The organism is Sphingomonas hankookensis (assembly GCF_001619955.1).
Taxonomy (GTDB): domain Bacteria; phylum Pseudomonadota; class Alphaproteobacteria; order Sphingomonadales; family Sphingomonadaceae; genus Sphingomonas; species Sphingomonas hankookensis_A.
Window position 1 is genome coordinate 114,181 of sequence record NZ_LQQO01000034.1, and the last position, 57,053, is coordinate 171,233.

Annotated in this window: 50 protein-coding genes, 1 tRNA gene and 1 riboswitch (2 of these 52 only partly in view); of the genes, 21 read left to right on the forward strand and 30 right to left on the reverse strand. The window is 68.3% G+C overall.

Translation table 11 applies throughout. The annotated features are described in order from the left end of the window. Window positions 1-1,833, reverse strand: partial view of a TonB-dependent receptor gene (locus AVT10_RS12510; RefSeq protein ID WP_066691915.1) — the 5' portion only. It extends 900 nt beyond the left edge of the window; 1,833 of the gene's 2,733 nt are visible here — the first part of the coding sequence; the start codon lies at window positions 1,831-1,833; its stop codon lies off the left edge, out of view. 292 nt (window positions 1,834-2,125) lie between these two features. Between AVT10_RS12510 and AVT10_RS12515 the strand changes: the two genes are divergently transcribed. Further along, entirely contained in the window at window positions 2,126-4,621 is a 2,496-nt protein-coding gene (locus AVT10_RS12515) for a TonB-dependent receptor domain-containing protein (protein WP_066691918.1), read from the forward strand. 161 nt (window positions 4,622-4,782) lie between these two features. On the opposite strand, the gene AVT10_RS12520 is transcribed toward AVT10_RS12515, so the two are convergent. After that, entirely contained in the window at window positions 4,783-7,167 is a 2,385-nt protein-coding gene (locus AVT10_RS12520) for a TonB-dependent receptor (RefSeq protein WP_066691921.1), read from the reverse strand. A gap of 123 nt (window positions 7,168-7,290) precedes the next feature. Between AVT10_RS12520 and AVT10_RS12525 the strand changes: the two genes are divergently transcribed. Together AVT10_RS12525 and AVT10_RS12530 are read left to right on the forward strand one after the other, a co-directional pair. Beyond that, window positions 7,291-8,937: an alkaline phosphatase D family protein gene (locus AVT10_RS12525; RefSeq protein ID WP_066691924.1), complete on the forward strand. Its 1,647-nt coding sequence runs from the start codon at window positions 7,291-7,293 to the stop codon at window positions 8,935-8,937. Between the two features lie 149 nt (window positions 8,938-9,086). After that, window positions 9,087-11,495 carry a ligase-associated DNA damage response DEXH box helicase gene (locus tag AVT10_RS12530; protein ID WP_084401678.1) on the forward strand — a complete coding sequence of 803 codons (2,409 nt, stop codon included), beginning with the start codon at window positions 9,087-9,089 and terminating at the stop codon, window positions 11,493-11,495. A gap of 451 nt (window positions 11,496-11,946) precedes the next feature. Here AVT10_RS12530 and gyrB read toward each other — a convergent pair whose 3' ends face one another. Further along, window positions 11,947-14,415 (reverse strand): DNA topoisomerase (ATP-hydrolyzing) subunit B, encoded by a 2,469-nt coding sequence (gene gyrB / locus AVT10_RS12535; protein WP_066691926.1) that lies wholly within the window; start codon window positions 14,413-14,415, stop codon window positions 11,947-11,949. A gap of 325 nt (window positions 14,416-14,740) precedes the next feature. Between gyrB and AVT10_RS12540 the strand changes: the two genes are divergently transcribed. Continuing rightward, window positions 14,741-15,109 (forward strand): glycine zipper 2TM domain-containing protein, encoded by a 369-nt coding sequence (locus AVT10_RS12540; RefSeq protein WP_066691929.1) that lies wholly within the window; start codon window positions 14,741-14,743, stop codon window positions 15,107-15,109. A gap of 170 nt (window positions 15,110-15,279) precedes the next feature. Continuing rightward, window positions 15,280-17,787 (forward strand): TonB-dependent receptor, encoded by a 2,508-nt coding sequence (locus AVT10_RS12545; RefSeq protein WP_232308019.1) that lies wholly within the window; start codon window positions 15,280-15,282, stop codon window positions 17,785-17,787. Between the two features lie 110 nt (window positions 17,788-17,897). Here the strand turns inward: AVT10_RS12545 and era are convergent, their stop codons facing one another. Further along, window positions 17,898-18,800, reverse strand: coding sequence for a GTPase Era (era, locus tag AVT10_RS12550; protein WP_066691943.1), 903 nt, complete (start codon window positions 18,798-18,800; stop codon window positions 17,898-17,900). Between the two features lie 148 nt (window positions 18,801-18,948). Between era and AVT10_RS12555 the strand changes: the two genes are divergently transcribed. From AVT10_RS12555 to hslU, 5 genes are all read left to right on the forward strand, one after another. Further along, window positions 18,949-20,550 (forward strand): alpha-N-arabinofuranosidase, encoded by a 1,602-nt coding sequence (locus AVT10_RS12555; protein ID WP_084401679.1) that lies wholly within the window; start codon window positions 18,949-18,951, stop codon window positions 20,548-20,550. 343 nt (window positions 20,551-20,893) lie between these two features. Next, entirely contained in the window at window positions 20,894-21,445 is a 552-nt protein-coding gene (locus AVT10_RS12560) for a glycoside hydrolase family 108 protein (protein ID WP_066691946.1), read from the forward strand. Window positions 21,446-21,476: 31 nt separating this feature from the next. Then, window positions 21,477-21,884: a holin family protein gene (locus AVT10_RS12565; RefSeq protein WP_066691949.1), complete on the forward strand. Its 408-nt coding sequence runs from the start codon at window positions 21,477-21,479 to the stop codon at window positions 21,882-21,884. Between the two features lie 188 nt (window positions 21,885-22,072). Continuing rightward, window positions 22,073-22,624: an ATP-dependent protease subunit HslV gene (gene hslV / locus AVT10_RS12570; RefSeq protein WP_055757729.1), complete on the forward strand. Its 552-nt coding sequence runs from the start codon at window positions 22,073-22,075 to the stop codon at window positions 22,622-22,624. Between the two features lie 10 nt (window positions 22,625-22,634). Then, the gene (gene hslU, locus AVT10_RS12575; RefSeq protein ID WP_066691952.1) at window positions 22,635-23,930 is read left to right on the forward strand and encodes an ATP-dependent protease ATPase subunit HslU; all 1,296 of its coding nucleotides are present in this window, start codon (window positions 22,635-22,637) and stop codon (window positions 23,928-23,930) included. Between the two features lie 268 nt (window positions 23,931-24,198). On the opposite strand, the gene AVT10_RS12580 is transcribed toward hslU, so the two are convergent. From AVT10_RS12580 to AVT10_RS18595, 7 genes are all read right to left on the reverse strand, one after another. After that, a complete protein-coding gene (locus AVT10_RS12580; protein WP_126014812.1) occupies window positions 24,199-24,594 on the reverse strand; it encodes a hypothetical protein in 396 nt (131 codons plus the stop codon). 19 nt (window positions 24,595-24,613) lie between these two features. Further along, window positions 24,614-25,333, reverse strand: coding sequence for a hydroxyacylglutathione hydrolase (gene gloB / locus AVT10_RS12585; protein WP_157092772.1), 720 nt, complete (start codon window positions 25,331-25,333; stop codon window positions 24,614-24,616). Beyond that, window positions 25,333-25,752 (reverse strand): VOC family protein, encoded by a 420-nt coding sequence (locus tag AVT10_RS12590; protein ID WP_066691957.1) that lies wholly within the window; start codon window positions 25,750-25,752, stop codon window positions 25,333-25,335. Before AVT10_RS12590 ends, gloB begins: the two co-directional genes overlap by 1 nt. Before the next feature lie 62 nt (window positions 25,753-25,814). Continuing rightward, window positions 25,815-26,567: a tetratricopeptide repeat protein gene (locus AVT10_RS12595; protein ID WP_066691960.1), complete on the reverse strand. Its 753-nt coding sequence runs from the start codon at window positions 26,565-26,567 to the stop codon at window positions 25,815-25,817. After that, the gene (locus AVT10_RS12600; protein ID WP_066691961.1) at window positions 26,567-27,277 is read right to left on the reverse strand and encodes an alpha/beta hydrolase; all 711 of its coding nucleotides are present in this window, start codon (window positions 27,275-27,277) and stop codon (window positions 26,567-26,569) included. Before AVT10_RS12600 ends, AVT10_RS12595 begins: the two co-directional genes overlap by 1 nt. A gap of 40 nt (window positions 27,278-27,317) precedes the next feature. Continuing rightward, entirely contained in the window at window positions 27,318-28,289 is a 972-nt protein-coding gene (locus tag AVT10_RS12605) for a glycoside hydrolase family 5 protein (protein ID WP_066691963.1), read from the reverse strand. 71 nt (window positions 28,290-28,360) lie between these two features. Then, window positions 28,361-28,498 (reverse strand): hypothetical protein, encoded by a 138-nt coding sequence (locus AVT10_RS18595; protein WP_198158586.1) that lies wholly within the window; start codon window positions 28,496-28,498, stop codon window positions 28,361-28,363. Window positions 28,499-28,610: 112 nt separating this feature from the next. Between AVT10_RS18595 and AVT10_RS12610 the strand changes: the two genes are divergently transcribed. Further along, window positions 28,611-28,685: transfer RNA gene (locus AVT10_RS12610), tRNA-Thr, on the forward strand. Between the two features lie 70 nt (window positions 28,686-28,755). Here the strand turns inward: AVT10_RS12610 and msrB are convergent. After that, window positions 28,756-29,199, reverse strand: coding sequence for a peptide-methionine (R)-S-oxide reductase MsrB (gene msrB, locus AVT10_RS12615; protein ID WP_066691967.1), 444 nt, complete (start codon window positions 29,197-29,199; stop codon window positions 28,756-28,758). 57 nt (window positions 29,200-29,256) lie between these two features. Then, window positions 29,257-29,967 (reverse strand): dienelactone hydrolase family protein, encoded by a 711-nt coding sequence (locus AVT10_RS12620; protein WP_066691970.1) that lies wholly within the window; start codon window positions 29,965-29,967, stop codon window positions 29,257-29,259. 129 nt (window positions 29,968-30,096) lie between these two features. Between AVT10_RS12620 and AVT10_RS12625 the strand changes: the two genes are divergently transcribed. Beyond that, window positions 30,097-30,948, forward strand: a complete 852-nt coding sequence (locus tag AVT10_RS12625) for a glycoside hydrolase family 16 protein (RefSeq protein WP_084401682.1) — start codon at window positions 30,097-30,099, stop codon at window positions 30,946-30,948. Here the strand turns inward: AVT10_RS12625 and AVT10_RS12630 are convergent. From AVT10_RS12630 to AVT10_RS12680, 11 genes are read right to left on the reverse strand one after another with little or no spacing between them, the layout of a single operon-like run. Next, window positions 30,930-31,475: a histidine phosphatase family protein gene (locus AVT10_RS12630; RefSeq protein ID WP_066691975.1), complete on the reverse strand. Its 546-nt coding sequence runs from the start codon at window positions 31,473-31,475 to the stop codon at window positions 30,930-30,932. The two genes, AVT10_RS12625 and AVT10_RS12630, sit on opposite strands and share 19 nt — an antisense overlap. After that, window positions 31,472-32,278 carry an adenosylcobinamide-GDP ribazoletransferase gene (locus AVT10_RS12635; RefSeq protein WP_066691978.1) on the reverse strand — a complete coding sequence of 269 codons (807 nt, stop codon included), beginning with the start codon at window positions 32,276-32,278 and terminating at the stop codon, window positions 31,472-31,474. Before AVT10_RS12635 ends, AVT10_RS12630 begins: the two co-directional genes overlap by 4 nt. Continuing rightward, window positions 32,235-33,239: a nicotinate-nucleotide--dimethylbenzimidazole phosphoribosyltransferase gene (gene cobT, locus AVT10_RS12640; protein WP_066691981.1), complete on the reverse strand. Its 1,005-nt coding sequence runs from the start codon at window positions 33,237-33,239 to the stop codon at window positions 32,235-32,237. The genes AVT10_RS12635 and cobT overlap by 44 nt, the downstream gene beginning before the upstream one ends. Next, entirely contained in the window at window positions 33,236-34,693 is a 1,458-nt protein-coding gene (locus AVT10_RS12645) for a cobyric acid synthase (protein WP_066691983.1), read from the reverse strand. Before AVT10_RS12645 ends, cobT begins: the two co-directional genes overlap by 4 nt. Next, window positions 34,681-35,550, reverse strand: a complete 870-nt coding sequence (gene cbiB / locus AVT10_RS12650) for an adenosylcobinamide-phosphate synthase CbiB (RefSeq protein WP_066692763.1) — start codon at window positions 35,548-35,550, stop codon at window positions 34,681-34,683. The genes AVT10_RS12645 and cbiB overlap by 13 nt, the downstream gene beginning before the upstream one ends. Next, on the reverse strand, window positions 35,550-36,320 hold the full coding sequence (locus AVT10_RS12655; protein WP_066691986.1) for an ABC transporter ATP-binding protein: 771 nt from the start codon (window positions 36,318-36,320) through the stop codon (window positions 35,550-35,552). Before AVT10_RS12655 ends, cbiB begins: the two co-directional genes overlap by 1 nt. Beyond that, window positions 36,317-37,279, reverse strand: coding sequence for a FecCD family ABC transporter permease (locus AVT10_RS12660; protein ID WP_066691988.1), 963 nt, complete (start codon window positions 37,277-37,279; stop codon window positions 36,317-36,319). Before AVT10_RS12660 ends, AVT10_RS12655 begins: the two co-directional genes overlap by 4 nt. Beyond that, a complete protein-coding gene (locus AVT10_RS12665) occupies window positions 37,276-38,082 on the reverse strand; it encodes an ABC transporter substrate-binding protein (protein ID WP_066691990.1) in 807 nt (268 codons plus the stop codon). Before AVT10_RS12665 ends, AVT10_RS12660 begins: the two co-directional genes overlap by 4 nt. Further along, entirely contained in the window at window positions 38,079-38,690 is a 612-nt protein-coding gene (gene cobO, locus AVT10_RS12670; RefSeq protein WP_066691998.1) for a cob(I)yrinic acid a,c-diamide adenosyltransferase, read from the reverse strand. The genes AVT10_RS12665 and cobO overlap by 4 nt, the downstream gene beginning before the upstream one ends. Continuing rightward, window positions 38,687-39,646: an aminotransferase class I/II-fold pyridoxal phosphate-dependent enzyme gene (locus tag AVT10_RS12675; protein WP_066692001.1), complete on the reverse strand. Its 960-nt coding sequence runs from the start codon at window positions 39,644-39,646 to the stop codon at window positions 38,687-38,689. Before AVT10_RS12675 ends, cobO begins: the two co-directional genes overlap by 4 nt. Further along, window positions 39,646-41,574, reverse strand: coding sequence for a TonB-dependent receptor plug domain-containing protein (locus tag AVT10_RS12680; RefSeq protein ID WP_066692004.1), 1,929 nt, complete (start codon window positions 41,572-41,574; stop codon window positions 39,646-39,648). The genes AVT10_RS12675 and AVT10_RS12680 overlap by 1 nt, the downstream gene beginning before the upstream one ends. Before the next feature lie 137 nt (window positions 41,575-41,711). Continuing rightward, a riboswitch (cobalamin riboswitch) is annotated at window positions 41,712-41,913 on the reverse strand. A 25-nt stretch (window positions 41,914-41,938) separates the two neighbouring features. Between AVT10_RS12680 and cobU the strand changes: the two genes are divergently transcribed. Then, on the forward strand, window positions 41,939-42,457 hold the full coding sequence (gene cobU, locus AVT10_RS12685; RefSeq protein ID WP_066692007.1) for a bifunctional adenosylcobinamide kinase/adenosylcobinamide-phosphate guanylyltransferase: 519 nt from the start codon (window positions 41,939-41,941) through the stop codon (window positions 42,455-42,457). Window positions 42,458-42,538: 81 nt separating this feature from the next. On the opposite strand, the gene AVT10_RS12690 is transcribed toward cobU, so the two are convergent. Further along, entirely contained in the window at window positions 42,539-43,423 is an 885-nt protein-coding gene (locus AVT10_RS12690; RefSeq protein ID WP_066692009.1) for an NmrA family NAD(P)-binding protein, read from the reverse strand. Window positions 43,424-43,505: 82 nt separating this feature from the next. Here AVT10_RS12690 and AVT10_RS12695 point away from each other — a divergent pair, with 82 nt between their 5' ends. Beyond that, complete coding sequence (locus AVT10_RS12695; RefSeq protein ID WP_066692011.1) at window positions 43,506-44,375, forward strand: hypothetical protein; 870 nt, start codon at window positions 43,506-43,508, stop codon at window positions 44,373-44,375. Here AVT10_RS12695 and AVT10_RS12700 read toward each other — a convergent pair. Together AVT10_RS12700 and AVT10_RS12705 are read right to left on the reverse strand one after the other, a co-directional pair. After that, a complete protein-coding gene (locus AVT10_RS12700; protein WP_084401684.1) occupies window positions 44,297-45,517 on the reverse strand; it encodes a glycosyltransferase family 4 protein in 1,221 nt (406 codons plus the stop codon). The two genes, AVT10_RS12695 and AVT10_RS12700, sit on opposite strands and share 79 nt — an antisense overlap. After that, window positions 45,514-46,578 (reverse strand): glycosyltransferase family 4 protein, encoded by a 1,065-nt coding sequence (locus AVT10_RS12705; RefSeq protein ID WP_066692013.1) that lies wholly within the window; start codon window positions 46,576-46,578, stop codon window positions 45,514-45,516. The genes AVT10_RS12700 and AVT10_RS12705 overlap by 4 nt, the downstream gene beginning before the upstream one ends. A gap of 142 nt (window positions 46,579-46,720) precedes the next feature. Here AVT10_RS12705 and AVT10_RS12710 point away from each other — a divergent pair, with 142 nt between their 5' ends. The 3 genes from AVT10_RS12710 to AVT10_RS12720 all read left to right on the forward strand — a co-directional run bounded on the left by AVT10_RS12710 (window position 46,721) and on the right by AVT10_RS12720 (window position 50,333). Next, a complete protein-coding gene (locus AVT10_RS12710; RefSeq protein ID WP_232308020.1) occupies window positions 46,721-48,730 on the forward strand; it encodes an HAD-IIB family hydrolase in 2,010 nt (669 codons plus the stop codon). Further along, on the forward strand, window positions 48,727-49,560 hold the full coding sequence (locus tag AVT10_RS12715; protein WP_198158587.1) for a glycosyltransferase family 2 protein: 834 nt from the start codon (window positions 48,727-48,729) through the stop codon (window positions 49,558-49,560). The genes AVT10_RS12710 and AVT10_RS12715 overlap by 4 nt, the downstream gene beginning before the upstream one ends. Window positions 49,561-49,775: 215 nt before the next feature. After that, window positions 49,776-50,333 carry a hypothetical protein gene (locus AVT10_RS12720; RefSeq protein ID WP_066692018.1) on the forward strand — a complete coding sequence of 186 codons (558 nt, stop codon included), beginning with the start codon at window positions 49,776-49,778 and terminating at the stop codon, window positions 50,331-50,333. On the opposite strand, the gene AVT10_RS12725 is transcribed toward AVT10_RS12720, so the two are convergent. Continuing rightward, window positions 50,294-51,394 carry a glycosyltransferase gene (locus AVT10_RS12725; protein ID WP_066692020.1) on the reverse strand — a complete coding sequence of 367 codons (1,101 nt, stop codon included), beginning with the start codon at window positions 51,392-51,394 and terminating at the stop codon, window positions 50,294-50,296. The genes AVT10_RS12720 and AVT10_RS12725 overlap by 40 nt on opposite strands. A gap of 133 nt (window positions 51,395-51,527) precedes the next feature. On the opposite strand from AVT10_RS12725, the gene AVT10_RS12730 reads away from it, so the two are divergent. Continuing rightward, entirely contained in the window at window positions 51,528-52,295 is a 768-nt protein-coding gene (locus tag AVT10_RS12730) for a hypothetical protein (protein ID WP_157092773.1), read from the forward strand. Between the two features lie 163 nt (window positions 52,296-52,458). Here the strand turns inward: AVT10_RS12730 and AVT10_RS12735 are convergent, their stop codons facing one another. Both AVT10_RS12735 and AVT10_RS12740 read right to left on the reverse strand, forming a co-directional pair. Then, the gene (locus AVT10_RS12735) at window positions 52,459-53,898 is read right to left on the reverse strand and encodes a glycosyltransferase family 39 protein (protein ID WP_066692025.1); all 1,440 of its coding nucleotides are present in this window, start codon (window positions 53,896-53,898) and stop codon (window positions 52,459-52,461) included. Between the two features lie 22 nt (window positions 53,899-53,920). Then, a complete protein-coding gene (locus AVT10_RS12740; protein WP_084401686.1) occupies window positions 53,921-55,528 on the reverse strand; it encodes an inorganic phosphate transporter in 1,608 nt (535 codons plus the stop codon). Between the two features lie 253 nt (window positions 55,529-55,781). Here AVT10_RS12740 and AVT10_RS12745 point away from each other — a divergent pair, with 253 nt between their 5' ends. The 3 genes from AVT10_RS12745 to mprF all read left to right on the forward strand — a co-directional run. Continuing rightward, complete coding sequence (locus AVT10_RS12745; protein WP_066692027.1) at window positions 55,782-56,138, forward strand: hypothetical protein; 357 nt, start codon at window positions 55,782-55,784, stop codon at window positions 56,136-56,138. 187 nt (window positions 56,139-56,325) lie between these two features. Beyond that, a complete protein-coding gene (locus AVT10_RS12750) occupies window positions 56,326-56,760 on the forward strand; it encodes a DUF2147 domain-containing protein (protein WP_232308021.1) in 435 nt (144 codons plus the stop codon). Next, window positions 56,753-57,053: the 5' end (the start) of a bifunctional lysylphosphatidylglycerol flippase/synthetase MprF gene (gene mprF / locus AVT10_RS12755; protein WP_066692029.1), read on the forward strand. Its footprint extends 2,324 nt past the window's final position; the window shows 301 of its 2,625 coding nt (coding positions 1-301); its start codon is at window positions 56,753-56,755; its stop codon lies off the right edge, out of view. Before AVT10_RS12750 ends, mprF begins: the two co-directional genes overlap by 8 nt.

Sequence of the window (57,053 nt, forward strand, 5' to 3'; positions counted from 1 at the left end):
CGAGCGGTTGCGGATATGTTCGACCCGCGCCCCGCCGATGACATTGCCCCAGCCGGTCGTGACCGTCGCCATCGCATAGGCCGAATAGATGCGCTCGTTGACGTCATAGAGGTTGGCGAACTGATCGCGATAGGTTCCGATCGTCTTCGCGCGGTCGACCAGATCGAGGATCTGGCCCTTGCCGAAATATTGGAAGGTATAGCCGAGCGGGATTTCGCCCTGGAACCCGCCGGGGATCGCGATCTGGCCGTAATTGGTCGGGATGCCGGCGGCGGTGAACTGCGCCGCGCTGTTGAGTTCGAGCAGCCGTTCGTCGACCGACTTGGTCCGGTCGTCGAAGCGGACACCGACCGCGAAGGTCGTCCGTTCGCCCAGCAGCCCGTCGACGTCATGGCTGAGGTCGAGCCGCGCGGTATAGGCGTCGGTGGTGTCGGCGGCGATCAGCGAGCGCAGGCGGGCAAGCGAGCGCGGGAAATCCTCGATCGCGGTCACCCGGTCGCCGCGGGCGAAGGTGCCGTTGGCGTTGCGGATCGTGCGATAGAGCTGCACGCGCGCCAGTTGCGGATCGGTCAGGTCATAGGCGACGGTCAGCCGGTTGGCGGCATTGGCGCCGTTGGTGCCGAAGGACGGGCTGTCATAGTTCAGCTGCGCCGGCTGCGTCCGGTCGTCGATCGACCGGGTATAGTTGGCCCGCCACGACACGCGCCACGTGTCGAGATCATGGTCGCCGCCCAGCGTGTTGGTGAACACCGACTGCTTGTAGGCGCGCACGGTGAAGTTGGAATTCAGGTCGATGCCATAGACGGTGCCGCGCAGCGGGGTGTTCCCGGTGCAGATATCGGCATAGCCGGTGGTGCCGGCCGGCGGCGTCGCGTTGACGGTGCACGCGGCGGTGCCGATCGGCACGCGCGACTGCTGATCGTCGAGGTCGAAGATATAGTTGTTGCGCTGTTCGTCGTCCTGGAACGCCGAATAGATCGTCTCGGCATAGATGCGGTGGCCAGGCGCGGGCTTCCAGTCGAGCCGGGTCGACAGCGCATAATTCTTGCGGACGAGGCGGTAGAGCTTGTTCTCGGTCTCGCGGGCCCAGATGCGGTCGGCGGCGCCGGGACGGCGGTCCTGCTCGACCGTTTCCCAATCGGTTTCAAAATTGTCGGTCACCATGCCGCGCCGATACAGGCTGGCCGAGGACGACACGGCGAATTCGCCGATGCCGGTGTCGAACCGGTCGGACACGACCAGCGACCCTTCGAACTCGCGCCGGTCGCCCAGCTCGACCAGACCATAGCCGGCCTTGCCCGCGACATGAAAACCGTCCTGATCGAACCCCGAACGGGTGATAATGTCGATATTGCCCGAAATCGTCTCGCCGACCATGTCCGGGGTCACCGCCTTGCGCACGATGATTTGCTTGGCGATCGCCGAGGGAATCGAATCGAAGCGGGCGGCGCGGCCTTCGGGGCTGACGACGTTGACGCCGTCGAACGACAGCGTGGTCCATTTCTTGGGAGCGCCGCGCAGGTTGACGTAGCGCGCTTGGCCCTGGTCACGCTCGACGGCGACGCCGGGCAGGCGGCTGATCGCCTGGGCGATATTCTGGTCGGGCAGGCGACCGACCGCGTCGGAGGCGATGACCGACACGAGCGCCGGGCTGTTGCGCTGGATTTCCAGCGCGGCGGCTTCGGATTCGGCGATCGGGCGGCTGCCGCGTACGACGATCTCCTGGCCCTCGTCATCGGCGGGGCTCGGATCGACCGCTACCGGCACCTCTTCGGTCGGCCCGGCGAGCGCCGCTGTCGGCAGGAACGCCGCACCGCTCAGCAGTGCACGCATGAAAAGGCCCTGCGAGGACCGCGCAAAATCAGCAACCATGTGTTCTTGTTCCCCTGGAAGCGCCCCAGCTTCCCTCCGGGCCGAGCCCCTGCCGCGCCCGCATGGCAGACCGGTTACGCGGCCATGACCGAACGATGACGCCACCCCTCGCGACCAGCAGTGTGGCTCTGGTGCAACAAGTTATGCAATCCTTTGCAATAGCTATGAACCAGAACGTTGCAATCGTTTGCAATGCCGATTATTTGCGATTCGTGAACCGGTAATCGCCGGACCATTTCCCAAGGAGGGGACCATGAAGGCGTTCCATATTCTGCTCGCGTCGACCGCCCTTGCGCTGCCGCTGCCCGTGCTGGCGCAGACCGCCGATGTGCCCGCGACCGATACCGCCCAGCCCGCCGACGATACCGCCCCCGCCGATGATGCCGACATCATCGTCACTGGCGTCGCGCGCGGCCAGAACCGGCTCGACAGCTCGGTCTCGGTCAGCTCGCTGGGCCAGGAAGCGCTCCAGACAAACGCACCGCGCTCGGTCGCCGAACTGTTCCGCAACATCCCCGGCGTCCGTTCGGAAAGCTCGGGCGGCGAAGGCAATGCCAATATCGCGGTGCGCGGCCTGCCGGTCGCCTCGGGCGGGTCGAAGTTCCTGCAGCTGCAGGAAGACGGCCTCCCCATCCTCGAATATGGCGACATCACCTTCGGCAATGCCGACATCTTCCTGCGCGCCGACCTGAACGTCGCCCGGGTCGAGGCCATTCGCGGCGGCTCCGCCTCGACCTTCGCGTCGAACTCGCCCGGCGGCGTGATCAACATGATCTCCGACACCGGCGAGCGCGAAGGCGGCGTGATCCAGGGGGCGACCGGCATCGACTATCGCGATTTCCGCACCGACTTTTCGTACAGCAAGCACCTGTCCGACACGCTGCGCGTCCATGTCGGCGGCTTCTACCGCTTCGGCGAAGGGCCGCGCGAGGCGGGCTATGACGCCAATCGCGGCGGGCAGATCAAGCTGAACGTCACCAAGGAATTCACCGGCGGCTATGTCCGGCTGTACGGCAAATATCTCGACGACCGCGCCATCGCCTATCTTCCCAACCCGATCCGGGTCAGTGGCACCAATGACGATCCGAAATACAGCGAGATCGCCGGCTTCTCGATCAACCGCGACACGCTGCATTCGCCCAACATCACCCGCAACCTGACGCTGGACGGCAACAACAACCCCGTCGTCAACGACATCCGCGATGGCCAGCATCCGCTGGTCAAGGCGGTCGGCTTCGAAACCCAGTTCCAGCTGGCCGCGGGGTGGAACGTCACCAACCGCTTCCGCTATTCGGACATTTCCGGCCGCTTCATCTCGAACTTCCCGGCGAATGTGGATTCGGCGGCGACCATCGCCACCGCGCTGGCCGGTGCCGGCTCGACGCTCAGCTATGCCACCGGCCCCAATGCCGGCCGCGTGATCGCCAATCCGGCGACGCTCAACGGCAACGGCCTGCTCGCGCAGATCGTGGTGTTCGACACCAAGCTCAACAGCCTCGACAACATCACCAACGATTTCCGCCTGAGCCACGACATTGCGCTGGGTGGCGGGACGCTCGGCCTCACCGCCGGCTTCTACAAGTCGCGCCAGACGATCGACACCGACTGGCTGTGGACGTCGTTGCTGTCCGACGTGGTCGGCGGGGGCAATGCTGCGCTGGTCAACGTCCGCAACGCGGTCGGCACCTCGATCACGCAGAACGGCGTGTTCGGCTATGCCGCCAGCTATTTCGGCGGATGCTGCCGTCGCAGCTACGACCTGAACTACGACACCAACGCCCCCTTCGCCTCGCTCAACTGGTCGGGCGGCGCGCTGACGCTCGACGGGTCGGTCCGCTATGACTTCGGATCGGCCAAGGGCACCGTGGCCGGCGCCGATCTGGGCGGCGGGCGCGTCGGCATCACCACCCGCGACATCAACCGCGACGGCGTGATCGCGGACGCCGAACGCCGCGTCGCGATCATCCCGCTGGGCAGCCCGGCGCCGGTCGATTACGACTTCAACTACTGGTCCTATTCGCTCGGCGCCAACTATCGCCTCAGCCCCGACCTCGCGCTGTTCGGCCGCTACAGCCGTGGCGGGCGCGCCAATGCCGACCGCCTCCTGTTCGGACCCGCCGTCAGCACCACCACCGGCGGCCTGCTCAACGCCGACGCGGCGGTCGATATCGTCCGCCAGGCCGAGGCCGGCATGAAGTACCGCGCGAACGGCATTGCCTTCTACGCCACCGGCTTCTGGGCACGGACCGAGGAGCAGAATTTCGAGGCGACGACCCAGCGCTTCTTCGACCGCAACTACCGTGCCTATGGCATCGAGCTGGAGGGCAGCATCAAGCGCGGTCCGTTCAGCCTGAATGCCGGCGGCACGTGGACCGATGCGAAGATCGTCAGCGACGCGGTCAACCCCGGCACGGTCGGCAACCGCCCGCGCCGCCAGGCGGAGTTCGTCTTCTCGGCCACGCCGCAGATCGACGTCGACCGGTTCACGCTCGGTGCCAACGTCATCGGCACCACGTCGAGCTATGCGCAGGACAGCAACCAGCTGAAGCTGCCGGGCTATACGCAGGTCAACGCCTTCGTGCAGTTCCGCCCGGCGGAGCAGGTCCAGTTCTCGGTCAACGCGAACAACCTGTTCGACACGATCGGCCTGACCGAAGCGGAAGAAGGCGCGATCCCGGCCAACGGCATCGTCCGCGCCCGTTCGATCAACGGCCGCACCATCTCGGCGACCGCGCGCTTCAGCTTCTGACCTCCCTGAAACTGACGCCGGTGCCGAGATCCGTGGCACCGGCGTTTTTTTGTGTTTCAACGCTATCGTCACCCCGGCCTTGAGCCGGGGTCCCGCTTCTTCTTCTAGCGTGGGAAAGAAGCGGAACCCCGGATCAAGTCCGGGGTGACGAGTGGACTGGCTTAAAACCGCGCCCCTAGCTCCACGCCATAGAAACGCGGCTCGCCCCGGATATAGGTCGGCACACCGAAGCCGCCGCCGGTATTGCCCGCGTCGATCAGGTAGCGCTCGTTCGTCAGGTTGCGCGCAAAGCCGCCAATGGTGAACCGCTCGCCCAGCTCCACGCCGGCGCGCAGGTTGAACAGCGTGTAGCCCGGCGTCGAGATGGCCTCGCGGTTCGGCAGTTCGAAGAACACCTTCGACCGGTAGGTCATGTTCGGCACGGCATAGAAGGTCGCCGACCCGATCGGCACCCGCAGGTTCGCCCCGGCCGAAGCGGTCATGTCCGGCTGCAAGCGGAAGCGATTGCCCGCGAACACGCCGTTGGTGGCATCGTCGCCGATCCCGCCATCGAGATAGGCGAAGGTGCCGAACAGCGACAGCATCTGCCCAAGGCGCAGATTGCCCTCCAGCTCGACGCCCAGATTGTCCGCCTTGCCCGCAGAGCGCGTCGTGGTCACGCCGTTCTCGGTCACCGACACCTGGAACCCGTCATAGCGCTGGTAGAACACCGACGCCGCACCGCTGAACGGTCCGACGCGGCCCTTGATGCCGCCTTCGTAGTTCCACACCAGTTCCTCGGGCACGATCTGGAGCGCGGGGATCACGCCCGCCGTCGCGCTGCTGCCGGTGCGCGCCGCGGCCAGCTGTACTACCGGCGAGCGGCGGCCCTTGCTGACGGTGGCGTAGAGGTTGACCGCATCGGACAGGCGGAACAGCGCGTTGAAGCGCGGCAGCACGGCGGCGAAGCTGCGCTCCGCCTCGAACTTCGCGCCGTTCGTATTGGCGGTGCCGAGCAGGCTGGTGAACACCCCGGCGCCTGCCAGCAGCCGCGAGAAGGGTTGGACCGAGCTATAGCCCGACTGCCGATCCTCGATCAGCACCCGCGCGCCGGCGGTCAGTTCGAGCGCAGGGACCGGAATCCAGGTCGCATCGGCGAACATCGAATAGGTGTCGTTATTGCCGAAATTGGTGAACTCCGCCGCATAGGGCAGTTCGGTCAGGCTCCCACGCGACAGCACCGCCGTCGCCCGCGCGCCGGGCACCGTGCCATTGGCCGCGACGCAATTTGGACCGGTCGGGATGCCGGCTTGGTTCAGGATAGCCCGAATCGGCGCATAGCCGGCGGTCACCGAACAGGCGAGATAGGTGCCTTCCTCGGTCGAGAACGGCACGCGCTGATAGCCGTTTTCGAAGAAGGCGTTCCACCCGAACGACGCCCGTGCCTTCTCACCGGTGAAGTTGAAGCGGCCTTCATGGCTCCACTGGTCGCCCTTCGCATCCTCGGCGAATTCCAGATACCAGGCCGGGCCGCCATCGGCGTCGAACGTCTCGAGGCTGTTGAACCGGCGATAGCCGTTGACCGTGGTGAAGGTGACGCCGCGCCCCAGATCGACCGACACGGTCAGGTTGGCGTCATACACGTCGCGGTCGAGGCCGAGCTTGCGCTTGCCTAGTACCTCCAACGAATAGGGCGACCCCGACAGTTCGGCAGTTCCGTAATCGCCGGTCTGCCCGCCGGTGGGCGCGAAGGCGCGGCTCTTGAACGCGGTGCCCGGATTGCGCTGGCCGTCATAGGTCAGCACGAGGTCGGCGGTGACCGCATCGCTCGGCGTCCAGCGCAGCGATCCGCGCACCCCGCGCTGATCCTGCCCGTTCAGGTCGTCCTGATCGACGCGCCCCTGATTCTGGTTGGGCACGTTCGCATCGCCCGCGATGTTGCGGACATAGCCGTCGCGATATTTGTACGCGAAGGCAACGCGCGCGGCGAGCGTGTCATTGCCGGCATTGACCATGCCCGACACCTGCGTCCGGTTGAAATTGCCATAGGAGGCGGCAAGGTCGGCGGCGAAGCCGGACTTGGGTTTCGCCGACAGGATCGACACCGCACCGACCGCGGCCGCCGTGCCGAACAATGTCGCCTGCGGCCCCTTCACCGCCTCGATCCGCTCGAGGTCGAACAGGTCCTGATACGCCCCGCGCGACCGGCTGATGTCGACGCCGTTATAATAGAAGGTGACCCGCGCGCCCTGCTGCGCCGATCCCGAATCCGACGTGATCCCGCGAATGACGAAACCCGGATTGTTCGCGCTCTGCTCCTGCACGACCAGCCCCGGAATATATTGCGCGACATCGGCCAGCGTCGACACGCCGAGGTCCGCCATCTTCTGCCCCGTCACTGCCGTCACGGTCACCGGCACGTCCTCGATCCGCTGCTCGACCTTCTGCGCGGTGACGACGATCTCGTCCGCATCATCCCCCTGCGGCTGGACATTGGCCTGGGCGAAGGCGGTGGTCGAACAACCGATCGCGAGCAGGGCGACGGTCGAACGCAGACACGATTTCATGCAATATCCCCTTATTGACGGCGCGCCTCTAGGGGGGCGGCATGACAGGTCGATGACGTCACGGACCTGTCGCATAGGCTGCATAGGAAGCCGGCCATATCGTTTCGACAAAGGCCCTGCCCCATGACCCTGAACCGCCGCGACGCCCTCCGCCTGATGGGCAGCAGCGCCGCGCTGACCCTGCCGAGCATCGCCCATGCCGCCGCGTCCGCGACGTTCGTGCATGGCGTCGCCAGCGGCGATCCGGCGGCGGACGGTGCGATCCTGTGGACCCGCGCGACGCCGGCGGCGGCGGATAGCGGCGACATCGCACTCGACTGGCATGTCGCCGCGAGCAGCGACGGTCCGGCGCTTACCTCCGGCCGCACGACCGCGCGGGCGGCGCGCGACTTCACTGCCAAGGTGCAGGCGACCGGCCTGAAACCCGGCACCGACTATTGGTACTGGTTCACCGCGCCCGACGGCGCCGCCTCGCCCAAGGGCCGCTTCCGCACCCTGCCGCGCGGCGCCACGCCGCAGATCGCGCTCGCGGTGGTGTCGTGCCAGCTCTATCCCGGCGGATATTGGCACGCCTATACCGCGATCGCCGCCGAACCGCGCGTCGACGCGGTGCTGCATCTGGGCGATTACATCTATGAATATGGCGCGGAGGGCTATGGTGCCGACATCGGCCGCAAGCTCGACCGGCTGCCCGAACCGGCCCATGAGATCGTGACGCTCGCCGACTACCGCACCCGTCACGCGCAGGTGAAGCGCGACCCGGCGATGCAGGCGGCGCACGCCCGCGCCGCCTTCATCTGCGTGTGGGACGATCACGAAAGCGCCAACGACGCCTGGGTCGGCGGCGCGGAGAACCATACCCCCTCTACCGAAGGCGACTGGGCGGCGCGCAAGGCGGCGGCGATGCAGGCCTATTTCGAATGGATGCCGATTCGCGATCCCAAGCCCGGCCAGCCCTGGGCCGCGATCAACCGCAGCTTCGATTTCGGCGACCTGACGACCCTCGTCATGGTCGAAACCCGCCTGCTCGCCCGCTCGGAACAGGCCGCGCCCAAGGGCGCCGGCATCGAACCCGAAGATTATGCCGCGATGATGGCGGTCCGCGCCCGCCCGGATCGCGAACTGCTGGGACGCGGCCAACAGGATTGGGTCGAACGCGAACTGGCCCGCTCGGTGCGGGACAAGCGCCCGTGGCAGCTGCTCGGCAACCAAGTGGTGATGGCCAAGGTGCCCGGTCCCGACCTCATCAAGGAGCTGGGGGCGGAGGGCTATGCCGCGATGCTCAACCGCCTGCCCGCCGCCTATGCCCCGCGCATCGCCGCCGCGCAGCGCAGCTATCGCGCCGGCCTGCCGTTCAATTTCGACAGCTGGGACGGCTATCCCCCGGCCCGCGAACGGCTCTACGCCGCGTTCCGCCGCGCGAAGTCGCGGCCGATCGTCCTGTCGGGCGACAGCCATGCCGGCTGGGCCAACGACCTGCACGACGATAGCGGACGGCTGGTCGCCAACGAATTCGGCGCGACCGCGATTTCCAGCCCGTCCTATGGCTCGCTGCTGCCGGGCCTCGGCAAGGTGATCGAAAAGGGGGCGCCGGAGGTCCGCTACTGCGATCAGGACCGCAAGGGCTATCTGCTGCTCACTCTGACGCCGACCCATGCCGACGCGCAGTTCCGTACCGTGTCGAGCGTCACGACGCCGGAATTCGTGACGGAGACGACGGCAAGGTGGCGGGTGGCAGCGGGGAAGCCCGCGCCGATGGTGGCGGTGTAGCGCCGACCCAGCCAAGCCACCGTACCCCCGCGCAGGCGGGGGTTCAGGGCCACAGACGCAAACGTTCGCGGCTCTGGATCCCCGCCTGCGCGGGGATACGGCAGGTGGCCCGCGTTGCACCCGCCCCGCGCCACCCTACATCAGGCGAAGTGCGCGACCTCCCCGCCCCCCTTGCCGACTGGTTCGCCGCACGCGGCTGGTCCCCGCGCCGCCACCAGCGCGACATGCTCGACGTCGCCCGCGCCGGCCGCCACGCGCTGCTCGTCGCCGCGACCGGTGCCGGCAAGACGCTCGCCGGCTTCTTGCCGACGCTCACCGACCTGATCGAGCGCCCGAGCGAAGGCCTCCACACCCTCTACATCTCGCCGCTGAAGGCGCTGGCGGTCGACGTGCAGCGCAACCTGCTGACCCCGATCGCCGAGATGGACCTCCCCATCCGCGTCGAGACGCGCACCGGCGATACCCCGTCCGACCGCAAGGCGCGCCAGCGCAGCAAACCGCCACATATCCTGCTGACCACGCCCGAATCGCTCAGCCTGTTGCTGTCCTATCCCGATGCCGACCGATTGTTCGCGTCGCTGCGCACGATCGTCATCGACGAAGTGCATGCCTTCGCCACCGACAAGCGCGGCGACCTGCTGGCGCTGTGCCTCACCCGCCTGCAACGCCATGCTCCGACCCTGCGTCGCGTCGCGCTGTCGGCGACGGTCGCTGACCCGGACGGCTATCGCGCATGGCTTGCCCCCCATGGCGATATCGATGCGGTGACGCTGGTGCAGGGGGAGCCGGGCGCCGACCCTGACATTCGCATCCTGTTGCCGCAGGACCGCATCCCCTGGTCGGGCCATTCCGGCCGCTATGCTGCGCAACAGGTGATGCGCGAAATCGAGCGCCACCGTACCACCATCGTCTTCTGCAACACCCGCAGCCTCGCCGAACTGATCTTCCAGGATTTGTGGCTGGCGAACGACGCGCAGCTGCCGATCGGCGTCCATCACGGCAGCCTCGACCGCGAGGCGCGACGCAAGGTCGAGGCGGCGATGGCCGACGGCCGCCTGCGCGCGCTGGTCGCCACCGCCAGCCTCGACCTCGGCGTCGACTGGGGCGATGTCGATTGCGTGATCCAGATGGGCGCGCCCAAGGGGTCGTCGCGCCTGCTCCAGCGCATCGGCCGCGCCAACCACCGGCTCGACGAGGTGTCGAAGGCGCTGCTGGTGCCCGGCAACCGCTTCGAATTTCTGGAGGCGCAGGCGGCACTGGATGCAGTCGAGGCCGGCGAACTTGACCACGAAATCTTCCGCCCCGGCGCGTTGGACGTCCTCGCCCAGCATCTGATGGGCTGCGCCTGCGCCGAACCCTTCGCCGCCGCCGACATGCTGGCGGAGGTGCAGGGCGCGCTCCCCTATTCGGCGCTCGACGCCGACACGTTCGACCGCGTGCTGCACTATATCGCCGAGGGCGGCTATGCGCTCAAAGCCTATGACCGGTTCAAACGGCTGCGGCTGGGCAGCGACGGGCTATGGACCGTCACCAAGCCCGCCTTCATCGCGCAGCATCGCCTCAACGCTGGGATCATCGTCGACGCCCCGACGCTCGACGTGCGGTTCAAGAACGGCCGGCGGCTCGGCACGGTCGAGGAATATTTCGCCTCCACCCTGTCGCCGGGCGACACCTTCTTCTTCGCCGGCATGAGCCTGGAAGTGGAGAAGATCGAGCTGACCGACCTCGTCGTCCGCGCCAGCAGCAAGCCCGCGCGCATCCCCAAATATGGCGGCACGCGCATGGCGCTGTCGACCAACCTCGCCGACCGCGTGCGCGGCTTCCTCGCCGATCCATCGGAATGGTCGCGCTTTCCGGACGATGTGCGCGAATGGCTGGAAATCCAGTCGCGCCGCTCGGTCCTGCCGCGTCCGGGCGAATTGCTGGTCGAAACCTTCCCGCATGACGGGCGGCACTATATGGTCGCCTACAGCTTCGAAGGATGGAATGCGCACCAGTCGCTCGGCATGCTGATCACCCGGCGGATGGAGGCGATGGGGCTGAACCCGATCGGTTTCGTCTCGAACGACTATGCGCTGGCCTGCTATTGCCTCGAACCGATCACCGACCCCGCCGCGCTGTTTTCGCCCGACATTCTCGAACATGAATTCGTCGACTGGGTACAGGGGTCGGCGCTGCTCAAACGCGCGTTCCGCGAGGTCGCGGTGATCGGTGGCCTCGTCGAGCGCCAGCATCCGGGCAAGCGCAAGACCGGCAAGCAGGTCACCTTCTCGACCGACCTGATCTACGACGTGTTGCGCAAATACGAACCCGGCCACCTGCTGCTGCAGGCAGCATGGGAGGACGCCCGCGCACGGATGACCGATGTCGGGCGGCTGGCCAAACTGCTGGAGACGGCACAGGCGCGCATTCGGCATGTGACGCTCGACCGGGTCAGCCCGCTTGCCGTTCCGGTGCTGGTGCTGATCGGGCGCGAGCGCGTGACGCAGGGATCGGCCGACGACGCGCTGCTCGTCGAGGCGGGGGCGCTGGCGGCGGAGGCGATGGCGCTGGATTAGTGGTTCCTGGTTCGCAGTTACCTCTGCCCCAGCGTCCTGTCCGCCCCTGACACTTACCCGCCCGTTTGCTTCGAGCGCAGGTTCGAGCCTGTCGAGAACCGAAGTCGAGAAGGGGTTGCCCCGAACACAGGGTTCTCGACGGACGCTTCTCGACAAGCTCGAAGCTGCTCGAACCGAGCGGATTGGGGGCCAGGATAGCAACCCTCACCCCCGCCGTACGCCGGCGAAGGCCGGGGTCCAGTTGGGATACGTCCGCGACTCCATCGCTACCGCACCGAAGCTGGACCCCGGCCTCCGCCGGGGTACGGCTTCCCTGTGGATAACGCCCGTCCACCAAAAGACCGTATCCCCGCGCAGGCGGGGATCCAGGGTTACGAAGCGCAACGTCCTTGGCTCTGGATCCCCGCCTGCGCGGGGATACGCTCAAGGAGAACGGGCATAACCCCGCCTGTCAAACGTCCAGATTCGCCACGTTCAGCGCATTCTCCTGAATGAAATCCCGCCGCGGCTCGACGACATCGCCCATCAACCGCGTAAAGATCTCGTCCGCCACGTCCGCCTGGTCGATCGCGACGCGCAGCATCGACCGGTTGGCCGGATCGAGCGTGGTTTCCCACAGCTGTTCGGCGTTCATCTCGCCCAGCCCCTTGTAACGCTGGATCGACAGGCCCTTGCGCCCGGCCGCCAGGATCGCGTCGAGCAACTGGCTCGGCCGCGCGACCAGCGTCTCGCCCTTCGCGGCAACGGCAGGCGCCTCTTCCTCACCTTCGGCAGCCGCTTCGCCGGCACTGCGCGCACTGACCAGCTTCGACACGCCGGCATAGCTCGCCGCTTCCTCCGCCGCCAACGCATGGAGCTTGCGCCCCTCGGCCGACAGCAGGAACGCCGGTTCGATATTGTGGGTGTCGGTGACGCCACGCCAGCGGCGCTGGAACTGCAGCCCGCCATCCTCGGTCACCCGCGCGGTCCATTGCGCCTCGCCATCGGTGCGGCCGATGCGCGACACCGCGTCCTGCAACCGCGTATCGCGATCCGCCTGCCCGATCGCCGGATCCAGCACGCCGGCCAGCGCCAGCACCTCGACGATGCCCATGTCGTAGCGGCGCGGGACATAGCGCATCAGCGTCCGCATCCGCCGCGCATGGCCCAGCAGCGCCTTCAGGTCGTCGCCGCTGCGCGCACCGGCCGGGCTTTCCAGCACATGCGCGCTGACCCCGGCCTCGACCAGATATTCGTCGAGCGCGTTGTCGTCCTTGAGGTACACTTCCGACCGGCCCTTCGTCGCCTTATACAGCGGCGGCTGGGCGATATAGAGGTGCCCCGCCTCGATGATCTCGGGCATCTGGCGATAGAAGAAGGTCAGCAGCAGCGTACGGATATGCGCGCCGTCGACGTCGGCGTCGGTCATGATGACGATCTTGTGGTAGCGCAGCTTGGCGATGTTGAAATCGTCGCGGATGCCGGTGCCCAGCGCGGTGATGATCGTCCCGATCTCGCGGCTGGCGAGCATCCGGTCGAACCGCGCACGCTCGACGTTCAGAATTTTTCCGCGCAGCGGCAGGATCGCCTGAAAATGGCGGTCGCGCCCCTGCTTGGCCGAACCACCGGCCGAGTCACCCTCGACGAAGAACAGTTCGGACTTGGCGGGATCGCGTTCCTGGCAATCGGCCAGCTTGCCGGGCAGCGACGCGATGTCCATCGCGCCCTTGCGGCGGGTCAGCTCGCGCGCCTTCTTCGCGGCCTCGCGCGCGGCGGCGGCGTCGATCACCTTCTGGATGATCGCCTTCGCATTGCCCGGATTTTCCTCCAGATAATCTGCCAGCTTGTCGGCCATCAGCGCTTCCAGCGGCTGACGGACCTCCGACGACACCAGCTTGTCCTTGGTCTGCGACGAGAATTTCGGATCGGGCAGCTTGACCGACACGATCGCGGTCAACCCTTCGCGCATGTCGTCGCCGGTGAGGGAGACCTTCTCCTTCTTCAGCATCCCCGACTTGTCGGCGTAATTGTTGAGCGTACGCGTCAGCGCGGCGCGGAACGCCGCCATGTGCGTCCCGCCGTCGCGCTGGGGAATGTTGTTGGTGAAGGCGAGGACGTTCTCGTAATAGCTGTCGTTCCATTCCAGCGCGACGTCGATGCCGACATCGTCGCGGAAGCCGTTGATGGCGATCGGCTCGGGCATCAGCGGGTTCTTGGTCCGGTCGAGATATTTCACGAACGCGGCGATCCCGCCTTCGTAATAGAGCTCGACCTCGCGCGGCTCCTCGTGCCGGGCATCGACCAGCACCAGCCGCACGCCCGAATTGAGGAACGCCAGCTCGCGGAAGCGGTGTTCCAGCTTGTCGAAATCGAACTCGGTGATCTTGAACGTCTCGGCCGAGGGCAGGAACGTCACGCGGGTGCCGCGCTTTTCCGATGGGCCGACGACCTTCAGCGGCGCTTCGGCATCGCCCCGGCGGAAGCGCATATAATGCTCCTGCCCGTCGCGCCAGATCGTCAGGTCGAGAAAGTCGGAAAGGGCATTCACCACCGACACGCCGACGCCGTGCAGGCCGCCCGACACCTTGTACGCATTGTCGTCGTTGGTGTTCTCGAACTTGCCGCCGGCGTGCAGCTGGGTCATGATGACCTCGGCGGCCGACACGCCCTCTTCGCTGTGGATGCCGGTCGGAATCCCGCGGCCATTATCCTCGACCGAGACGGAGCCATCGGCGTTCAGCGTGATGAGGATGCGGTCGCAGTGCCCGGCCAGCGCCTCGTCGATCGCATTGTCGCTGACCTCGAACACCATGTGGTGCAGGCCGGAGCCGTCGTCGGTATCGCCGATATACATGCCGGGGCGCTTGCGGACCGCGTCCAGCCCCTTGAGCACCTTGATCGAATCTGCGCCGTAGTCGTTCTGATTGGGGTTCGTTGCCATAGCGAGTATATAGGGTTTTGCGCGAGGGAACTAAAGCAAAACCCGCATAGGATGCGGGTCGTTTCGGCGCCCCACGTTCGTCATTCCCGCGAAGGCGGGAATCCTTAAACGCCGACGGCGCGGCAGGGTCGCTAACGACAGCGTGTATGGACTCCCGCCTTCGCGGGAGTGACGAAATCTCGCCATCCGTTCCGCCTGAATAATGAACGGCAGCTAACAGGCGCATTCAGTATCGGCTCAAGCGAATCGGCGCATACCCCAAATCACAGACGGACTTCCCGACACGGGATCAACCACCGTCACCGAGTTTTGAGGGAGAAGACCCATGTTCAAGAAGCTGACGCTTGCCGCTGCCGCGCTTGCCACGGTCGCTACCGCCGCCGCTCCGACCGCCGCTTCGGCGCAGAGCTGGCGCGGGGACCGCTACGAGCGGGATTATCGCGACGGTCGCGGCTATCGTGAATATCGCGGCGACCGCGGCTATTATCGCGACCGCCAGTACAACCGTCGCGGCGCGCGCTGCGAGAATGGCGACGGCGGCACGGTGATCGGCGCGATCGCCGGCGGCCTGCTCGGCAACACCGTTGCCGGTCGTGGCAACCGCCTGCTCGGCACCATCCTGGGTGGTGGCGTCGGTGCGGTCGCCGGCCGGGCGATCGATCGGGCCGACCCGCCGCGCTACTGCAACCGCTAACCGGTTTCCGGCACCCCCGGTGGCGTAACGGGGTGTCGGACTCGGGGCCGGTCCTTCCTTCGGGAGGGGCCGGCCCTTTTTGCGCGTCCGCCGCGCCTTGGCCGCTTTTCGCCACGCTTCGGTCCGAAACCGCCCCTAGCCCGGTCGCCGCAACGAACGTGGAGCGGCGGATGAGGATGGCAGTCGGGCGAAGTCTGGCCGGTGCCGCCGTGCTGGCGGTGCCGCTGCCCGCCGCCGCGCAGGAGGAAGACGACTCGCCGCGCGACGAAATCGTCGTCACCGGCAAGCGCCCGCCCGGCTCCGCCATCGGCGACATCGCGCCGGTTGCGGTGCTCGACGCCGCGGCGCTCCGCGCGCTGGGCGCGACCAGCATGGAACAGCTGGCCCAGCTGCTCAAACCGCTGACCAGCTCGGCCAGCGGCGGCGACCCCGTCTTCCTGCTCAACGGCCGCCGCATCTCGGGCTATCGCGAAATCTGGACGCTCCCGCCCGAGGCGCTGGAGCGGACCGAAGTGCTGTCGGAACAGGACGCCGCCCGCTTCGGCTTTGCGCCGACGGTCCGTGTCGTCAATTTCGTGCTGAAACAGAAATTTCGCGCGCTGGTCTTCGATCAGGGGGCGGGGACGACGACCGATGGCGGCGGCGGCACCGAACGGCTGGAACTGGGGTCGACCCGCATCGCCGGCGACCGCCGCACCGTCCTCGCCATCACGTACGACCGGCAAAATCCGCTGCGCGCATCGCAGCGCCCCTATCTGCCCGACAGCGACAGCCCGTTCGACCGCAACGGCAACGTTCGTGCGCCGGACGGCGGCAGCATCGACCCCGCGCTCGATTCGCTCGCCGGACGGCCGATAACCGCCGCCGCAGTACCGTTCGACCCGGTACAGCGCGGCACGCTCGCCGCCTACGCGTCCGGCAGCCGCCGCGCGACCGACCTCGCCCCCTTCCTTTCGCTGCGCAGCCGCGACGCGCTGAAGGTCGACGGCACCCATGTCGTGCCGATCGGCAAGACGATGCTCGCCTCGCTCAACCTGACGATGGAGGCGGATCGCGGCCGCGCGCTGGCCGGGTTGCAGGGAGCGACGCTCGCCCTGCCCGCCGGATCGCCGCTGCCCTTCGACCGCCCGGTGCTGCTCGACCGCTATCTGGACGAAGGGCCGGTGCTGACCCAGCGCAACGACAATCTGACGCTGCATGCCGCCTCGACCGTGCAGGGCGGGGTCGGGCGCTGGCTGTGGACCGTCACCGGCGGATACGACCGGGTCCGCGCCCGTGCCGCCGTCGATCGCGGCATCGCAGCCGATGCGTTGCAGGCGGCGGTCGATGGTGGCGCCGATCCGTTCGACCTCTCCCCCGCCCTCACCGCCCGGCCGATGATCGTCACGCGCAGCCGCACCGTCACCGGCACGCTTATGGCCAAGGCGACCGCCAACGGCCCGGTCCTGCAACTGCCCGCCGGCCCCGCGCAGCTGACGCTCAACGCCGATTACGCCCGCTCGGACAGTAGCGGACGATTGGCCGACGATGCAGGCGCCGCCAGCACCCTGACCCGTACCGTGCAGGGCGGCAGCGCCAGCCTTGACCTGCCGCTCACTTCGACCGATCGCGGCGTGCTGTCGGCGATCGGCTCGCTGTCGGCCAATGTCATGCTCGGCCTGACCGGCGTGTCGGACTATGGCAGCCTCGCCAGCAGCAATTTCGCGCTCAACTGGGCGCCGAAGCGTCCGGTGCAGATCACCGCGTCGATCAACACCGCGCGCACCCCGCCGGCCATCGCGACCCTGACCCAGCCGATCGTCACCGTGCCCAACACGCCGTTCTTCGACTTCGTGACCGGGGCCAGCGCGCCGATCGCGGTGACCGGCGGCGGCAATACCGATTTGCGGCCGGAGGAACGGCAGATCCGCACGTTCGGCATCGGCTGGCGTCCGATCAAGAACAAACAGCTCAACCTCGGCGTCAGCTATGTCGACACGCGCATCACCGATCAGGTCGCCAATCTGGTCAGCGCGACGGCGGCGTTGCAGGCGGCGTTCCCCGACCGCTTCGTCCGCGACGATAGCGGCCGGCTGCTGCGCGCCGACATCCGCCCGGTGAACCTGTTCGGCGAGGTCGAGCGCAAGGTTAAGGCCGAAATCTCGTTCTTCGGCCCCATCGGCCCCACCCCGCCGCCTCCGGCCAAGGACGCGCCGCCGCCGCCCGACCGGCCACAGCTCTGGGCGTTCCTGACGGCGACCGCCCGCCTGTCCGACCGGCTGACGCTCCGACAGGGACAGGGCGAACTCGACCTGCTCGACGGCGAGACGCTGGACGGCAACAGCGGCCGCCCGCGCTATGAGCTGATGGGCAATATCGGCGGATCGGTCGGCGCCTTCCGCATGGGCGTCTATGGCAACCAACGCCCCGCGACCCGCATCCGCAGCACGCTGCCGGCGTCCGACCTGCGCTTTTCGGGGCTGACCTTCCTCGGCCTCTATTCGCAAGTCCAGGCCGACAAGCTCGCCCCCCGCGCGCCATGGGCGAAGCGGATGGTATTGCAGTTCGAGGTGCAGAACCTGCTCAACGACCGCGTCGATGTCCGCGACCGGAACGACGCGGTGCCCTATCGCTTCCAGCCGTCGTTCCTCGACCCTTACGGCCGGATCGTCCGCCTGTCGGTGCGGAAATTGTTCTGAGTGCCAAACCGTACCCCCGCGCAGGCGGGGGTCCAGAGCCAAGGGCGAAACGGCAGCGTTCGCTGCCCTGGACCCCCGCCTGCGCGGGGGTACGCCTGGAGCCTGCGAAACTACTCCACCCAGTCCAGTCCGATATCCCGGTACAGCATCCGGTCCTCTTCCCAGTTCGGCTTGACCTTCACATGCAGGTACAGGTGCACGCGCACCCCCAGCAATTCCTGCAATTCCTTGCGCGCCGTCGCGCCGATTTCCTTGATCCGCTGCCCGCCCTTGCCCAGCACGATCGCGCGCTGCGTATCACGCGCCACGTAAATCTGCTGGTGGATTTCGACCGACCCGTCCTCACGCTCCAGATAGCGTTCGGTGTCGACCGCGCTCGCATAGGGCAGTTCCTCGTGCAGCTGGTGGTACAGTTGCTCGCGCGTCACTTCCGCCGCCAGCATCCGGTCGGTGGCGTCGCTCACCTGATCCTCGGGGAAATGCCACGGCCCTTCCGGCATCCGCTTCGCCAGCGCCGCCTTCATTTCCGCCAGCCCGTCGCCGGTCGTGGCGCTGACGAAGAACGTTTCCTCGAACGCCGCCATTTCGTGCAGCCGCGCGGCATGGTCCAGCAGGCGCGGCTTGTCGGCAATGTCGACCTTGTTGAGGATCAGCAGCTTCGGCTCTTTCCGGTCGGCCAGCGGTTCGACGATCGCGCGGACCTTGGGGCCGATCCCGCCCTTGCCGTCGACCACCACCGCGATCGCATCGGCGCCCGCCGTGCCTTCCCACGCCGCCGACACCATCGCCCGGTCCAGCCGCCGCTTCGGCTCGAAGATACCCGGCGTATCGACCAGCAGCAGCTGGGTATCGCCCTCGATCGCGATGCCCATCAACCGGGTGCGCGTCGTCTGCGCCTTGGGACTGGTGATCGCGACCTTCTGTCCGACCAGTGCATTGACCAGGGTCGATTTGCCCGCATTCGGGGCACCGAGGATCGCGACGAGGCCGCACGACTGGGGGGAGGACGTCAAAAGAGCAAAACCTGTCGATAAGGGAGAGGGATCGCCCCTCTTACCCGCCCCGCCCCCGGCTGCAAAGCATCCCGATCCGCTCTTGATCGCGCCGGACGGGTTCGCTACGCATTAGTCAGACAAAAACGACATAGGGGGGATTGATCCCATGACCGGCCGGACCACCACGCGCCTCAAACTGCGCCAGCGCGCACGCGCCTTTGCGCTGGGCACCGCATCCTTGCTGATCGCGGCGACCGCCACGGCCCAGACGGCGCCGACGCCGCAGCCGGGCGAGCCGGCGCGAATCACCATTCGCGGCGATCAGGCCGGTCCCACCTATGACCGGCGTATCTTCACCCAGTTCGCCGAGCATCTGGGCAACGGCATCTATGGCGGCCTGTGGGTCGGCAACGACCGTCGAATCCCCAATACCCGCGGCTTCCGCAACGACGTCGTCGCGGCGCTGAAGCGGCTCGGCGTGCCGGTCATCCGCTGGCCCGGCGGCTGCTTCGCCGACGAATATCACTGGCGCGAAGGGATCGGGCCGAAGGCCAAGCGCCCGGTCAAGATCAACACCAACTGGGGCGGCGTTACCGAGGATAATGCGGTCGGCACCCATGAATTCATGGACCTGACCGAACAGGTCGGTGCCGAAGCCTATATCTCGGGCAATGTCGGCAACGGGTCCGCCCGCGAAATGGCCGAATGGGTCGAATATATGACCCAGCGCGCCGGCACGCTGGCCGACGAACGCGCCCGCAACGGCCGCAAGGAACCGTGGAAGGTCCCCTATTTCGGCATTGGCAACGAACTATGGGGCTGTGGCGGCAACATGCGCCCCGAATATGGCGCCGACGAAACGAAGCGCTTCGCGACCTTCATCAAGTCGCCCGAGGGCAGCCGCGTGCTGAAGATCGCGTCGGGTGCCAATTCCGACGACTATAACTGGACCGAGGTGATGATGCGCGAAGCGATGCGGCACATCGATGCCGTCTCGCTCCATTACTACACCGTCCCCGGCGGCTGGGCACCCAAGGCGTCGCCGACCCAGTTCACCGAATCCGAATGGGCCGAAACGCTCGGCCTCACCTGGAAGATGGAGGAACTGATCGCCAAGCACAGCGCGATCATGGACAAATATGATCCGCAGAAGCGCGTGTGGCTGGCCGTCGACGAATGGGGCACGTGGTACGGGCAGGACCCGGGCACGACGCCGGGCTTCCTGCGCCAGCAGAACACGCTGCGCGACGCGCTGGTCGCCGCGATCAACCTGAACATCTTCGCCAAGCATGCCGACCGGGTGAAGATGACCGCCATCGCGCAGATGGTGAACGTGCTGCAGGCGATGATCCTGACCGACGGGCCGAAGATGGTCCTGACGCCGACCTATCACGTGTTCGAAATGTACAAGCCGTTCATGGACGGCACCGTCCTGCCGATCACGATCGACAGCCCATACTATTCGCGCGACAAATGGGCGATCCCGGCGGTGTCGGCCTCGGCCGTGCGCGGCAAGGACGGTGCGGTGCACATCGCGCTGTCCAACGCCGACCCGAACCGCCCGGCCCCGATCAACGTCGCGCTGACCGGCGTGGCGGGCACGACCATCACCGGCCGCGTCCTAACCGCCCCGACGATGACCGCGCACAATAACTTCGACAACCCGAACGCGGTCGTACCGGCGACCTTCACCGGCGCGCAGATCGCCAACGGCACGCTGTCGGTGACGCTGCCGGCCAAGTCGGTGGTAATGCTCGACGTCAAGTAATACGGGCGGGGGCGGCCGGAAGGTCGCCCCTTCCCCTCCCGTTTGCTTCGAGCGCAGGTTCGAGCCTGTCGAGAACCGAAGTCGAGAAGGCCCCGCCCCAGGCACCCCGTTCTCGACTACCGCTACTCGACAAGCTCGAAGCTGCTCGAACCAAACGGGTAAGATAGCGGCCGGCCGTACCCCCGCGCAGGCGGGGGTCCAGAGCCCCAACCACTGCCCTCACCACACCTGACCCTGGACCCCCGCCCGCGCCGGCGCGGCCATCCCGGCCCCGCGCGCCGCGATGGCCGCTTTCCTACAACAAAACGTTCTGGTTACGTTCCACCTCCAACAGGAGGACGAAATGGACGCAACCACCCTGATCGAAGACGTGATCGACCGCGAAGGCGGCTATGTCGACCACCCCGCCGACCGTGGCGGCGCGACCCGCTACGGCATCACCCAAGCCGTCGCCCGCGCGGAAGGTTACACCGGCGCGATGCGCGACCTGCCCCGCGCCCTCGCCGCACGCATCTACCGCCGCCGCTACTGGCAGGCGCCGAACTTCGCGGCGGTAGCGACCCGTGCGCCGCTACTCGCCGCCGAACTGTTCGACACCGGCGTCAACATGGGACCGTCGGTCGCCGCGACCTTTCTCCAGCGCATCCTGAACGCGCTCAACCGCCAGCAGCGCGACTGGGGCGATATCGCGGTCGATGGCAACATCGGCGCGCAGACGCTCGCCGCGCTCGACACCCTCCTCGCCACCCGCGGCCCGGCGGCAGAGGCGGTTTTGGTCAAGGCAATCAACGCCTTGCAGGGCGAACGCTATCTCCGCTTGGCCGAAACGCGCCCCGCTAACGAAGCCTTTCTCTACGGCTGGCTCGCCCTGCGCGTCGATACGCCACGAGTGTGAACTTAGTGAACTTTGACCTTTCGGAGGCCCTATGATCGATTCCCTGATCGCGCCGATCGCGGCGCTGCTCGACAAGCTGATCCCCGACCCCAGGGCCCGCGACGCGGCCAAGCTGGAACTGCTGAAACTCGAATCCACCGCCGATCTCGACCGGGTCAAGGCGCAACTCTCCGCGATCGTCGCGGAGGCGCAGTCGACCGACCCGTGGACCTCGCGCGCGCGGCCGGGCTTCCTATACGTCATGTACGCGCTGCTGCTCTGGGCGATCCCGATGGGGCTGATCTCGGCGGTCCAGCCCGACATGGCCGCCGGCATCGCGCGCGGCATGACCGCCTATCTGCGCGGCATCCCGGAGGAATTGTACGCCCTCTTCGGCACCGGCTATCTCGGCTACACAGCGGCCAGGGCCTGGGGGAAGGCGAAAGGCGCCGAACGCTAAAGATCCTCGCCATTCCATGGGGAGGGGGACCGTCGCCGAAGGCGATGGTGGAGGGGCAGCGCCCCACACGCAACGACTGCGTTCGCGGCGCACCGCTCCACCATCCTTCGGATGGTCCCCCTCCCCGCAGAGCGGGGAGGATTTGAAGCCCACCTTGTCCAACCCAACCTCCTCCCCATATCGCGCCCATGAGCAAAGAGACGGTGTGGCACGGCACCACGATTGTATCCGTGCGTCGCGGCGGTCGCGTGGTGATCGCGGGGGATGGGCAGGTTTCGGCCGGACAGACGGTCATGAAACCCAATGCGCGGAAAGTCCGCCCGCTGGGCGACGGCAAGGTGATCGCCGGGTTCGCCGGCGCCACCGCCGACGCCTTCACCCTGTTCGAACGGCTGGAAGCGAAGCTGGAGCGCCATCAGGGCCAACTGCTGCGCGCCGCCGTCGAACTGGCCAAGGACTGGCGCACCGACAAGTTCCTGCGCAACCTGGAGGCGATGCTGATCGTCGCCGACAAGGACGTGACGCTGGTCGTCACCGGCAATGGCGACGTGCTGGAACCCGAAGCCGGCATCGCCGCGATCGGATCGGGCGGCAATTTCGCCCTCGCCGCCGCCCGCGCGCTGTCGGACTATGAAGGCGACGCCGAAAAGGTCGCGCGCAAGGCATTGGCCATCGCCGCCGAACTCTGCGTCTACACCAACGATCGCGTCACCCTCGAAGCGCTCGACAGCGCGAACTGACGGACATTCCATGCAAGACAATCTGACTCCGAAGGCGATCGTCGCTGCCCTCGACGCGCATATCATCGGCCAGCAGGACGCCAAGCGCGCCGTCGCGGTGGCGCTGCGTAACCGCTGGCGTCGGCAGCAGCTCTCGCCCGACCTGCGCGACGAGGTATCGCCCAAGAACATCCTGATGATCGGCCCCACCGGCTGCGGCAAGACCGAGATCAGCCGGCGTCTGGCCAAGCTCGCCGACGCGCCGTTCGTGAAGGTCGAGGCGACCAAGTTCACCGAGGTCGGCTATGTCGGCCGCGACGTCGAACAGATCGCCCGCGACCTCGTCGAGGAAGCGATCCGGCTGGAACGCGAACGCCGCCGCGTCGCGGTCAAGGACAAGGCGGAGGAAGCGGCGATGGCCCGCCTGCTCGACGCGCTGACCGGCAAGGGCGCCAGCGAAGCGACCCGCGAGGCGTTCCGTCAGCGCTTCAACGACGGCCATCTCGACGACAAGGAAGTCGAGATCGAGCTCGACGCGGCCCCGCAGATGCCGTTCGAAATCCCCGGTGCCGCGCCGCAGATGATCAACCTGTCGGAAATGATGGGCAAGGCGTTCGGCGGAGGCCAGCAGAAGCGCCGCAAGCTGACCGTCCGCGCCGCCTGGGACAAGCTGGTCGAGGAAGAGGCCGACAAGCGCCTCGACCAGGACGAGGTCAGCCGCGCTGCGCTGGCCGATGCCGAGGCGAACGGCATCGTCTTCCTCGACGAGATCGACAAGATCGCGGTCAGCGACGTGCGCGGCGGTTCGGTCAGCCGCGAAGGCGTGCAGCGCGACCTGTTGCCGCTGATCGAGGGGACGACCGTCGCCACCAAATACGGCCCGATGAAGACCGACCATGTCCTCTTCATCGCGTCGGGCGCGTTCCATGTGGCGAAGCCCAGCGACCTGCTGCCCGAACTACAGGGTCGCCTGCCGATCCGGGTCGAGCTGAAGGGCCTGACCGAGGCCGATTTCATCGCGATCCTGTCGGATACCAAGGCATCGCTGCCCGCACAGTATCGCGCGCTGCTCGGCACCGAATCCGTCGAGGTGACCTTCACCGACGACGGCATCGCCGCCATCGCCCGCATCGCGGCGGAGGTGAATGCGGAGGTCGAGAATATCGGCGCCCGCCGTCTGCAGACGGTGATGGAGAAGCTGCTGGAAGAGGTCAGCTTCGACGCCGAGGATCGCGCGGGCCAAGCGGTGACGATCGACGCGCCCTATGTAGAAAAGCAGCTGGCCAGCATCGCACGGAACACCGACCTCAGCCGCTACGTGCTGTGATCCCGTACCGCCGTTCGTGCTGAGTAGGGATTGAGCAAAGTCGAAAGCCCGTATCGAAGCACCCTGGAGGTCCTTCGATACGCCGCTTCGACAGGCTCAGCGGCTACTCAGGACGAACGGGCGGGAGAGAGTTCCATCCCCCCAAACCCGTTCGGTTCGAGCAGCTTCGAGCTTGTCGAGAAGCGTCAGTCGAGAACGCGGAGTTTGAGGCACCCCGTTCTCGACAAGCTCGAACCAAACGGGAGAGCGGGGAGGTGGCAGTGAAGGCTCACCCCACCTTGTCATACGGCACGAACTCCCCGAACGTGCAATCCGCCGACGCGATCGGCGCACCGCGATCGACCAGCCGGAACCGGTCGTTGCGGCACACCTGCGCCCCGTACAGGATCGACACGACGATCTGATCGTCGCGCAGGAACGGGCAGCGGTCGCGTACCTGGGTCCGCCACAGCCGCTTGCCGGTCTGGCGATAGATCAGCGAATCGCCCACCACCTGCGGCCCGTCAATGAAGCCGGTCGGGATGCAGTTCTCGGGCTTGCCCGCCACCCGCCCCGCCAGCATCTTCGCAAGCTCCCGGTCGCCCCGGGCCTGCGTCTCCGCCAGTTGCTGCGGAGTCGCGCAGGCGCCCAGTAACAGCGCCGCCGTCCATGCCATTCGCTTCATCGCGCCTCTCCTTACCCGATCAGAACGCATCCTTCGCCGCGCGGTGCCGTGCCAGTTCCTCCGCCGACCGGCTGCGCAGGAACGGATTGGTCGCCAGCTCCGCGCCGATCGTCGTCGGCACGGTCGGCTCGCCCTTGGCCCTGAGCGCTTCGACCGCCGCCATCCGCTCGACGATGGCGGCATTGTCCGGCTCGGCCGACAGCGCATAGCGGCCGTTGGATAGGGTATATTCGTGCCCGCAATAGACCCGCGTATCGGCCGGCAACTCGGCATAGCGCCGCATATTGCCGAACATCTCCGCCGCCGTCCCTTCGAACAACCGGCCGCAGCCCATGGCGAACAGGGTGTCGCCGCTGAACAGCACGGCGTCGTCGGCAAAGTGGAACGCGACATGGCCCGCGGTATGCCCCGGCACCGCCCAGACGGTGGCGGCATGCTCCCCGACCGACAGCATCGCGCCCTCGCCCACGCCATTGTCCATGTCGGCGATCTTCGCCCGCTCCGCCTCCGGCCCGGTCACCGTGGCCCCCGTCGCCGCCTTGATCGCCGCATTGCCGCCGACATGATCGGGATGCCAGTGGGTGTTCCAGATGGCGGTGATCGTCCAGCCCCGCGCTGCGGCGGCATCCAGCACCGGCTGCGCCGCGCCCGGATCGATCGCCACCGTCTCGCCGCTCGCCGCGTCGTGCAGCAGCCACGCATAATTGTCGGACAGCACCGGAATCTGGACGATCTCCATCACCACGTCCCGGTGTTCGGCATCGATGCCCAGGGTTCGGCGGCGGGAAGCGACCCGTCCTGCAACAGCTCGATCGAAATGCCGTCGGGCGTCTTTACGAACGCCATGTGTCCGTCGCGCGGCGGACGGTTGATCGTGACGCCGGCGTCCATCAGCGTCTGGCAGGTCGCGTAGATATCGTCGACCCGGAAGGCGAGATGCCCGAAATTGCGCCCGCCGGCATAGGGTTCGGGGTCCCAATTATGGGTCAGCTCGACCTCGGCCACGCCCTCCTGCCCCGGCGCGGCGAGGAAGATCAGCGTGAATCGGCCCTTTTCGTTGTCCATGCGGCGAACCTCTTTCAGGCCCAGCATGTCGAAAAAGGCGATGGTCGCATCCGGGTCGGTCACCCGGATCATGGTGTGGAGATAGCGGGTCATGTACGGCTCCCATGTGCGTTGACCCGGCATATCGGGTCAGCACCGGGACACCGCAACCGCCATCAGGCAGGCGGCAGCGTGTCGAGCGCGGCGTCCGCCGCCTTGGCCTGCGCACTGTCCGGGGCTAGCCGCTGCACCGCCTCGAACGCCGCCCGGGCGCCCTTGGTATCGCCCGACAGGCCGGCGATATTGCCCGCCTCCAGCTGGACCGACGGATCGTCCGCCGACCGCCGCAGCGCCTCGGCAATGTCCGCCTTCGCCCGCGTCAGGTCGCCCATCCGCCGCGCCAGCGTCGCCGACAACAGCCAGGCGAGCGGATCGGCCGGCGCATCCTTCAGCGCCCGGTCGAGATCGCCGCGCGCACCGGGCAGGTCGCCCCCCGCCACACGCACCCGCGCCCGATCAAGCTGTGCCTCACCCCGTGCAAGGCCGGTCAGCGCCCCGCTGGCCAACGCAGCATCCAGCGCGGTTCCGGCTCCGGCGGTATCGCCATCGGCCAGCCGGGCATTGCCCGCCTGCGCCCAATAGTTCGCGGCGCGGGCGTCCTTCGCCACCTCCGCCTCGCGCGCCGCCTGCTCGAACGCTTCCGCCGCCGCGGTCCATTTCTGCCGCGTGGCATAGCTCATCCCAAGGCACTGGCGCGCCAGGAACCCACCCCCGACCAGCCGCCATTGCCCGGCGATCTTCTCCGCCTGCTCGGGCGCGGTCGTCGCGGCATCGACGCACTGATCATAGCGCGCTTCGGGCGTGGCACCCACAGGCAATTGCGGCCCGGCGGCGGCCTGGAGCGCGAGGAACAGCAGCGGGGAGAACATCAGGCCAGTACATCCTCGATGGCGCGCAGGATCAGCGCGATATCGCCATCACGCGACAGGCGATGGTCGCCATCCTTGACGAGAACAGTCTGCACATCGGCTGAACGGAGGCGCGAGGCGAGGTGGACGGTGCGCTCCCACGGCACATCGGCATCGCGCTGCCCCTGCACCAGCCGCACCGGCGCATCGATCGGCAGCTCGCTGTGCATCACCCGGTTGGCCTCGCCCGACGACCAGAAGGCGCGGGTGAACACGGTCGGCGTATCGGCATAGGGCGACGGCCGCTCGATCCGTCCTTCCGTCAGCAGCGCCATCTTCTCCGCCTGCGAAAAGCCCCAGTCGGTGAAGTCGGGGGCCGGCGCGATCCCCACCAGCCCGGCGATCCGCTCCGGCCGGGCACGGGCGGCGAGCAGCGCGATCCAGCCGCCCATCGACGATCCGACCGGCACTACCGGGCCTTCGATGGCGTGATCGATCATCGCCAGCGCATCGTCGACCCAGCCGGCCAGCGTCTGCGCCTCGAACGCACCGGGGCTTTCGCCGCACCCGGCATAATCGAACCGCAGGAACGCCCGCCCCCTCTCTCGCGCCCATGCCTCGATCGCCAGCGCCTTGGTCCCGCTCATGTCGGACGCATAGCCCGGCAGGAACAGGATGGTCGGGCCGGTGCCGGGCGTGTGGCGATAGGCGAGCGGGCGGGAGTCGGTCATGGGGCCTACATGCCACGCCCCTCCCGCGAGCGACAAGGCGTCAGCGCAGCGCGCGCAGATGCGTCCGTACCAGCCGGCCCGATTCGGTCAGCTCGGCCTCGCTCCATCCCGACAGGCCCTGCGTCGCCGGTTTGAGGATTGCGGACGCCTCGTCCTTGTTCGCGACCGACCAGTTCAGATAGCTGATGCCGTGCTTCGCGCACCACTCCCACCAGGTCCGCGTCTCGGTCGCGTCGATCGGTGCGTCGCCATTGGCGGCGGTCGTGCCATATTCGGTGACGAACAGCGCGATGCCGCGCTGCATCGCCGTCTCCGCCTTGGACCGCAACTCGCCCTTATGCGTCGCGGCGTAGAAGTGCAGTGTATAGGCGACATTGGCGAAGGGCAGCGGATCGGCGGCGGCTTCGTCCACGTCCTGCGACCAGCTGCGCGTGCCCGCCACCACGAACGCCCCCGGATCGATCGCCCGGATCGCGCCGATCACTTTGGCGTGATAGGGCTTCAGCACGGTCGCCCAGCCATGTTCGGGCAGCGGCTCGTTATAGGTTTCGTAGATCAGGTTCGGCACGCCGCGATATTTGGTCGCGATATGGCTGAAGAAGCGCACCGCATCGTCGGGCCGCGGCTGATGCGCGTGCCAGTCGACCACGACATAGATACCGTGCGCGATCGCCGCGTCGATCACCGCCTCGGCCCGCTTCGTCTCCGCCTCGGGCTGCGTATCATAGCCGCCCTGCTGCCCGCCGATCGCGGCGCGCACCGCCGTTACGCGCCAATCGCGCACCAGCCACGCGATCGTCGCCGGATCATAATAGCGCGGCTGCCACTGGCTCCAGAACAGCGACATGCCATGGACCGCATAGGGCTTGCCCTGCGCATCGACCACGCGATTGCCCTTCACCGCCAGCCGGCCATGCGCCGCCACCGGCGATCCGGCAGGCGCCGCCGCCGGCAGGCCCCAGGCCACCGGTGCCAGCAACAACGCGATCAGCAGCAACCACCAGCGACGCATCCGACCTCTCCCCATCGATTCTTCGGGGAAAGTGTCGCCCGCCGTCAACGCTGTCAACAATCGAGCAGGGTTCAGTCGGCCGCCGGTTGCCCCGTGGCGGCCTGCGCCGGTTGCTCGAGCGCAACCTCCGCCCGCGCCTGTTCCTTGCGCCGGCGCAGATTCTGCCGCAGCGCCTGTGCCAGCCGTGCCTTGCGTTCCGCTTCGCTCATCGCGACTTTCTACGCAATTCGCCCGCAATATGGCAACGGCCGCTTGACATCACCGCGAATGCCTGCACATAGGCCCCTCCCGCCGCCGAGGGGTTTCCCCCCGGCTCGGAGTGCTGCCGTAGCTCAGTGGTAGAGCGCATCCTTGGTAAGGCTGAGGTCGTGAGTTCAATCCTCACCGGCAGCACCAGTTTCTAGCAGAAATCGATACCCGATCCCCCTGGGGGACCGCCACGCCGTTTGGAGCGTGGCGCCTGCGCCTATCCCTCGACCTGGTCGAGATAGGCGCCATAGCCTTCGGCCTCCATCGCTTCGCGGGGCACGAAGCGCAGCGCCGCCGAATTGATGCAGTAGCGCAGGCCACCGCGGTCGCGCGGACCGTCGGGAAAGACATGCCCCAGATGGCTGTCCCCGCCGGCCGAGCGGACCTCGGTGCGGACCATGCCGTGCGTCGTGTCGCGCAGCTCGGCGACATTGGCCGGTTCGATCGGCTTGGTGAAGCTCGGCCAGCCGCAATGCGAATCGAACTTGTCGGCCGATGCGAACAGCGGTTCGCCCGACACGATGTCGACATAGATGCCGGGCCGCTTTTCGTGGAGATATTCGCCGGTGCCCGGCCGCTCGGTGCCGCTTTGCTGCGTCACATAGAATTGCTCGGGCGTCAGGCGGGCGAGCGCCTCTTCGGTCTTGCGATACTCGGTCATGGTTTGCGTTCCTTCGTTACCGTAAAGATGGGGTGCGGGCCGACCGACGCAACCGGATCAGAAAAGCTCGGCCAGGAACCCCTGCACCGATTCCCACGACCGGCGATCGGCATCGGCGTCATAGGCCATGCCCTTTTCCGGCGCGGCGGCCTGCGTCCTCGTAAAGGCATGCATGGCGCGGCCATGGGCATGGAGCTGCCAGTCGGCGTCACGCGCACCCATTTCCTCGGCAAAGGCCAGCACCTTGTCCGGCGCCGCCATCGGATCGCGCCAGCCATGTTCGACCAGCACCTTGGCCGCGATCGGTCCGTCGCCGCCCAGATCGTTGCCATCGAGCATCCCGTGCAGGCTCACCACGCCGAGCACCCCGTCAGCGCCGCCGCGCGCGAGGTCGAGGACACACAGCCCGCCGAAGCAATAGCCGATTGCCGCGATCCGCGACGCATCGACCCGGTCCAGCGTCGCGGCAAAGGCCACCCCCGCGCGCATCCGCTGCAACAACGCGGCGCGGTCCGACAGGAGCGGGTTGATGAGGTGGCTGTTGTCGCCGCCCGGATTGCCCTTTACGTCCTTGCCGAACATGTCGATGGCGATCCCGACATAGCCGAGGTCGGCCAGCCGCTCGGCAACCTTGTGCTCGCCGTCGCCGCGTCCCGCCCATTGATGGACGACCAGCACGGCCGGTGCCTTGTCCTGACCGGCGGGAAAGGCGATGCCGGCCTGCAATACCGTGTCGCCATCGTGATAATCGAACTGCTCTATCGTCATTCGCCTGCTCCGGTTCCGGGGGTTGTCGCCTGAACGGTCGGTACCGACAGGGGTTGCGCTCGCCCCTGCACGCTTCCTACCCTAGCACGGCACGGGCAGGCGTCCGGTGGCGATGGCAGGAGCGTATCGATGGGCAGGATGATGGGGATGCTGGCGACGATCGCCTTTGCCGCGACGGCACAGGCGCAGGAGACGCCCGCGACGCTCGGCGCGTCGAACCATGCGGTCGACGTCGCCATCGCCCCGCCTGGCGGGTCGCCGACCTTCGCCGACGAGTTTTCGGGCAAGCGGATCGATCCGGCAAACTGGCGCTTCGACACCAGCCGCAACCGTGCCGGATGGTATAACAACGAACGTCAATATTATGCGCCGGCCAACACCCCGGCCAACGCCCGTGTCGAAAAGGGCGCGCTGGTGATCGAGGCGCGCCGCGAAACGCCCAAGGGGCCCGATGCCGGCGGGCAGGCCTATACCTCCGCCCGGATCGTTTCGACGCGGCCGATGGGCTATGGCTTCTACGATATCCGCGCCAAGCTGCCGTGCGGGCGCGGCATCTGGCCGGCGCTATGGATGCTGCCGCCCAACGGCACTTGGCCGGCGGGGGGCGAAATCGACATTCTCGAACTGGTGGGATACGAACCCGGCCTCGTCCATGCGACGCTGCACAGCGCCGCCTTCAACCATGCGCGGGGAACGCAGCGCGGCGGATCGTTGAAGATGCGGACCGCCTGCGGCGAATGGCATCGCTATCAGCTCGACTGGAAACCGGATTCGATCACCATCGGGGTGGACGGTCGCGGCTATATGCGGGTCGACAACGACCAGCCCGGTGGGCAGGCGGCATGGCCGTTCGACCGGCCGTTCAACCTGATCATGAACGTCGCGGTCGGGGGCGACTGGGGCGGGAAGATGGGGATCGACGACACCCGTTTCCCCCAGTCGATGAAGGTCGATTACGTCCGCTACTGGCAATATCGCTGAAGCGGCACGACCTCGCCGCACGCCGGAATGAAGTCCACCGCGCGCGTCAGCGGCACCCCGGCCCGCAGCGCGCGCAGCGTGGCGATCGGTCCGCCATGCGCGACGACCAGTACCGACGCGACCCGGGGCAGCGCGTCCCACGCCGCCGCTACCCGGTCGGCGATGTCGCGCCCGGTTTCGCCACCGCCGGGGCGATAGGCTTCCGGATCGGTCATCATGCGGTCAATCTCGGCGCCGCTTTCCCGCCAGATCGCGTCCCAGCGCCGCCCCTCCCAATAGCCGAAATCGCGTTCCAGCCAGCGGGGATCGGCGGTCGCCGGCACGCACCGCGCCTGCTCGACCATCGCCGCCAGCCGGGCGGTGCGCTGCGCACCCGAATGGACGACCGCATCGACCGGCGGCAGATCCGCGACGATCCGCCGCGCCATCGCCCAGCCGTCGCGGCTCCACCCCATGTTCGACCGGCCATAGCAGCGCCCGCGCCATGCCGTCGCGACCGGCGGGTGGCGCAGCAGCAGCACCTTCACCGCGCCGCCACCGTCAGCAGCAGTGCCAATTGTCCCATCGCCGCCGCAAAGCCCAGGCAGTCGCCGGTGCTCCCGCCGATCCGCCGCATCAGGAAGCGCGCCAGCCACCCCAGCATCGCCGCCATCGCCACCAGCGCGGCGACCACCGCTCCCGGCGCCAGCCACAGGATCGGCACCAGGCCCGGCAGCGCCAGCAGCCCCGCCAGCATCAGCCGCCCGCCCGGCATCCGCCCGGCCCGCACCGCCATGCCCGCACCGCTGCCGACCGGCGCAAGCATCGCCGCCAGCGTCACCGCGCACAGCCGGCCCGCCGTCGCTGCGCCGACGATCGCCGCCATCGCCAGCATCGGCGGCAGCGCGACCATCGCGGCAAGGCGCAGCAGCACCACCAGCCCCAAGCCCAGCGCGCCATAGCTGCCGATCCGGCTGTCCTTCATGATCGTCAACGCGCGGTCGCCGCTCGCAACGCCGCCGAACGCGTCGCAGAAATCGGCGACCGCGTCCTCGTGAAACGCACCGGTCAGCAGCGCCTCGACCATCAGCGCCACGATCGCGGCGATCATCGGCGGCCATAGCCCTTGCGCCAGCACGAAGGTCACGCCGGTCGCCGCACCGATCAGCGACCCGACCGGCGGCAGCCACGCCATCGCCCGCGCCAATCCGACGCCCGCCTGTTCCGCCGTCAGCCGCGCCAGCCACGGCACCGGCAACCGGGTCAGAAACTGCACCGCCAGCAGCGGCGGCGCCCAGCGCGGGCACTCAGTCGGCACGATCCGCCCCGATTTGGTCGAGCCGTACGACATCGTTCAACAACGCCGCCGCCGCGTCGAGCAGCGGCAGGGCCACGAGCGCTCCGCTCCCCTCGCCCAGCCGCATCTCCCAGTCGAGCACCGGCGTCAGCCCGAGCGCCGCAAGCGCCGCGCCATGGCCGGGTTCGGCGGAGCGATGCCCGGCGATCATCGCCCTGACGCTGCCGGGGGCGAGCCGTTCGGCGATCAGCGCGGCGGCGGTCGCGACATAGCCGTCGAGCAGCAGCGTCGCCCCGCGCCGCGCGCCGGTCGCGTAGAAACCGGCCATCGCCGCGATCTCATAGCCGGCGACCGACGCGATAGCCTCGCGCAGATCGCCAACCCCCGCCGCCCTCGCCACGGCGGATGCCACGATGCGACGCTTGGTCGCCAGCACGGCATCGTCCGCCCCCGCACCGCGCCCGACCGCCGCATCGGGATCCAGAGCGGTCAGCAACGCCGTCAGGCAGGCGGCTGGCGTCGTGTTGCCGATGCCCATTTCGCCCGCGATCAACAGTGTGACCCCCGCATCGATCGCCGCATCCGCCTCCGCCGCCCCGACCGCCCACGCCGCGTCGAACTGCGCGACGGACAGCGCCGGTCCGGTGCCAAGCGGCGCGCTACCATCGCCGATACGCGCGTCGCGGAAGAAGTCGGGACCGGCAACGCGCGGCCCCATCATCCCCACATCGACCAGCCGCAACGGGCAGTCGGCGGCAGCGGCCAGCGCGTTGCTGGTCGCGCGTCCCGACAAGATGGTCGCCACCATCATCTGCGTGACCTCGGACGGCCAGGCGGACACTCCCTCACCGGCACAGCCATGGTCGCCGGCGAACAGCACGATGCGGCGCGGTGCGGTGCGCGCATCGATCCGTCCCTGGGTCAGCACCAGTTCGGTTGCCAGCGCCTCCAGCCGCCCCATCGCCCCGCGCGGCTTGGCGAGCGCGTCCAGATGCGCGCGAATCTCGTCGATCATAGGGCCTCCCCGGCAATGTCCAGCAATGCGTCGATATCGAGCGCGGTTTCCAGCGCCCGCGCCACCCCGTCGAGCGCGGCATCGATGGCGTCGCGCCGGTCGAGCGGGTCGCTGCGCGCGCCGATCCGCGCGAGCAGGCCGGCCCGCGCGGCGGGCGCATCGAACAGGCCATGAACGTAGCAACCGGCAATCTGCCCGTCGCGCGCGACCGCGCCATCGGGCGTGCCATCGGCGAAATGCAGCAGCGGCGGCGTACCCGGTGCGACGGTCGTCACGCCGGCATGAATTTCATAGCCGGCAAAGGCCGCTCCGTCCGCCAGCGTGCCGGTGACCGGCCGCGTCGTCTTGGCGCCCGCGATCACCGTATCGATCGGCAGCAGCCCCAGCCCGGCGACCTGTCCCGCCGGTCCCTCGATCCCGTCCGGATCGGCGATGCCGGTGCCGAGCATCTGGTATCCGCCGCAGATACCCATCACCTGCCCGCCACGCCGGACATGGGCGGCAAGGTCGATATCCCAGCCCTGTTCGCGCAGGAAAGCGAGGTCCGCGATCGTCGCCTTCGTCCCCGGCAGGATCACCAGGGACGCATCGCCCGGCAACGGCCGGCCCGGCGGGATCATCCGCAACCGCACCGCCGGATCATGGGCAAGGGCATCGAAATCGTCGAAATTGGCGATGCGCGACAGCATCGGCACCGCGATCAGCGGCCCGTCGCCCGCTTCGCCCCCACGTCCCAGCGCCACCGCATCCTCGGCCGGCAGGCGCGCGGCATCGGGCAGCCATGGCACCAGCCCGATATCGCGCCAGCCGGTACGCGCCACGATCTCCGCCCTGCCATCCTCGAACAGCGCCGGATCGCCCCGGAACTTGTTGACCACAAATCCGCGGATCATCGCCGCATCGGCCCGATCGATCACCGCCTGCGTGCCGACCAGCGCCGCAATTACCCCGCCGCGATCGATATCGCCCGCCAGCACCACCGGCACTCCGGCAGCCCGCGCAAAGCCCATATTGGCGATATCGCCCGCGCGCAGATTGATCTCGGCGGGCGATCCCGCACCCTCGACCACCACGATATCCGCCTCGCCGGACAGGCGGCGATAGGCCGCCAGCACCTCGGCCAGCAATTCGGGTCGCCGCCGCCGATAGTCGCCCGCCGCCATCACCCCGGCCACGCGTCCGCCAACCACCAGCTGCGACGTGCGGTCGCTTTGCGGCTTCAGCAGCACCGGGTTCATGTCGGTCGTCGGCGGCACGCGGCACGCCATCGCCTGCAACGCCTGCGCCCGACCGATCTCACCACCATCCGCACAAACGGCGGCGTTGTTCGACATGTTCTGCGCCTTGAACGGGCGCACCCGCAACCCCCGGTCGGTCAGCAGCCGGCACAGCCCGGCGACCAGCACCGACTTGCCGACATCCGATCCGGTCCCCTGGAGCATCACCGCGCCCAAGCGACGATCCCGACCAGCATCCACAGCAACAGGCAGGCGGTGCGATAGATGCCAAGCGCCCGCGTCAGGTCGGCCGCATGCGGCGGCGGCCCATCGCCCAGCACCGCGCGTTGCGCCGGCTCGCCGTCATAGCTGACCGCCCCGCCCAACCGCCGTCCCAGCGCGCCGGCCATTGCCGCCTCCGGCCAACCGCCATTGGGTGAGGCATGGCGGGGGGCGTCGCGCCGCATCTCCCGCCAGCCACCGTGTCCGGCCAGCGCGATCAGCGCGCCTGCAACCCGTGCGGGCACAAAATTGACGACATCGTCGGCCCGCGCCGCCGCCCATCCGAACGCGCGCAGCTCGGGCGTGCGATGCCCGACCATCGAGTCCGCCGTATTGATCCCCTTCACCGCGAACAGCCCCGGCAGCCCGAACAGCAACAGGCCCAGCGCCGGTGCGACCACGCCATCGCAGAAACTTTCCGCAAGGCTCTCGATCGCCGCCGTCGCGACGCCTGCCTCGTCCAGCGTGGCGGTATCGCGCCCGACGATCATCGCCACCGCCTGCCGTGCCGCGCCCAGATCGCCCGCCGCCAACGGCCGCGCCACCGCCGCGACATGATCGTGCAGGCTGCGCTGGGCGAGACCGGTCGTCGCGACCGCCACGCTGACGATCGTCCCCAGCCGCTCGATCGCCGATCCCAGTAGGACCGACAACCCGACGAGCAATACGACCAGCGCAATCCCCTCGGCACGACGCCGCCGGTTCCAGCGCCGCTCGAACGAATCGATCAGCGCGCCGACGCCCATGACCGGATGCCACCAGCGCCGCGGATAGCCGAGCGCCGCCTCGACGATCAGCGCCGCCAGCGCGATCACCGCGCGACCGGAAATATGTAGCGATGCCCCTGCGGCGTGCGGCCGATCTCGACATCGATGCCATAGGCTTCGGCGATGGCCGGCGCGGTCAGCACCGCATCCGCCTCCCCCGCCGCAACGATCCGCCCGTCCTTCAACAGCACCGCGTCGTCCGCCACCCGCGCCGCCAGATGCAGGTCGTGCAGCACCAGCACCACGCCGCGCCCGCCCGCCGCCACCCCGCGCAACCGCGCCAGCACGTCCAGCTGGTGCGCGGGGTCGAGGCTGGCAAGCGGTTCGTCCGCCAGCAGCCAGTCGGGTTCTCCCGCCAGCACCCGCGCCAGCAGCGCCCGCCCCCGCTCGCCCCCCGACAGCCGCTCGACGCCCCGATCAGCGAGGTCGGTCATGTCGGTCGCCGCCAGCGCCGCCTTCACCGCATCGCGATCGGCCTGCGTCTCGCCCCAGCGCCCGCGATGCGCGAACCGCCCGAGGCCCACCAGGGTACGCACGTCGATGTCCCAGTGCACATCGGCCGCTTGCGGCAACAGCCCGATCGCTTGCGCCCGCGCGCGCCGGTCGATCGCTTGCACATCCTCGCCGCCCAGCCGTGCCGCACCCGCATCCGGACGGCGCAGCGCGGCGAGGCAGGCGAGCAGGCTCGACTTCCCCGCGCCGTTCGCCCCCAGCAGCGCGGTCACCCGCCCCTGCCGGAACGCGAACGACACCTGATCGAGCACGCGGTTGCTGCCCAATGTCAGCGAAATCGCATCGGCCACCAGATCGGTCATGCCAGCCTCCGCCGCATCGCGATCAACAGGTACAGGAAGAACGGCCCGCCCAGCATCGACATGGCGATACCGAGCCGCAGTTCGCTGACGGTCGGGGCCAGCCGCACGAGGCTGTCGGCAAAGGTCAGCAACACCGCCCCGGCAAGCGCGGAGGGCAGCAGGATCGCCGAGGGCCGGTTGCCCGCCAGCGGCCGGACGAGATGCGGCACGATCAGCCCGACGAACCCGATGATGCCCGCCGACGCCACCGACGCCCCGACGGTCAACGCGACGCCGAGGATGACCAGCCGTTGCAGCCGCGCCGGATCGACACCCATCGATCGTGCCGCCGCCTCGCCCAGCGTCAGCGCGTCGAGCGACCGCGCGGTCATCGCCAGCACCCCCATGCCCAGCGCGATCAGCGGTGCGGCAACCACCACATCGTCCCAGCTGCGGTCGGTCAGCGCGCCCAGCAGCCACGTCACGATCGATGACGATACGAACGGCGTCGGCGCAAGGCTGATCGCGAGCGACGTCAGCGACCCGGTAATGCTGGTGAGGATCATGCCGCCCAGCGTGAACAGGATCAGGCTGCCCGACCGTCCGGCGATCAGCGCCAGCAACGTCATCGTCACGCCAGCGCCGACCAGCGCGAAGCCCGGCAGCAGCCACATCTGCGCGGCATAGCCGAAATACAGCGCCAGCACCGCGCCGAACGCCGCGCCCGACGACACGCCGAACAGTCCCGGATCGGCCAGCGGATTGCGCAGATAGCCCTGCATCACCGCCCCCGACAGGCCGAGCGCCGCCCCGACCAGCAACGCCAGCACGGTGCGCGGCAGGCGCAACTCCACGATGATGATCGAGCGCGGATCGTCGGCGGTCCACGCGTCGAGCGGCACCCACACCTTGCCCGCCGCTACCGACAGCGCGACGGCGATCAGCAGCAGGACGATCAGGCCGAGGGTCAATCGCTTCATGACGTGACTGCCCCGCGCACCTGCCGCAACCGCGCCATCGCCGCGATGATCGTCGGCCCGCCGCAATTCATCAGCCGCGTCGGATAGGGGGCGACTTTGATATGCTGCGCCAGCCGCCGCACCGCCGGATGACCGGTCATCCGGTCGTCCTGCACGCCCGCCGGCGCGGTCGACAGCAGCACGCGCGGCGGGTTGGCGACGAGATATTCGAGCGGCAGCACGTCCCATTGCTTGAGGCCATAGGCCGCGCTCATGTTGCGGAAACCGGCACGCTTGAGCAGGTCGTCGGTCAGCGTGCCCGCCCCGGGCACCAGTCCGTTCCCCTGCCACACCAGCGCGCCGACCGGCGCCACCCGCGCCGGGGTCGCGGCGGCTGCGATCCGTGCCGCCAGCGCTTCGCCCCGCGCCGCATGGCCGGTCGCGGCGGCGATGGCGCGGACTTGCTCCATGCTTTCCGGCACCGATTCCGCCACCGGATATTGCACCAGCGCGATCTTCAGCCGCTTGAGCGCAGCGATCGTCGCAGGTTCGACATGGGGGCCGGCAAGGACGATGTCGGGCCGCAGCGCGACGACCTCTTCCGCCGTGCCCGACGTCGCCTTGAACCGGTTCGACCAGCTAAGCGGCACCGAGGTTGCGCGGATATCCTGCGAATAATGGCTGATACCGACGATCTGCGCCGGATCGGCGACACGGGCCAGCACCGCATCGACGCACGGATTGATCGACACCACGCGGGGAAGGCGCGGCGCCGCCGACACCAGCCCCGGCGCGGCCAGCAGCAAGGCAGCGAGGCGGATCAATATTCGACGCCCTTCTGCGCCTTGAACCCGGCATGATAGGGGTGCTTCACCTCGCCGAATTCGGTGACGAGGTCGGCCAGTTCGAGCAGTTCGGGCTTCGCATTGCGGCCGGTGATGCAGATATGCTTGGTCAGCGGCCGGTCCTTCAGGAACGCGACGATTTCGGCGATCGGCAGGGTGTCGTCGCGCAGCACGATGTTCAACTCGTCGAGGATCACGAAGTCGATCGCGGGGTCGAGGATCATCTCTTTCGAGCGTTCCCATGCGGCGCGGGCGGCGGCGATGTCCTGCGCGCGGTCCTGCGTTTCCCAGGTGAAGCCCTCGCCCATCACCTCGAAGCTCGCCAGGTCGGGATGCGCGTCGAAGAAGTTGCGCTCGCCCGTCTCCCACTTGCCCTTCACATATTGCAGGATCGCGACCTTCATCCCCCATCCGATGCTGCGGATTGCCATGCCGAACGCGCTGGACGACTTGCCCTTGCCGTTGCCGGTATGGACGATCAGCAGCCCGCGTTCGAGCGTGCGGCGCGCCTGCATCTTTTCGCGCGCCACCGCCATGCGCTGCATCCGCGCATTGTGCTTCGCATAATCGTCGGGGGTCTCGGTCATCGAACATACTCCGCAAGGGCGGTGGTCAGACGGGCCAGCGCCGCGCCATCGGGCGGCAGGCCGATGCGCAACCGATCCGCCCGGTCGGCGAACGGGCGGGTCAGGATGGCATGGTTGCACAGGTGACGAAACAGCGCATGGGCGTCGGCCGTGCCGATCAGCCGGAACAGCGGCGCGGTCCCGACAAGCTCGAAGCGCGACAGGGCGAAGTCGAGCAGCGCGCCGACCGTCTCGATCCGCTCGACCTGCCCCTCACGCCATGCCGTGTCGCGATAGGCAGCGGTGCCGACCGCAATCGCGGGCGTCGACACCGGCCAGTCGCCCAGCAAATGCCGAAGCGCGCCGGTGACGCGGGGTCCGGCGATGACGAAGCCCAGCCGCACGCCGGGCAGGCCATAGAATTTGCCGAACGACCGCAGCACGACCAGCCGGTCGGATGCCTCACCGCACAGACCGGGCGCGGGGTCGGCATAGGCTTCGTCGACGACCACCGTCATCCGCTGCGCCAATGCCCGCAGCGTCGCGGCCGGCGTCACGCGTCCGTCGGGATTGGCGGGCGACGCCAGCACCAGCAGATCGGCATCGCCCGGATCGGCGAACGCCGCGACACATCGCGCCTCACCCCATGCGGCAAGATGCCCGGCATAGCCCGGCCGCACCACCGCCGGCCGCTCGGCTGCCAGCACCACCGCCAGCAGCCGCAGCGCAAGGTCGGTGCCCGGCACCGCCACCACCTGCGCCGGATCGACGACGTCGAACGCCTGCGCCGCCGCCGCCTCCAGCGCCGCCAGTTCGCCCGGCTCGGGCAGCCGGGTCAGCCCCGGATCGAGGCTGTCGACCGGATAGGCCCAGGGCGCGATCCCGGTCGACAGGTCGATCCAGTCGTCCCCGCCGAACGCACGCGCAGCAGCGGCGACCCGGCCGCCATGCGCGCAGAATTCGGCGAGGCTTTCCATCAGTAACGGACCCGCACGCCGCCATAGGCGGCACGGCCCGGCGTGCCATACTGGAAGATGGTCTGATAGCGTTCGTCGAACAGATTCTCGACCCGGCCATAGACCTCGACCCGCTCCGTGATCGGCAACGCCGCGCGCAGGTCGGTCAGGACATAGCCGTCCAGCCGGCGGGTGTTCGACGCATTGTCGAAACTGTCGCCGACCATGGTGACGGTCGCCCCGGTCGACAGGCCGAACGCCCAGCGATAGTCCGCATTGACGGTCAGGCTGTCCGCCGGGCGCCGCTGCAGCTTGCGCCCGAAATTGGCAGTCCCGGCCGAGCGGTTCTGCGCATCCAGATAGGTATAGGCGGCGGCGACGGTGAACGCCTCGACGGGTTTCAGCTTCAGCGCGAATTCCAGCCCCTTCGCCTCGGCGCGCTGGATATTGTCATAGGTGCCGAACGGCCGCCCGGCGCAGATGCCGGTGCCGTTGGCGGGGCAGGAGATGAACGCGATCAGGTCCTTCGACGTGCGGTCGAACCAGGTCGCGCTCGCCTCGACAGCACCGTCCAGCCCACGCTGGGTGATGCCGGCGTCCCAGCCGTGCGAGCGTTCCGGGGTCAGCAGCGCGTTGCCGTATTCGCTCTGCAGCTGGTACAACGTCGGCGCCTTGAACCCTTCCGAATAGCTGGCGCGTAGCAGCGTATTGCCGCCGTTCGGCGACCAGACACCGCTGCCCGAAAACACCGTCGCTCCGCCGAACACATTATGATCGTCATGGCGCACGCCCCCGGTCAGCGTGAGGTTTTCGATCGGCGTCACCGCCAGCTGGCCATAGACCCCGAAGAGGCGCGCACGACCGGTCGTCGCCGGCCCGCCGAAGCTCGCCGTGGTGAAGCGCGACACTTCACGTTCCACGCCGAAGGTCGCGAAGACGGCGTCGGTGACGTCGAACGATCCCTGATAGTCGAGCCGGTCGTTGCGCCCTTTGCCCCGGAAGGTTTCGGTCGGCGTGCCGTCGGGATCGGTGTTGGTGCGGTTGCTCGACGTATGGGCATAGCCGATGCGGTTGCGGAACCGCCCGTCGAACAGCGCGGCGTTCAGCCCGGTATAGCCGGTCCATTGCTCCGCGTTCCCGACCTCGCGGGTATCGCCGAAGCTGAACGTGGGCGCCGGAAAGCCGTCGATCTCGGTCCGGCCGTTCGAATAGAAGCCGCGCACATCGACCGAGACATTGTCGGCCAGCGCCACCGCGACGCTGCCGTTCGCGCCATAGTTGCGATAGCCGTCCTTTTCGCGTCCCGGCGCATAGGCCGAAATGCCGTCGGTGGTAAAGAACCCGCCGCCCAGGCTTGCCGATACCGCCCCCGACTTGCCCGACACGTTGGCAAAGGCCTGCCCGGTGCCGAACGATCCACCTTCCGCGCGGGCGTTGATCGCCAGTTCTTCGGTCGGCTGCCGGGTAATCAGGTTGACGACGCCGCCGATCGCCTGGCTGCCCCACAACACCGACTGCGCACCGCGCAGCACTTCGATGCGAGCGATGTTGCCGATCAGCAGATTGCCGAAGTTGAAGCCGCCGCCGGGCGACGACGGGTCGTTGAGCTTCACGCCATCGATCAGCGCGACGGTCTGATCGCTGTCGGCGCCGCGGATGTTGACGCTGGTCGTCGTGCCGATACCGCCATTGCGGGTGACGGTGACGCCGGGCGTCTGGCGCAGCAGGTCGGACACGACCACCGCCTGCCGGGTTTCGATGGTCGCGGTGTCGAGCACGGTGACCGCCTGCCCCACGGTATCGACCGGGCGTGCCTCGCGGTTCGCGGTGACGACGATCTCGTCATCGCCGTCCGCCACGCGTTCGAGGCCGGTGGTCGACTGGGCGCTCTGCGCGAAACTCGGGGTCGCTGCCAACAGGCAGGGCAGCAACAGGAAACGGGTCTTCATTCGGGTAATCCCCCTTGGCATCAAACAAGGGGACGCGCGGCGCGGGCGCCGGAACAGGCTGTTCTCCGCACGCACGACCCCCAAACGACGTCGTCACGCGAGGAAACCCTCGATCGCCCGGCACACCCCGTCCGCGCGAAGGACAACCGCGACGGGCAGGTCTCCTGGCTCGCGGGTCATCGCCTTGCCCGGCCTTCCCGGACCTTGGGTCCAGTGGCACACGGGGGAGCAAGGCTCGCCGGTCACAGTTGCGGGGGCAGCCCCGGATGGCGCGTCGCAAACGCGCTTCCGGGTTCCCTTTTCATCCCATTTCTGGGAACCTGTCGCATCCGCGCCCTTAGAGCGCATCGGGGCACAGGACAAGATGGCGACGACAACCCTGTTCGTGGGCGGCGCGCGCTCGGGCAAGAGCCGGCTGGCGCAGACGACGATGGAAGCGCTGCCGAGACCATGGACCTATCTCGCCACGGCGGAGGCGTGGGACGCGGAGATGGCCGACCGCATCACCCGCCACCGCGCGGATCGCGGACCCGGCTGGCGCACGGTCGAATGTCCGCTCGACCTGCCGCAGGCGATTGGTGCGGCTACGGGGCCGGTGCTCGTCGATTGCCTGACCTTGTGGCTGACCAATGTGATGCTGGGCGGGCATGACGTCGCGCGGCATAGCGCCGAGCTGATCGCGGCGATCGGCGCGGCGCGGCACCCGCTGATGCTGGTCAGCAACGAAGTGGGCCTGGGCATCGTGCCCGACCATCCGCTGGGCCGCGCGTTTCGCGACGAGGCGGGGCGGCTCAACCAGGCGGTGGCGGCGGCGGTCGACCGATGCTGGTTCGTGGTGGCGGGGATGGTGCTACCGCTCGCCTCCTTCTCCCCCGAAAACTGATCGTACCCCCGCGCAGGCGGGGGTCCAGAGCCAATAGCGCGCCGCCCGGTTACCCTGGATCCCCGCCTGCGCGGGGATACGTCATTGTTCCTTCACGACATTCCGCAACGGCGTCCACGCCACTTCGTACCGCGCATTATCCACCGGCCCGCTCGGCGCACGACCGTCGAACATGTTGTGGAGATACTGCATCCCCTGCCACGCCGGAAACACCTGGTCGCGCGCCGGGAACAGCCGTCGCGTCACCCCGATCATCCGCTCCAGCGCGCCGAGCGACCCGGCGCGCAACAGGCCATAGGGCTTGCCCGTCACCTCCCCCATCAACGCCGCCAGATCGCGCGCGCTGACCTCGGCGCCGGCGATCTGCAGGTTGCGCGGCGCGGCGGGGTCGAGTGCGGCGGCGGCGGTATAGGCCGCCACATCGTCCTTGGTCGTCAGCGCGAACTTCACGTCCGCGTCGCCCCAGTACAGCACGCGCCGCACCCGCCGCTGGATCAACGGCATCTGCCCGTTCAGCATGTCCGCGAACGCGCCGTTGAAGATCGACGTGGCCAGGATCGGCGCGGTGTCGATCCGCGTACGGAACGCGCGACGCAGGTCGAAATTGCGGTTCTTGCCGGTCGGCAACGCGCGATAGTCGATCGAAAAGTCCGACGGGATGAACCGCGCCGCCCCACCGCCCAGCGCCGCGTCGAGCAGCTTCGTCTGGGTATCGAGGATCGTCTCGCCCAGCCCGTTCAGCGCCGACACGACGCACACCACCCCGCGACAGGCATGGGCCAGCGCCTGCGCATCGTCGAAATCCACGGGGCAGGGATCGGCGCCGATGCTCGCCAGCGCGGCGATCCGGCCGGCCGCGGTGCTGGGGCGGACCAGCGCACGCACCTTCGCCCCGCGCGCGACCGCGGCTTTCGCGATCCGCCCGCCCAAATCGCCGGTCGCGCCCGCGACGATGATCGTGTCCATGTTCGTCCCCGTTGCCCTGTCACCGGCGAACTGCCGAGCCTGTCGTGCGTTCCCGCTGACCGTAACGCAAGAGGGTGGCCATATGACCGAAGCGATCGCCGGGCCGCGCTGTCCGATCTGCGGCAACGACCGCTGGCACGACCGCGCGCTGCCGGAATGCACCCATTGCGGTCTGGTGGTCGCCACTCTCGCTTTCGACGCCGCGACGCTACGCGACGCTATCGCCGAAAGCCTGCGCGATGGCACACCGGAACGGGGCTTCGCGCTCGCCCCCCATGCCCGGCGCAACGCCGCCTGGGCGCTCGGACTGGTCGACGGCGAACCCGCCACGCCATGTCCGCATGCCGTAACGCTCGGCATGATCGCCCGCGCGAGGGAAGCGGATGCGACCGCCGCGATGCTGACGGATTTGCGGCCGCATTTTCCCCGCCCGATCGTCCTGCTCGACGGCACGCCGGACGATGCGGCATCGCTCGCGCAGGCGGTGCCGTGGGCGCAGGTCCACGCCCATCCGCTGAACGGCGACTTCGCGGCACAGCGCAACCGGGTGCAGGCGCTGGCGGACGGCTGGGTGCTACAACTCGACAGCGACGAGACGCCCGATGCTGCGCTGCTGGCCGCGCTCGGCTGGTTGACAGAAGCGGCGGATCGGGACGGGCTGTGGGCGCTGGGGCTGCCGCGCCGCAACTTGGTCGATGGCGCGCAATCCGCGCTGTGGCCCGACATCCAATATCGCCTGACCCGCGCGCACATCCGCTTCGCCGGCACCGTGCACGAACGCCCGGTCGTGCCGTTCGAACGCACGTCGCTGGCGCTGGCCGGGGCGATCGACCATCACCTCGTCCGCGCCCGCGTGATCGAACGCTCGCGGGTCTATGAGGCCATGTCGGCCGGCGCCGGACGCCCCGGCGACGAAGCCGCGCTGCTGCGCCCGTTCACCGCCGCGACATAAGCGGCGGTCGTCTCCCCGGCCAAGCCGGCGCGGGTGAAGCGTCCCGCCGCCACCCGCGCCGCGGTCGATAACGCCTGCCGCAGATCGTCGTCGCGCAGCATCCGCCGCAAGATCGCGCCCAGCGCGTCCGCGGTGCAGTCGTCTGCCAGCAACCCCGCGCCGCTGCCGCCGACGAACAGCCGCGCACTCGGGTCTTCGCCACATGCCGCGATCGGCCGGCCAAAGGTCATCGCCTCCTGATAGACCAGCCCGAAACTCTCGTAGCGCGACGGCGCGACGACGATATCGGCCCCGGCAAGCGACGCATGCAGCATGTCGTCCTCGACCCGGTGATAGCTGTCGATCCGTTTGAGCGCCGCCGGCGGTAACCGATCGAGTTCCTGCCGGTGCAGCCCGATCATCGTCAGCCGGAAGTCGGGCAGCGTGCCGGCATCCGCCTCCGCCGCCAGTGCCGGCAGCGCGCCGATCAGCGCATCGGTCCCCTTGCGCGGTTCGTTGCGCCCGACGAACAACAGCCGCAGCACGTCGTTGCCCGGCGGATAGGGCGCCGCCCGCCCCGCATCGACGATCGCCGGCGGCAGGCTGAGGCCGATCACCGCATGGCCCGGCCCCGGCGGCTGCGTGCCATAGAGTGCGGCGACCTTGGCACCATGCGCCTCGGTATTGGAGATCAGCCCCGCCGACGCCCGCGCCGACAATGCCTCCAGCGTCACCGCCGCCCAGCGGTCGATCCGGTCGCGCAGCGTCCGTGGCTTCGCCGCGCTGGTCGCGACCGGCGTCGAATTGCGCGTCACCAGCGGTGCCGGCCCGGTCAGCGCGACCCACAGGCCCGGCGCATACCAGTTGGTCGCCTCGATCACGTCGAACGGCCGCTCGGCATGGAGCCGCCGCACCGTCCGCGCGACCATCGCCGGGCCGCAGAGATGGCCGATGCCGGGCCAGCGCCGCAGCCGGGCGAACCACCCGTCCTCGGCCGCACCGATCACTTCCACGCCATCGCTGCTGCTGCGGCCCGTCCGGTCCATCGTGACGACGCGCACGTCATGCCCCGCTTCGGCCAGCGCATGGGCGATTTCGCACGCGGCGCGCGACAGGCCGCTCTTTTCGGGCGGATAGGCCCAGGTCAGCAGCCCGATCCTCATGCGCCCGCTCCCGATGCGAGGGCGATCCGTTGCCGGTAGAGCGTCACATAATCCTCCGCCATGCGTGTCGCGGTGAAGCGTTCCTCGAACCGTGCGCGCACCCGCGCCCGGTCGATCGTGTCGATCTTCGCCAGCGCGGCGACCGCCTCTTCCTCCGTCTTCACGATGAAGCCGGTCACGCCTGGCTCGACCACCTCGCGCACGCTGCCGCGATCCCACGCGATCACCGGCGTCCCGCAGGCCATCGCCTCGATCATCACCAGCCCGAACGGTTCGGGCCAGTCGATCGGGAAGAGCAGCGCCGCCGCCTCGCCCAGCAGCGCCTGTTTCGCGCGGTCGTCGACCTCACCGACATGGATCGCATCGTCGCCCAGCAGCGGCGCGACCCGCTCCTCGAAATAACGTGGATTGCCGACATCGATCCCGCCTGCCAGCCGGATCGGCCGCCCGGCGGCGCGGGCCACGCGGATCGCGACGTCGGGCCGCTTCTGATCGGTCATCCGGCCGATGAAAACGACGCCTTCCCCGCCCGGTCCGGCCACGAACCGGTCGGCCGGAATGCCGTGATGCACGACGCCCGCCCGATTGGCGCGCGGCAGGTCACGGGCCTGCGCCTGCGAGATCGCCGCGACCGGCAATTCGGGAAAGCTGTGGAAGAATAACTTGCGGTCCAGCTCGTCGAGCCGCCAGTGCACTGTCGTCAGGCTGCGCCCGATCCGGTCGCCCAGCACCGCGGCATGGGCGAATTCGCCATGGCAATGAACGATGTCGAACTCGGTCAGATGTTGCGCCAGCAGCCCCAGCTGCGCCGCCTCCAGCGCGGCAGGAACGCCCGGTGCGACCGGGCCGTGATACGCCTCCAGCGCCGACAGGCTGGGATGCGCCGACAGGTGCCGCGCGGTGGTCACGCTGTCGCTGGGCGCGATCAGCGTCACGTCATGGCCCATCGCCATCAGCGCCTCGGTCAGGTCGGACACGACCCGTTCGGTGCCCCCGGTACCGCGCGGCGGCGTGGGGTAGATGACCGGGGCGATCTGCGCGATGCGAAGCGGGGATACCATCGCCCACCGGAACAAAGCCAAGCGGCAACGGTTCCTGTCAGGGCGGCAATAAGTCCGCGTTTTTCAACGGGAAAGTTCCGTAATGTTCATCCTCCACCTCGCCCTGCAGGGATGTCTTCGCGCGCGTGAGGTGGAATATGGAGTGACGGCGGATACCGGCGGCCATATCCGCTACCTCCTCGATCTGGTTGCCGCGACTGGCGGGCATCCAGGCATTACCCGGACCGAAATCGTCACCAGAGCCTTTCGTGGCGGGCCGCTGGGCGAAGGCTATTGGCGCGAAAGCGAGTTTATCGACGATACGACGCGCATCGTCCGCTTGCGCTCGGCCAGCGACGCCTATCTGCCGAAGGAAGCGCTGTGGACGGAGACCGACAGCTTCGTCGACGCACTGGTCGCGCATATCGCGGCGCTCGACCGCCGTCCCGACCTGATCCACGCCCATTATGCCGATGCCGGCGCGGTGGCGGCGGCGGTCAAGGCGCGGCTCGGCATTCCCTATATCTTCACCGCCCATTCGCTGGGCCGCGTCAAGCAGGTGGCGTTCGGCACCGACTGCGCCGAAACCGCCGGCCTCGAACGCCGCATCGCAATCGAGGATCATGCCATCGCCCATGCCGATGCGATCATCGCCTCCTCGCGCGACGAGGCGGAGGTGCAATATGCCGGCTATCCCAGCTACGATCCCGGCCGCATCCGCATCATCCCGCCGGGCAGCGACCTCGGGCTGTTCGCCGGTAACTGCACCGACGCGCTGGTCGATGCGCGGATCGACCGCTTCCTCGCCGACCCCTCCAAGCCCGTCATCCTCGCGCTGGCCCGCCCGGTCAGCAAGAAGAACCTCGCCGCGCTCGTCCATGCCTATGGCCGCTGCCCGGCGCTACAGACCGCCGCGAACCTCGTCATCGTGGCCGGCACGCGCGACGATCCGCGCAGCCTCGAACCCGAACTGGCTGGCAACATGGCCGAGCTGTTCGCGCTGATCGACCGCTACGACCTCTACGGATCGGTCGCGATTCCCAAGACCCACGCCCCGCACGAAGTCCCCGCCATCTACGCCCATGCCCGGGCCAAGCGCGGCATCTTCGTCAATCCGGCGCTCAACGAACCCTTCGGGCTGACCCTGCTGGAAGCGGCGGCGTCGGGACTGCCGCTGGTCGCGACCGACAGCGGCGGGCCGAACGACATCATCGAAGGCTGCAACAACGGCATCCTCGTCGACCCGCGCGACCCGCATGCCATCGGGCAGGCGATGTTGAAGATCCTGTCCGACGATGCGCTATGGGACACCTATTCGCACGCCGGCGCAACGGCGGCCGAGCTGTACGACTGGGACGGCCATGTCGCGCGCTATGCCGAACTGGCGGCGGCGGTGATCGCGCCGCCGGCTCCGGCGATCGAGACGCCACGCCTGCTGCTCGTCTCCGATATCGACAACACGCTGTTGGGTGAAACCGAGGCGGCGCAGGCGTTCAACCTGTGGCACGGCGACCAGCACGACATGCTGTTCGGCATCGCCACCGGGCGCAGCCTGCACAGCGCACTGGCGATCCTCGCGCAGAACCAGGTCGCACCGCCCGCCGTCATGATCACCTCGGTCGGATCGGAAATCTACCACCGCATCCATGGCGGCGTGTACGCCCGCGACGATGCGTGGACCGCGATCATCGACGCCGGCTGGGATCGTGCCGCCATCGCCGCCCTGCTGGCCGAACAGGGCGAGCTGCGCCCGCAAAGCCCGCTCGAACAGCGCAGCCACAAATTGAGCTATTTCACCGGTGGCGAACCCGACATTGCCGAACGTATCCGCGACCTGCTGGCCGGCGCTGGCTTCGCCGCATCGGTGATCCACAGCCATGGCCGCTATCTCGACATCTTGCCCTTGGCCGCGTCGAAGGGGACGGCGGTCGATTATGTCCGCCGCCGCGCGCAGATGCGCCGTGATCAGGTGATCGTCGCGGGCGACAGCGGCAACGATGTCGAAATGCTGCGCGCCTGCGCCCATGCGATCATCGTCGGCAATTATTCCGACGGCCTGGCGCAGCGTCCCGACCTCGCCCACAGCTATGTCGCCCGGCGCGGCTATGCGTTCGGGATCATGGAGGGAGTCGCCCATTTCCGCGGGCAACCGGCACAGCGTCTGTCGGCGTGATCTCGGTCTGCACGCTGGTGCGCGGGCGGACCGCGCAACTGGCGAATCTGTTGTGGGGCATCGCCGCACAGACGCGCAAGCCCGACGAGCTGGTCATCGCCTATATGCAGCCGCAAGCGCCCGCCGGCCTGCCCGACCCCGGCGTACCGGTGCGGGAGGTGTTCGTGCCGGGAGACCCGATGCCGCTGGCCGAAGCGCGCAACGCCGCCGCTGCGACCGCGCGGGGCGAGCGGCTGATCTTCCTCGACGTCGATTGCGTGCCCTCGCCGACCTTGGTCGAACGCTACGACCAGGCATTGGACACCGCGCCCGGCGTCTATCTGGGCGAGGTGCGCTATCTGCCGCCCGGCCCCTTCGATCCGGCGAAGGGCGTCCGCCACCCGGCCAAGCCGGCGCTGTCCGACGACGAAACCCGCCCCGTCCCCAGCCATGGCGAGCTATGGGGCCTGTCCTTCGCCCTGCCCCGTTCGGCATGGGACGCGGCAGGCGGCATGGACACCGGTTATGTCGGCTATGGCGGCGAGGAAACGGATTTCGCCTGGCGGCTGGCAGCCGCCGGCATCCCGATGGCGTGGGTCGGCGGCGCGGTGGCGTTTCACCAGCATCACCCCGTCCACATCCCGCCGCTCCACCAGTTCGACGCGATCCTGCGCAACGCCACCCGCTTCCGCGCGCGCTGGGGGCGGTGGTGCATGGATTATTGGCTGGGCCAGTTCGCACAGGCTGGACTGATCCGGTGGAGCGCCGACAGCGACACGATCGACCGCCTGCGCGCGCCGACGCTGGCGGAAATCGCCGCCAGCCGGCGTGAGGATGCGCTGTTCAGCTAGTTACCTCTCCGTCACCCTCCCTTCTTCGTACCCCCGCGCAGGCGGGGGTCCAGGGTAACGAAGCGCGGCGCTTGAGGCTCTGGACCCCCGCCTGCGCGGGGGTACGGCCATGCTTGAACGAGCCGATAATTCTCCATCAAATCTGCACAACCCCTCCCTTCGCGATCCATATCGCCCTGCGATACCCTCCGGCAGAGACCGCGAAAGGACCGCCCATGACCCGTTCGATCAACCCGCACCTGCTCGGCTGGAGCGCCGCCGCCGCGCTGCTCGCCGTGCCGTTCGTCGCCGGCGCGCCATGGACGCCCGCCGACTATGTCTTCGCGGCCGTCATGCTCGGCGTAGCAGGCGGCGCGATCGAATTGGGCCAGCGCGCGTCGACCGGCCTTGCCTATCGTGCAGGCACGCTGGTCGCGGTCGCCGCCGCGTTCCTGCTGGTGTGGATCAACGCGGCGGTCGGGTTCTTCGGCAGCGAGGATAAAGACGTCAACGCGGTCTTCGGCCTCGTCCTGCTGGTCGCGGTCGGCGGTACGCTCCTCGCCCGCCTCCGCCCCCGTGGCGTCGCCCGTGCCATGGCCGCCACCGCCGTGACGCAGTTCGCGATCGGGCTGACCGGCATCGCCGCCGGCTGGGCTGCGCCCAACCCGGTCGGCGTTCGCACGACTCTGGGCGGCACAGCCTTCTTCTGCGTGCTATGGCTCGCCAGCGCCGCGCTGTTCGCCCGTGCCGCGCGTCAGTCGGCCCAGAGCCGCACCGCCAGCCCCTCGATATAGTCCGCCGCCCGCGCCGCAGCGCCCGGATCATACAGCGCCGCCAAAGCCGCCGGGTCGAGCGCCTTCGCCTGATCCAGCAACCCGCGCCAGGGGCTAAGCGACCCCGGCCATTGGTGCAGCGCCACCGCCGCGCCGACTTCCGCCAGCCGGTCGGCCTTGCGCGTCTGCTCGGCAAAATACCGCCATTCGGGCGCGCAGATATAGGGCCGCCCGACCCGCGCGATCTCATGCACCGTATTGTCGCCGGCGGATGCGATCACGACATCGGCGGCGGCAATGTGGTCGGTCACGCCATCGACCCAGCCCTTTTCGACCAGATTGCCGAAATCGGTCTCATGCCCCTCGCGGTGCACCGGTCCGACCACCAGCCACAGCGCGTCCGGCACCGCCCGCGCCGCCATGGTGAGGGGCGCATAGGGCGTCCCCGCCCCGCCGCCGCCGGTCAGCACCAGCACGACCTCGCGCTCCGGATCGATCCCCAGCCGCGCCCGCGCCTCCGCCTTGGTCGGCACCGCATCGGTGGTGGTGCATAGCCCGCCGGTATAACAGGTCTTGGCCCGGCCCCAGTCGGGGAAGTCGTCCTGCTCGATCCTCTCGTCGAACGGCGCCAGCAGCCCGACACACGCCTGATACGCGCCCAGATGCCCCGGATCGGTGCGGTCGCCATGCATGCGGATCTTGATCGCCGGCACGCTGGCGATCCGCGCCATCAGCGCGATCTCCGCCGATACATCGACCACGAACAAGGCCGGGGCGGCATCGTCGAGATGGTCGAGGATCGTGCGCATCGTCCGCCGCGTGGCGTCCACGCCCAGCGGCACGCAATGCAGCACTTCCGGCGTCGGCTGATCGAACAGCGCGGCCGTCGGCACCGGCGCGCCGATCATGTTGGGCAGTTGCACCAGATCGACCGGCCGGTCGAACCCGTCGAACAATTCGGGCCGCGCGCACAGGATCGTCACGCGGCGGTCGGCGGGCAGTTCGCGGATGATCGCCATCGCCCGGTTGGCGTGGCCACGCCCCTGATGATGGATGAAGAAGGTGATCGGCCGCGTCGTCATATGTCCCCCGGAGAAACCCGTCTGGCTGCACGAACGCCGGGAACCCTTGCCGGCTCCCTGCGTAGCCCCGACAAGCGAAAATTATTTCGGGATCACAATGATTTCCGATGATTCGCATGGGAATATGAACTGCATGTCGACCTGGACGACCCCGCGTGCCGGCCTCTCCATCCTGCGCCGCGGCGATACCCCGATCCGCGCCATCCAGGTCTATGGACAGCGTTGTTCGGGGACCAACGTCCTGATCCGATCGATCGAGGCCAATCTCGGCCCCGCCGCCTTTACCGAAAGCTACGGCTTCAAACACTGGTTCGTGCCCGAACAGGTGCTCTTCCCGCGCGACGTGATGGTGCTGGCGGTCGCGCGCGAGTCCGTAGACTGGGTGCGCAGCCTGCATCGCCAGCCCTGGCACGCCCATCCGGAGCTGAAGGCGCTCGGCTTCTCCGACTTCATCCGCGCGCCGTGGCACAGCTATTGGGACAAAGAGTTCTGGGGGGTAGAGGACGACCATCCGGTGCTGGGGCGCGAGATGCTGCACGAACGCTGCCCCGATACCGGCGAACGCTTCGCCAACCCGCTCGCCAAGCGTACCGCGAAGCTGCGCCACTGGAGCGGCCTGCACGACCGCGCGCACCATGTCGCGCTGCTCAGCCATGAAGCGTTCGTCGCCGACCCCGCCGGCGTGATCGCCGACCTGTCCGCCGCCACCGGCCTGCCCATGGCCGACCCGTTCGTGTCGCAGGACAGCTACAAGGGGCAGGGCAAGCGCCCCTTCACCCCCACCGCCTATGCCGACATTTCCGACACCGACCGCGCGCATATCCATGCCTGGCTCGATCCGGAGGTGGAGGCGCGGTTCGGCTTCACCATCCCGGTGCCGCAAGCGGAGGCGGCGGAATAGGGGTTCGCGCGGAGGCGCGGAGACGCGGAGGCGTTGCGTTCCAGGCGAATGCCGCGCGATCGGGAGACGCTTGTTCCCGTTGCAACGGGAAAGAGACCGCCGGCGCGAGAGAGGGTTGCTACAGGCGCAACCCCTCCGCGTCTCCGCGCCTCCGCGCGAACCCCTATCTTTCTTTTACCTTCGCCCGCCGAACCAACCCGGCCAACGCGACCGTCAGCACCCCGGCAACCGCAGCCCAGATCGCCAGCCCCTGCCACGGCGTGTACCCGAACCACTCGTCCGCCACCGTCCGCAGATAGCCGGGATCGAACCGCTCGCGGAACACCGCCACCGCCAGCGCGCGCGGTTCGCCCCCCGGCGCGGTGATCTCGGCACTGGCGATCGCCATGTTGAGTACGACCGACCCGGCCAGCAGCACCGCGACAGCGGTTCGCGACCAGCGCGTCGCCTGCGCCCAGAACGCGCCGATACCGATGCACAGGAACCCGACCGCTGGCAGCGCGTGGCGCGGCCCCGTCGCGTTGCCGCCGTCCCAGTAATAATAGCTGGCGTTGATCAGGAACGGCACCACCGCCCCTGCGACCGCCAACCAGCCGATCGCCCGCGTCGCCGGATCGCGCACCAGCATCGCGATGCCGAACGGCGCGACGATCAGGATCGGCGCGACCCACAATATCCCCCGCCGCTCGCCGAAGGTCAGTTCGTACAGGACATAGGGCTTAGGATAGGTCAGCCCGAAAAACCCCTCCTGCATGCCGGCAAAGTCGGTGACCCCCGAATAGCCGAGCCGAAACACCGTCCCGAACGCGATCAGGTTATAGCCGACCAGCACCACCAGCGCGCTCGCCCCGACCGCCAGCGCGACGACAACGGTCCGCACCGCCTCCCCGCGCGGCAGCGACCGCAGCCGCCACAAGGCATAGCCCGCAACCGGCAGCCCGGCGATCAGCGCGGAATGTTCGATCAGCACCGCCCAGCCGAGCGCAAGGCCCGCGACCACTGCATGAAACCACGACCGCCCCGGCCCGGTCCCGCGCCACACCGCCCAGCTCGCAATCACCAGCAGCGCGGCGACCGGCGCATGGCCGAAGATCGTCGTCGACCATCCCCAGACCGTCGTGCCCAGCCCATAGGACAAAGCCGCGACCGCCCCCGCCTCGACATCGCGGGTAACCCTGCGCACCAGATCGTAGAGCAGCATCGCCGCCAGCGCGCTCAAGACCGCGCAGATGGTGATCGCCACCAGCCGGATGCGAATTTTGAGGAAACGGTTGAACTCGCGATTCTCGAACCCCGGCACGAAATCGCTGGCGCGCTGGCCCGACACGGCATTCGCGACCATGACGGCGGGGATGCCCAGCACGGTGATGCCGGGCGCCTTGTCCGAATAATAATGATCGCCGAAATGCGCCTTGTCGATCGTCAGCGCGGCATATTCGTCGATGGTGGCGTCGCCCTCCTCGACCAGCGACAGCGTGGCGAACATGCGGACGGCGTTGTTGGGGTTGAACTCCCACGACCCGAACCACGCGCAGGAAAACCACACGAGGATCAGGATCACCCACGCGACCGGGTCGCGACGCAGCGGCGGGGAGGTCGGCATGCGTCGCTCCCCGTCGCGCAGGTCAGAAGATCCGGTTGAGCAGCAGGTACAGAGACCCCGACAGCAGCACCGACACCGGCAGCGTCAGCACCCATGCCATCAACAGGTTGCGCACCGTCGACATCTGCAACCCCGACCGGTTCGCCGCCATCGTGCCGGCGACGCCCGACGACAGGACATGCGTCGTCGACACCGGCAGGCCGAGGCTGTCGGCACCGAAGATCGTGCCCATCGCCACCAGTTCGGCCGACGCACCCTGCGCATAGGTCAGGTGGGTCTTGCCGATCTTTTCGCCCACCGTGACCACGATCCGCTTCCACCCGACCATGGTGCCCAGACCCAGGGCGAAGGCGACCGCGACCTTGACCCATAGCGGGATGAAGCGCGTGCCGGCGTCCAGCGACCCGCGATATTCGGTCAGCACCTTCTTGTCGCCTTCGGTCAGCGACAGCGTCGGCTCCTTGGCCAGCCTCTTCACCGCTTCCGACGTCAGGTACATGTCGTTGCGCATATTGCCGCTGACGGCGGCCGGCACCTTGGCCAGCGTGCCATATTCGCGGACCTGCTGCTCGATCGCGCCGACCATCGTGGTCACGGCGGGCACGGTTTCGGCGGTCAGCTTGCGGTCGGTGATGTAGCGCTGCGCCTGCGACCGCGCGGTCGCGTCGTCGGGCAGCGCGCCATCGCCCTGCGGCGTCAGCACGCGCACCGCGGCGGCGCTGTTGGTCGCGAACTGCGCCTCATATTGTGCCGGCACCGCGCGGTTCAGCGCATAGGCGGTGGGCACCGTGCCGATCAGGATCAGCATGATCAGGCCCATGCCCTTCTGCCCGTCGTTCGACCCGTGGGCGAAGCTGACGCCGGTGCAGGTGAAGATCAGCAGCGCGCGAATCCACAGCGGCGGTGGCGTGTCGCCGACCGGCGCCTCGTACAGCTTGCGGTTGCGGATCAGCGTCTTCATGGCGAGGAACAGCAGCGCGGCGACGCCGAAGCCGATCATCGGCGACACCAGCAGCGCCTTGCCGATCTCGGTCGCCTTGTCCCAGTCCACCCCGGCTGACCCGTTGCGCCCCTGCAGGATCGCATTGGCGACGCCGACGCCGATGATCGACCCGATCAGCGTGTGCGACGACGACGACGGAATGCCCAGCGCCCAGGTGGCGAGGTTCCACACGATCGCCGCGATCAGCAGCGCGAACACCATTGCGAATCCGGACGACGACCCCACTTGCAGGATCAGCTCGATCGGCAGCAGCGAGATGATGCCGAACGCGACCGCGCCGGTCGACATCAGCACGCCCAGGAAGTTGAACACTCCCGACCACACCACCGCGACATGGGCGGGCATCGAATTGGTGTAGATCACGGTCGCGACCGCATTGGCGGTGTCGTGGAAACCGTTCACGAATTCGAAGCCCAGCGCGATGATCAGCGCGAGCACCAGCAGCGCGAAGGGCATCAGCGTCAGCGGATCGACGCTGGCCGCCGCCGCATCGTGATAGACGTTGTAGACGACATAGCCGAGAGCGGCGACGATCGCCGTGGCGAATCCAAACGTACCGGCGCGGCCGAAGCCGTCGTCCAGTTTCGGGCCGGGGCGTCCATCCCGCTCCAGCGCTGCGCTCGTCATCGAAATTCCCCTGCCGAATGAACGTGTCGCCCTATCGGCGAAGTGTGACAGCTCTTCGGGAGCGTCGCACGCCCAACGCGTCGGCATCGCGGTTCGGCGATGCGCCCCATAGCGAACCGAATGCGCTTTGGCGATATGATGCGCGAAATCCCCGATTTGCGCCGATGGCGTTGCCTTGCCGCCACATGCCATGCGGCGAATCGGCACCGCTTCGCGCTTGACGACTCACCCGGCAGGGGTGCCATGCGGCGCCATGGATCAGCGCGAACCTCCCCCGTCCTCCGCCCATCGCCGCCGCATCGCGCTGGATGAGCGCACCTGCCGGATGATCTGCCCGATCGCCTCGGCGATGGTCGGCGTCTGCCTGACCGGCATCGGGCTGCTGCACGTCACCATCACCATGCGCGCGCGCCAGACGATCGCCGACGACCTGCTCTCGGTCGACGCGCTTCTCTTCCTGATCGCGACGCTCAGCTCCTATTTCGCGCTCAGGGTGCAGGGCACCAGGCGGCTGCACTGGCTGGAGCGGATCGCCGATGCGACCTTCATCCTCGCGATGCTGCTGCTGACGGCGGCATGCTTCATCATCACCTACGCGTTGAACCGGTAGGCGCACGCCCCATGCGTCACCCCCGCGAAGGCGGGGGTCCATATACGCCGACGCTAGCGATTCCTTCTCGGCCGTTGGCGGTTATGGGTTCCCGCCTTCGCGGGAATGACGAAAAGCCCCCAAACATTACCGATTGTTCAGCGCCCGCTGAACCGCCGGCAACCCGCCATTCGCTACGCCCTTCCCCATGAAGGGGAATCGAACGATGCGCGGATGGGCGGGAATCGCGGCGCTGGCGCTGGCCATGCCCGCCGCGGCCAACACGCCGGCCCAGCTGCCCGCCGGCCTGTGGCTCAGCCCGCACAACAATGTCGCGGTCCGCACCGGTCCGTGCGGCGCGCATCTGTGCGGCTGGGTGGTGTGGGCCAGCCCGTCCGCGCGCGCCGATGCGAAGGATGGCGGCGTCGACCGGCTGCTCGGCACCGAATTGCTCGAGGATTACGCCGCCGATGGCAGCGGAGCGTGGACCGGCACGGTGTTCGTGCCCGACATGGGCCGCCGCTTCGCCTCGCGCATCGACCTGCCCCGCCCCGATACGCTCCGGATTCGCGGCTGTATGTGGGGCGGCATGCTCTGCCGGACCCAGAGCTGGTCGCGGATCGAACAGGTGCCGCATGGCTGAGCTGCGCCGCCTGCTCGATCGCTATCGCACGCCGATCGGCGTCCTGGTCGTCCTTGCCCTCATCGCGCTGGGCTTCGCCGCGCTCCAGCATCTGACGCAGGAGATCCGCTTCGCCGATGTCCGCGCCGCGCTGCACGACCTGTCGGTGACCAAGATCGTCCTCGCCCTGCTCGCGACCGCCGGAAGCTATCTGGCGCTGACCTTCTACGACCTGCTGGCGTTGCATACCATCGCCCGCCCGCTCCCCTGGCGCACCGCCGCACTCGCCTCGTTCACCAGCTATACGCTCAGCC

What these genes read in the sequence shown, in the direction of transcription:
- AVT10_RS12620 (WP_066691970.1), bottom strand. Translation starts at nt 29,967, where the DNA reads ATGACGATAGAGCAGTTCGATTATCACGATGGCGACACGGTATTGCAG.
- AVT10_RS12560 (WP_066691946.1), top strand. Translation starts at nt 20,894, where the DNA reads ATGGACGCAACCACCCTGATCGAAGACGTGATCGACCGCGAAGGCGGC.
- hslU (WP_066691952.1), top strand. Translation starts at nt 22,635, where the DNA reads ATGCAAGACAATCTGACTCCGAAGGCGATCGTCGCTGCCCTCGACGCG.
- AVT10_RS12720 (WP_066692018.1), top strand. Translation starts at nt 49,776, where the DNA reads ATGACCCGTTCGATCAACCCGCACCTGCTCGGCTGGAGCGCCGCCGCC.
- AVT10_RS12655 (WP_066691986.1), bottom strand. Translation starts at nt 36,320, where the DNA reads ATGACCGATCTGGTGGCCGATGCGATTTCGCTGACATTGGGCAGCAAC.
- cobU (WP_066692007.1), top strand. Translation starts at nt 41,939, where the DNA reads ATGGCGACGACAACCCTGTTCGTGGGCGGCGCGCGCTCGGGCAAGAGC.
- AVT10_RS12730 (WP_157092773.1), top strand. Translation starts at nt 51,528, where the DNA reads ATGTCGACCTGGACGACCCCGCGTGCCGGCCTCTCCATCCTGCGCCGC.
- AVT10_RS12595 (WP_066691960.1), bottom strand. Translation starts at nt 26,567, where the DNA reads ATGTTCTCCCCGCTGCTGTTCCTCGCGCTCCAGGCCGCCGCCGGGCCG.
- cobT (WP_066691981.1), bottom strand. Translation starts at nt 33,239, where the DNA reads ATGATCGACGAGATTCGCGCGCATCTGGACGCGCTCGCCAAGCCGCGC.
- AVT10_RS12680 (WP_066692004.1), bottom strand. Translation starts at nt 41,574, where the DNA reads ATGAAGACCCGTTTCCTGTTGCTGCCCTGCCTGTTGGCAGCGACCCCG.
- AVT10_RS12695 (WP_066692011.1), top strand. Translation starts at nt 43,506, where the DNA reads ATGACCGAAGCGATCGCCGGGCCGCGCTGTCCGATCTGCGGCAACGAC.
- AVT10_RS12520 (WP_066691921.1), bottom strand. Translation starts at nt 7,167, where the DNA reads ATGAAATCGTGTCTGCGTTCGACCGTCGCCCTGCTCGCGATCGGTTGT.
- AVT10_RS12675 (WP_066692001.1), bottom strand. Translation starts at nt 39,646, where the DNA reads ATGGAAAGCCTCGCCGAATTCTGCGCGCATGGCGGCCGGGTCGCCGCT.
- AVT10_RS12565 (WP_066691949.1), top strand. Translation starts at nt 21,477, where the DNA reads ATGATCGATTCCCTGATCGCGCCGATCGCGGCGCTGCTCGACAAGCTG.
- hslV (WP_055757729.1), top strand. Translation starts at nt 22,073, where the DNA reads ATGAGCAAAGAGACGGTGTGGCACGGCACCACGATTGTATCCGTGCGT.
- AVT10_RS12580 (WP_126014812.1), bottom strand. Translation starts at nt 24,594, where the DNA reads ATGAAGCGAATGGCATGGACGGCGGCGCTGTTACTGGGCGCCTGCGCG.
- AVT10_RS12740 (WP_084401686.1), bottom strand. Translation starts at nt 55,528, where the DNA reads ATGACGAGCGCAGCGCTGGAGCGGGATGGACGCCCCGGCCCGAAACTG.
- AVT10_RS12660 (WP_066691988.1), bottom strand. Translation starts at nt 37,279, where the DNA reads ATGAAGCGATTGACCCTCGGCCTGATCGTCCTGCTGCTGATCGCCGTC.
- AVT10_RS12590 (WP_066691957.1), bottom strand. Translation starts at nt 25,752, where the DNA reads ATGACCCGCTATCTCCACACCATGATCCGGGTGACCGACCCGGATGCG.
- AVT10_RS12705 (WP_066692013.1), bottom strand. Translation starts at nt 46,578, where the DNA reads ATGGTATCCCCGCTTCGCATCGCGCAGATCGCCCCGGTCATCTACCCC.
- AVT10_RS18595 (WP_198158586.1), bottom strand. Translation starts at nt 28,498, where the DNA reads ATGAGCGAAGCGGAACGCAAGGCACGGCTGGCACAGGCGCTGCGGCAG.
- AVT10_RS12605 (WP_066691963.1), bottom strand. Translation starts at nt 28,289, where the DNA reads ATGCGTCGCTGGTGGTTGCTGCTGATCGCGTTGTTGCTGGCACCGGTG.
- AVT10_RS12545 (WP_232308019.1), top strand. Translation starts at nt 15,280, where the DNA reads ATGAGGATGGCAGTCGGGCGAAGTCTGGCCGGTGCCGCCGTGCTGGCG.
- gyrB (WP_066691926.1), bottom strand. Translation starts at nt 14,415, where the DNA reads ATGGCAACGAACCCCAATCAGAACGACTACGGCGCAGATTCGATCAAG.
- AVT10_RS12700 (WP_084401684.1), bottom strand. Translation starts at nt 45,517, where the DNA reads ATGAGGATCGGGCTGCTGACCTGGGCCTATCCGCCCGAAAAGAGCGGC.
- AVT10_RS12690 (WP_066692009.1), bottom strand. Translation starts at nt 43,423, where the DNA reads ATGGACACGATCATCGTCGCGGGCGCGACCGGCGATTTGGGCGGGCGG.
- AVT10_RS12540 (WP_066691929.1), top strand. Translation starts at nt 14,741, where the DNA reads ATGTTCAAGAAGCTGACGCTTGCCGCTGCCGCGCTTGCCACGGTCGCT.
- AVT10_RS12635 (WP_066691978.1), bottom strand. Translation starts at nt 32,278, where the DNA reads ATGTCGTACGGCTCGACCAAATCGGGGCGGATCGTGCCGACTGAGTGC.
- AVT10_RS12735 (WP_066692025.1), bottom strand. Translation starts at nt 53,898, where the DNA reads ATGCCGACCTCCCCGCCGCTGCGTCGCGACCCGGTCGCGTGGGTGATC.
- gloB (WP_157092772.1), bottom strand. Translation starts at nt 25,333, where the DNA reads ATGGAGATCGTCCAGATTCCGGTGCTGTCCGACAATTATGCGTGGCTG.
- msrB (WP_066691967.1), bottom strand. Translation starts at nt 29,199, where the DNA reads ATGACCGAGTATCGCAAGACCGAAGAGGCGCTCGCCCGCCTGACGCCC.
- AVT10_RS12515 (WP_066691918.1), top strand. Translation starts at nt 2,126, where the DNA reads ATGAAGGCGTTCCATATTCTGCTCGCGTCGACCGCCCTTGCGCTGCCG.
- AVT10_RS12525 (WP_066691924.1), top strand. Translation starts at nt 7,291, where the DNA reads ATGACCCTGAACCGCCGCGACGCCCTCCGCCTGATGGGCAGCAGCGCC.
- AVT10_RS12725 (WP_066692020.1), bottom strand. Translation starts at nt 51,394, where the DNA reads ATGACGACGCGGCCGATCACCTTCTTCATCCATCATCAGGGGCGTGGC.
- AVT10_RS12600 (WP_066691961.1), bottom strand. Translation starts at nt 27,277, where the DNA reads ATGACCGACTCCCGCCCGCTCGCCTATCGCCACACGCCCGGCACCGGC.
- AVT10_RS12625 (WP_084401682.1), top strand. Translation starts at nt 30,097, where the DNA reads ATGGGCAGGATGATGGGGATGCTGGCGACGATCGCCTTTGCCGCGACG.
- AVT10_RS12745 (WP_066692027.1), top strand. Translation starts at nt 55,782, where the DNA reads ATGGATCAGCGCGAACCTCCCCCGTCCTCCGCCCATCGCCGCCGCATC.
- AVT10_RS12750 (WP_232308021.1), top strand. Translation starts at nt 56,326, where the DNA reads ATGAAGGGGAATCGAACGATGCGCGGATGGGCGGGAATCGCGGCGCTG.
- cobO (WP_066691998.1), bottom strand. Translation starts at nt 38,690, where the DNA reads ATGACCGAGACCCCCGACGATTATGCGAAGCACAATGCGCGGATGCAG.
- AVT10_RS12555 (WP_084401679.1), top strand. Translation starts at nt 18,949, where the DNA reads ATGACCGGCCGGACCACCACGCGCCTCAAACTGCGCCAGCGCGCACGC.